The organism is Sphingobium scionense (genome assembly GCF_014197035.1).
In the GTDB taxonomy this organism is placed as follows: Bacteria; Pseudomonadota; Alphaproteobacteria; order Sphingomonadales; family Sphingomonadaceae; genus Sphingobium; species Sphingobium scionense.
This window is the reverse complement of the sequence record NZ_JACIEU010000009.1, coordinates 111,496-168,242: the sequence shown is the minus strand read 5'-3', so window position 1 is coordinate 168,242 and position 56,747 is coordinate 111,496. Positions and strand designations below refer to the sequence as shown.

Annotated in this window: 55 protein-coding genes (2 of these 55 only partly in view); 17 read left to right on the top strand and 38 right to left on the bottom strand. The window is 64.9% G+C overall.

Translation table 11 applies throughout. From position 1 onward, the window contains the following. The 7 genes from GGQ90_RS12570 to rpsB all read right to left on the bottom strand — a co-directional run. A protein-coding gene (locus tag GGQ90_RS12570) for a 1-deoxy-D-xylulose-5-phosphate reductoisomerase (RefSeq protein ID WP_188082437.1) crosses the window boundary here: on the bottom strand, positions 1-214 show its 5' portion. The gene continues 944 nt to the left of window position 1, outside the view; the window shows 214 of its 1,158 coding nt (coding positions 1-214); it begins with the start codon at positions 212-214; the stop codon falls past the left edge of the window. Beyond that, a complete protein-coding gene (locus tag GGQ90_RS12565; protein ID WP_188082436.1) occupies positions 214-990 on the bottom strand; it encodes a phosphatidate cytidylyltransferase in 777 nt (258 codons plus the stop codon). The genes GGQ90_RS12570 and GGQ90_RS12565 overlap by 1 nt, the downstream gene beginning before the upstream one ends. A gap of 5 nt (positions 991-995) precedes the next feature. After that, entirely contained in the window at positions 996-1,736 is a 741-nt protein-coding gene (locus tag GGQ90_RS12560) for an isoprenyl transferase (RefSeq protein ID WP_188082435.1), read from the bottom strand. Between the two features lie 43 nt (positions 1,737-1,779). Further along, on the bottom strand, positions 1,780-2,337 hold the full coding sequence (frr, locus tag GGQ90_RS12555) for a ribosome recycling factor (RefSeq protein WP_188082434.1): 558 nt from the start codon (positions 2,335-2,337) through the stop codon (positions 1,780-1,782). Between the two features lie 2 nt (positions 2,338-2,339). Next, positions 2,340-3,065, bottom strand: coding sequence for a UMP kinase (pyrH, locus tag GGQ90_RS12550; RefSeq protein WP_188082433.1), 726 nt, complete (start codon positions 3,063-3,065; stop codon positions 2,340-2,342). Positions 3,066-3,282: 217 nt separating this feature from the next. Beyond that, a complete protein-coding gene (gene tsf / locus GGQ90_RS12545) occupies positions 3,283-4,209 on the bottom strand; it encodes a translation elongation factor Ts (protein ID WP_188082432.1) in 927 nt (308 codons plus the stop codon). A gap of 112 nt (positions 4,210-4,321) precedes the next feature. Then, complete coding sequence (rpsB, locus tag GGQ90_RS12540) at positions 4,322-5,080, bottom strand: 30S ribosomal protein S2 (protein ID WP_188082431.1); 759 nt, start codon at positions 5,078-5,080, stop codon at positions 4,322-4,324. Between the two features lie 256 nt (positions 5,081-5,336). Between rpsB and GGQ90_RS12535 the strand changes: the two genes are divergently transcribed. After that, complete coding sequence (locus GGQ90_RS12535; protein WP_188082430.1) at positions 5,337-5,558, top strand: hypothetical protein; 222 nt, start codon at positions 5,337-5,339, stop codon at positions 5,556-5,558. A gap of 14 nt (positions 5,559-5,572) precedes the next feature. Here GGQ90_RS12535 and GGQ90_RS12530 read toward each other — a convergent pair whose 3' ends face one another. Both GGQ90_RS12530 and GGQ90_RS12525 read right to left on the bottom strand, forming a co-directional pair. Then, positions 5,573-6,286, bottom strand: coding sequence for a CDP-alcohol phosphatidyltransferase family protein (locus GGQ90_RS12530; protein WP_188082509.1), 714 nt, complete (start codon positions 6,284-6,286; stop codon positions 5,573-5,575). A 50-nt stretch (positions 6,287-6,336) separates the two neighbouring features. After that, a complete protein-coding gene (locus GGQ90_RS12525) occupies positions 6,337-7,071 on the bottom strand; it encodes a phosphatidylserine decarboxylase (RefSeq protein ID WP_188082429.1) in 735 nt (244 codons plus the stop codon). Positions 7,072-7,275: 204 nt separating this feature from the next. Between GGQ90_RS12525 and GGQ90_RS12520 the strand changes: the two genes are divergently transcribed. After that, a complete protein-coding gene (locus GGQ90_RS12520) occupies positions 7,276-8,496 on the top strand; it encodes an NADP-dependent isocitrate dehydrogenase (RefSeq protein WP_188082428.1) in 1,221 nt (406 codons plus the stop codon). Between the two features lie 119 nt (positions 8,497-8,615). Beyond that, complete coding sequence (locus GGQ90_RS12515) at positions 8,616-10,229, top strand: carbon-nitrogen hydrolase family protein (RefSeq protein WP_188082427.1); 1,614 nt, start codon at positions 8,616-8,618, stop codon at positions 10,227-10,229. A gap of 25 nt (positions 10,230-10,254) precedes the next feature. Here the strand turns inward: GGQ90_RS12515 and glmS are convergent, their stop codons facing one another. From glmS to glmU, 3 genes are all read right to left on the bottom strand, one after another. Continuing rightward, a complete protein-coding gene (gene glmS, locus GGQ90_RS12510; RefSeq protein WP_188082426.1) occupies positions 10,255-12,078 on the bottom strand; it encodes a glutamine--fructose-6-phosphate transaminase (isomerizing) in 1,824 nt (607 codons plus the stop codon). Positions 12,079-12,194: 116 nt separating this feature from the next. Continuing rightward, positions 12,195-13,058, bottom strand: coding sequence for a metallophosphoesterase (locus GGQ90_RS12505; RefSeq protein ID WP_188082425.1), 864 nt, complete (start codon positions 13,056-13,058; stop codon positions 12,195-12,197). Beyond that, on the bottom strand, positions 13,055-14,347 hold the full coding sequence (gene glmU / locus GGQ90_RS12500) for a bifunctional UDP-N-acetylglucosamine diphosphorylase/glucosamine-1-phosphate N-acetyltransferase GlmU (RefSeq protein WP_246428240.1): 1,293 nt from the start codon (positions 14,345-14,347) through the stop codon (positions 13,055-13,057). Before glmU ends, GGQ90_RS12505 begins: the two co-directional genes overlap by 4 nt. A 166-nt stretch (positions 14,348-14,513) precedes the next feature. Here glmU and GGQ90_RS12495 point away from each other — a divergent pair, with 166 nt between their 5' ends. The 3 genes from GGQ90_RS12495 to GGQ90_RS12485 all read left to right on the top strand — a co-directional run bounded on the left by GGQ90_RS12495 (position 14,514) and on the right by GGQ90_RS12485 (position 17,235). Then, entirely contained in the window at positions 14,514-15,182 is a 669-nt protein-coding gene (locus GGQ90_RS12495; protein WP_188082424.1) for an HAD family hydrolase, read from the top strand. Then, positions 15,179-15,940 carry an enoyl-CoA hydratase-related protein gene (locus GGQ90_RS12490; protein WP_188082423.1) on the top strand — a complete coding sequence of 254 codons (762 nt, stop codon included), beginning with the start codon at positions 15,179-15,181 and terminating at the stop codon, positions 15,938-15,940. Before GGQ90_RS12495 ends, GGQ90_RS12490 begins: the two co-directional genes overlap by 4 nt. Before the next feature lie 143 nt (positions 15,941-16,083). Continuing rightward, positions 16,084-17,235 carry a diguanylate cyclase domain-containing protein gene (locus GGQ90_RS12485; RefSeq protein WP_188082422.1) on the top strand — a complete coding sequence of 384 codons (1,152 nt, stop codon included), beginning with the start codon at positions 16,084-16,086 and terminating at the stop codon, positions 17,233-17,235. Here the strand turns inward: GGQ90_RS12485 and GGQ90_RS12480 are convergent. The 9 genes from GGQ90_RS12480 to GGQ90_RS12440 all read right to left on the bottom strand — a co-directional run bounded on the left by GGQ90_RS12480 (position 17,211) and on the right by GGQ90_RS12440 (position 27,855). Further along, positions 17,211-17,486 (bottom strand): hypothetical protein, encoded by a 276-nt coding sequence (locus tag GGQ90_RS12480; protein ID WP_188082421.1) that lies wholly within the window; start codon positions 17,484-17,486, stop codon positions 17,211-17,213. The two genes, GGQ90_RS12485 and GGQ90_RS12480, sit on opposite strands and share 25 nt — an antisense overlap. A 94-nt stretch (positions 17,487-17,580) precedes the next feature. After that, positions 17,581-18,981 carry a dihydrolipoyl dehydrogenase gene (gene lpdA, locus GGQ90_RS12475; protein WP_188082420.1) on the bottom strand — a complete coding sequence of 467 codons (1,401 nt, stop codon included), beginning with the start codon at positions 18,979-18,981 and terminating at the stop codon, positions 17,581-17,583. A gap of 107 nt (positions 18,982-19,088) precedes the next feature. Further along, positions 19,089-20,336 carry a 2-oxoglutarate dehydrogenase complex dihydrolipoyllysine-residue succinyltransferase gene (gene odhB / locus GGQ90_RS12470; protein ID WP_188082419.1) on the bottom strand — a complete coding sequence of 416 codons (1,248 nt, stop codon included), beginning with the start codon at positions 20,334-20,336 and terminating at the stop codon, positions 19,089-19,091. Between the two features lie 8 nt (positions 20,337-20,344). Further along, a complete protein-coding gene (locus GGQ90_RS12465; RefSeq protein WP_188082418.1) occupies positions 20,345-23,140 on the bottom strand; it encodes a 2-oxoglutarate dehydrogenase E1 component in 2,796 nt (931 codons plus the stop codon). 92 nt (positions 23,141-23,232) lie between these two features. Continuing rightward, complete coding sequence (sucD, locus tag GGQ90_RS12460) at positions 23,233-24,117, bottom strand: succinate--CoA ligase subunit alpha (RefSeq protein WP_188082417.1); 885 nt, start codon at positions 24,115-24,117, stop codon at positions 23,233-23,235. 99 nt (positions 24,118-24,216) lie between these two features. After that, positions 24,217-25,179, bottom strand: a complete 963-nt coding sequence (mdh, locus tag GGQ90_RS12455) for a malate dehydrogenase (protein ID WP_188082416.1) — start codon at positions 25,177-25,179, stop codon at positions 24,217-24,219. 315 nt (positions 25,180-25,494) lie between these two features. Continuing rightward, on the bottom strand, positions 25,495-26,607 hold the full coding sequence (zapE, locus tag GGQ90_RS12450; protein ID WP_188082415.1) for a cell division protein ZapE: 1,113 nt from the start codon (positions 26,605-26,607) through the stop codon (positions 25,495-25,497). Beyond that, positions 26,604-27,065 (bottom strand): PaaI family thioesterase, encoded by a 462-nt coding sequence (locus GGQ90_RS12445; protein WP_188082414.1) that lies wholly within the window; start codon positions 27,063-27,065, stop codon positions 26,604-26,606. The genes zapE and GGQ90_RS12445 overlap by 4 nt, the downstream gene beginning before the upstream one ends. A 1-nt stretch (position 27,066) precedes the next feature. After that, a complete protein-coding gene (locus GGQ90_RS12440) occupies positions 27,067-27,855 on the bottom strand; it encodes a succinate dehydrogenase iron-sulfur subunit (protein ID WP_188082413.1) in 789 nt (262 codons plus the stop codon). A gap of 276 nt (positions 27,856-28,131) precedes the next feature. On the opposite strand from GGQ90_RS12440, the gene GGQ90_RS12435 reads away from it, so the two are divergent. Genes GGQ90_RS12435 through GGQ90_RS12425 form a run of 3 tightly spaced genes read left to right on the top strand, consistent with a single transcriptional unit; the run spans position 28,132 to position 30,739 of the window. After that, the gene (locus GGQ90_RS12435; RefSeq protein ID WP_188082412.1) at positions 28,132-29,211 is read left to right on the top strand and encodes a glycosyl transferase; all 1,080 of its coding nucleotides are present in this window, start codon (positions 28,132-28,134) and stop codon (positions 29,209-29,211) included. Further along, on the top strand, positions 29,208-30,311 hold the full coding sequence (locus GGQ90_RS12430) for a CDP-alcohol phosphatidyltransferase family protein (RefSeq protein ID WP_188082411.1): 1,104 nt from the start codon (positions 29,208-29,210) through the stop codon (positions 30,309-30,311). Before GGQ90_RS12435 ends, GGQ90_RS12430 begins: the two co-directional genes overlap by 4 nt. Next, positions 30,308-30,739 carry an HIT family protein gene (locus GGQ90_RS12425; protein ID WP_188082410.1) on the top strand — a complete coding sequence of 144 codons (432 nt, stop codon included), beginning with the start codon at positions 30,308-30,310 and terminating at the stop codon, positions 30,737-30,739. Before GGQ90_RS12430 ends, GGQ90_RS12425 begins: the two co-directional genes overlap by 4 nt. 9 nt (positions 30,740-30,748) lie before the next feature. On the opposite strand, the gene GGQ90_RS12420 is transcribed toward GGQ90_RS12425, so the two are convergent. Continuing rightward, a complete protein-coding gene (locus GGQ90_RS12420) occupies positions 30,749-31,777 on the bottom strand; it encodes an outer membrane beta-barrel protein (RefSeq protein ID WP_246428230.1) in 1,029 nt (342 codons plus the stop codon). A 179-nt stretch (positions 31,778-31,956) separates the two neighbouring features. Between GGQ90_RS12420 and GGQ90_RS12415 the strand changes: the two genes are divergently transcribed. Further along, positions 31,957-33,162, top strand: a complete 1,206-nt coding sequence (locus GGQ90_RS12415; RefSeq protein ID WP_343053727.1) for a BamA/TamA family outer membrane protein — start codon at positions 31,957-31,959, stop codon at positions 33,160-33,162. A gap of 4 nt (positions 33,163-33,166) precedes the next feature. On the opposite strand, the gene GGQ90_RS12410 is transcribed toward GGQ90_RS12415, so the two are convergent. After that, positions 33,167-33,937 carry a phosphocholine cytidylyltransferase family protein gene (locus GGQ90_RS12410; protein ID WP_188082408.1) on the bottom strand — a complete coding sequence of 257 codons (771 nt, stop codon included), beginning with the start codon at positions 33,935-33,937 and terminating at the stop codon, positions 33,167-33,169. 126 nt (positions 33,938-34,063) lie between these two features. On the opposite strand from GGQ90_RS12410, the gene GGQ90_RS12405 reads away from it, so the two are divergent. After that, positions 34,064-35,410: an oligosaccharide flippase family protein gene (locus GGQ90_RS12405; protein ID WP_188082407.1), complete on the top strand. Its 1,347-nt coding sequence runs from the start codon at positions 34,064-34,066 to the stop codon at positions 35,408-35,410. 96 nt (positions 35,411-35,506) lie between these two features. Here GGQ90_RS12405 and GGQ90_RS12400 read toward each other — a convergent pair whose 3' ends face one another. From GGQ90_RS12400 to GGQ90_RS12390, 3 genes are all read right to left on the bottom strand, one after another. Next, on the bottom strand, positions 35,507-35,863 hold the full coding sequence (locus tag GGQ90_RS12400) for a hypothetical protein (RefSeq protein WP_188082406.1): 357 nt from the start codon (positions 35,861-35,863) through the stop codon (positions 35,507-35,509). 110 nt (positions 35,864-35,973) lie between these two features. Continuing rightward, on the bottom strand, positions 35,974-36,765 hold the full coding sequence (locus GGQ90_RS12395) for a nucleotidyltransferase family protein (RefSeq protein ID WP_188082405.1): 792 nt from the start codon (positions 36,763-36,765) through the stop codon (positions 35,974-35,976). A gap of 40 nt (positions 36,766-36,805) precedes the next feature. Then, a complete protein-coding gene (locus GGQ90_RS12390) occupies positions 36,806-38,335 on the bottom strand; it encodes a M23 family metallopeptidase (protein WP_465270289.1) in 1,530 nt (509 codons plus the stop codon). Positions 38,336-38,574: 239 nt separating this feature from the next. Here GGQ90_RS12390 and GGQ90_RS12385 point away from each other — a divergent pair, with 239 nt between their 5' ends. Beyond that, positions 38,575-41,493, top strand: coding sequence for a helicase-related protein (locus GGQ90_RS12385; RefSeq protein WP_188082403.1), 2,919 nt, complete (start codon positions 38,575-38,577; stop codon positions 41,491-41,493). A 19-nt stretch (positions 41,494-41,512) separates the two neighbouring features. Further along, the gene (locus tag GGQ90_RS12380; protein ID WP_188082506.1) at positions 41,513-41,821 is read left to right on the top strand and encodes an RNA-binding S4 domain-containing protein; all 309 of its coding nucleotides are present in this window, start codon (positions 41,513-41,515) and stop codon (positions 41,819-41,821) included. 6 nt (positions 41,822-41,827) lie between these two features. Here the strand turns inward: GGQ90_RS12380 and GGQ90_RS12375 are convergent, their stop codons facing one another. After that, positions 41,828-42,619 carry a MipA/OmpV family protein gene (locus GGQ90_RS12375; RefSeq protein WP_188082402.1) on the bottom strand — a complete coding sequence of 264 codons (792 nt, stop codon included), beginning with the start codon at positions 42,617-42,619 and terminating at the stop codon, positions 41,828-41,830. Positions 42,620-42,969: 350 nt separating this feature from the next. Between GGQ90_RS12375 and fdxA the strand changes: the two genes are divergently transcribed. From fdxA to GGQ90_RS12360, 3 genes are all read left to right on the top strand, one after another. Beyond that, on the top strand, positions 42,970-43,308 hold the full coding sequence (gene fdxA, locus GGQ90_RS12370; RefSeq protein ID WP_004211101.1) for a ferredoxin FdxA: 339 nt from the start codon (positions 42,970-42,972) through the stop codon (positions 43,306-43,308). A gap of 245 nt (positions 43,309-43,553) precedes the next feature. Further along, positions 43,554-44,081, top strand: coding sequence for a CarD family transcriptional regulator (locus GGQ90_RS12365; RefSeq protein ID WP_004211100.1), 528 nt, complete (start codon positions 43,554-43,556; stop codon positions 44,079-44,081). A 147-nt stretch (positions 44,082-44,228) separates the two neighbouring features. Then, complete coding sequence (locus tag GGQ90_RS12360; RefSeq protein ID WP_188082401.1) at positions 44,229-45,386, top strand: pyridoxal phosphate-dependent aminotransferase; 1,158 nt, start codon at positions 44,229-44,231, stop codon at positions 45,384-45,386. Between the two features lie 39 nt (positions 45,387-45,425). Here GGQ90_RS12360 and GGQ90_RS12355 read toward each other — a convergent pair whose 3' ends face one another. The 11 genes from GGQ90_RS12355 to GGQ90_RS12305 form a co-directional block, all read right to left on the bottom strand. Then, positions 45,426-45,668, bottom strand: a complete 243-nt coding sequence (locus tag GGQ90_RS12355; RefSeq protein WP_188082400.1) for a hypothetical protein — start codon at positions 45,666-45,668, stop codon at positions 45,426-45,428. Between the two features lie 66 nt (positions 45,669-45,734). Further along, a complete protein-coding gene (locus GGQ90_RS12350) occupies positions 45,735-46,406 on the bottom strand; it encodes a hypothetical protein (protein ID WP_188082399.1) in 672 nt (223 codons plus the stop codon). A gap of 57 nt (positions 46,407-46,463) precedes the next feature. Beyond that, positions 46,464-46,967 (bottom strand): asparaginase domain-containing protein, encoded by a 504-nt coding sequence (locus GGQ90_RS12345; protein WP_188082398.1) that lies wholly within the window; start codon positions 46,965-46,967, stop codon positions 46,464-46,466. A gap of 63 nt (positions 46,968-47,030) precedes the next feature. Continuing rightward, positions 47,031-47,861 carry a pyrroline-5-carboxylate reductase family protein gene (locus GGQ90_RS12340; protein WP_188082397.1) on the bottom strand — a complete coding sequence of 277 codons (831 nt, stop codon included), beginning with the start codon at positions 47,859-47,861 and terminating at the stop codon, positions 47,031-47,033. 23 nt (positions 47,862-47,884) lie between these two features. Continuing rightward, positions 47,885-48,391: a type III secretion system chaperone family protein gene (locus GGQ90_RS12335; protein WP_004211091.1), complete on the bottom strand. Its 507-nt coding sequence runs from the start codon at positions 48,389-48,391 to the stop codon at positions 47,885-47,887. A 42-nt stretch (positions 48,392-48,433) separates the two neighbouring features. After that, positions 48,434-48,745 (bottom strand): accessory factor UbiK family protein, encoded by a 312-nt coding sequence (locus GGQ90_RS12330; protein WP_188082396.1) that lies wholly within the window; start codon positions 48,743-48,745, stop codon positions 48,434-48,436. A gap of 40 nt (positions 48,746-48,785) precedes the next feature. After that, positions 48,786-49,334, bottom strand: a complete 549-nt coding sequence (locus tag GGQ90_RS12325) for a TspO/MBR family protein (protein ID WP_188082395.1) — start codon at positions 49,332-49,334, stop codon at positions 48,786-48,788. A gap of 18 nt (positions 49,335-49,352) precedes the next feature. Next, a complete protein-coding gene (locus tag GGQ90_RS12320; RefSeq protein WP_188082394.1) occupies positions 49,353-52,457 on the bottom strand; it encodes an efflux RND transporter permease subunit in 3,105 nt (1,034 codons plus the stop codon). Positions 52,458-52,461: 4 nt separating this feature from the next. Beyond that, positions 52,462-53,526, bottom strand: a complete 1,065-nt coding sequence (locus GGQ90_RS12315) for an efflux RND transporter periplasmic adaptor subunit (RefSeq protein WP_188082393.1) — start codon at positions 53,524-53,526, stop codon at positions 52,462-52,464. A gap of 88 nt (positions 53,527-53,614) precedes the next feature. Further along, positions 53,615-54,352, bottom strand: a complete 738-nt coding sequence (locus tag GGQ90_RS12310; protein ID WP_188082392.1) for a TlyA family RNA methyltransferase — start codon at positions 54,350-54,352, stop codon at positions 53,615-53,617. Beyond that, positions 54,352-56,394 carry a protein-disulfide reductase DsbD family protein gene (locus GGQ90_RS12305; protein WP_188082391.1) on the bottom strand — a complete coding sequence of 681 codons (2,043 nt, stop codon included), beginning with the start codon at positions 56,392-56,394 and terminating at the stop codon, positions 54,352-54,354. Before GGQ90_RS12305 ends, GGQ90_RS12310 begins: the two co-directional genes overlap by 1 nt. Positions 56,395-56,470: 76 nt before the next feature. On the opposite strand from GGQ90_RS12305, the gene GGQ90_RS12300 reads away from it, so the two are divergent. After that, on the top strand, positions 56,471-56,747 hold the beginning of the coding sequence (locus GGQ90_RS12300; protein ID WP_188082390.1) for an alkaline phosphatase family protein. 1,403 nt of this gene lie beyond the right edge of the window; only the first 277 of its 1,680 coding nucleotides appear in the window; the start codon lies at positions 56,471-56,473; its stop codon lies off the right edge, out of view.

Here is a 56,747-nt window from a genome sequence, read left to right as displayed (position 1 = left end):
ATCCGGCGAGCGCGTCCTTGAGCGCGCCATATTGGGCTTCGTCCGCGACCACCGCGACCTTCGCACCGACCGCGCGCGCGGCGGTGGCCAAGCCCGCGACATCGCGATTGGCGGTCAGGGCAACGACGTCATAGGCATCGGGTTCGCGCTGAATGAGGTCCAGCGTGGACATGCCGACCGATCCGGTGGCGCCGAAGATGGAGATACGGCGCATCAAGCGCCCGCCAGGACCAGATAGAGCAAAGCCGCCAGCGGCGCCGTCGTAACGACGCCGTCCAGGCGGTCCATCACCCCGCCATGTCCGGGCAACAGATTGCTGCTGTCCTTGACGCCGGCCCGGCGCTTCATCGCGCTTTCGAGCAGATCGCCAAGCTGCGCCGCCACCGCGAGCAGGCCGCTGGCCGCCGCCAGCTGGATCGGCAGGTCAGCGAAACGATAGAGAAGGAAGCCGGTGAGCAGGGCCGCCAGCACGCCGCCGCCCAGCCCCGACCAGGTCTTGGACGGGCTGACCCGCGGCGCAAGCTTAGGCCCGCCGATCGAGCGGCCGGCAAAATAGGCGCCGATATCGGTCGCCCAGACCAGACCGAGCGCCCAGAAGGCGAGCAGCAGGCCATGGCTGTCGGGCGCCTGCCCGCGCAGGAACAGCAGCGCCATCACCGGCAGGCAGATATAGAGAATGCCGAGCGCGAGCTTGATGGCGCGGCTGGTGATCAGCACGAAGAAGAAGGAGGCCATCATCAGGCCGAAGCCGAGCCAGGACACGCCCGCCGCTACCGGACAGAGGATCGCCAGCGGCACCGAAACGGCATACATCGCCACCTTGCGCTGATCGGCCGAGGCGCCGGTCAGCATGCCCCATTCGCCCATCATCAGCACGCCGGCGATCGACAGCAGCATCCAGAAGACGAAGCCGCCAAAGACCAGCGCCCCCACGGCCATGGCGATCAGGCCAAGGCCGACGATCGTGCGGATCCGCAATTCACTCGACATGATACTCACAGTCCGCCGAAACGGCGGTCCCTCATCCGGAAGGCGTCGAGCGCCTGCGCCAATGCCCGGCCGTCGAAATCGGGCCAGAGCATATCGGTAAAATAGAGTTCGGCATAAGCCGCCTGCCACAGCATGAAATTGCTGAGGCGCTGCTCGCCCGAGGTACGGATCAGCAGGTCGAGCGGCGGCAGGTCGGCGGTGTAGAGTTCGGCGTCGATCGCCGCGATACCGATATTCTCGGCCGACAATTCGCCCCTGGCCACCCGCTCGGCCAGACGCTGCGCCGCGCGCACCATCTCGTCCTGCGCGCCATAGTTGAGCGCGATCGCGATCACCGGGCCAGTGTTGGCGGCGGTGCGCGCCATCGCGCTTTCGATCAGGTCGACTAGGCCAGGCTCGAGCGCCTTGTAGTTGCCGATCACCCGCAGCCGCACGCCATTGGCATGAAACTCGTCGATATCCGACTGGATGAAATGGCGCAGCAGCCCCATCAGGTCCGACACCTCTGTCGCCGGACGCTTCCAGTTCTCCGAAGAGAAGGCGTAGAGCGTCAGGCATTCGAGGCCCATGTCCTGCGCTGCGCGGGCGACGCGGCGCACCGCTTCCACCCCGGCGCGATGGCCGGCAATGCGCGGCAACAGCCGCTTCTTCGCCCAACGGCCATTGCCGTCCATGATGATGGCGACGTGACGCGCGCCATGGGCAGGCGCGGCGCTGCTAAGATCGGGCTTGGCTTGTGTGGCCATCAGATAGGAATGCGTGCTTTGGCCGCGAAAGGAAAGCCCCGGCTTACTGGCCGAGGATTTCCTTTTCCTTGGCCGAAGCCGCCGCATCGATATCCGCGATCGTGCTGTCGGTCAGCTTCTGGACTTCGGTTTCCAGGCGCTTGCGCTCGTCCTCGCTGATTTCGCCCTTCTTTTCGTCAGTTTTCAGGCTGTCCATGCCGTCGCGACGAACGTTGCGGACGGCAACGCGTGCGCCTTCGGCATATTTGCTGGCAAGCTTGGCCAGTTCCTTGCGGCGTTCCTCGGTCAGGTCCGGGATCGGCAGGCGCAGCGTCTGGCCGTCGACGATCGGGTTGAGGCCCAGCCCCGCCGAACGGATCGCCTTGTCGCAGGGACCGACATTGGTCTTGTCCCACACCTGGACCGACAGCATGCGCGGCTCGGGCGCCGACACGGTGGCGACCTGGTTCAGCGGCATGTTGGCGCCGTAGACGGTGACCATGACGGGATCGAGCAGCTGCACATTGGCACGACCGGTGCGCAGGCCGGTGAGATCGCCCTTCAGCGCTTCGATCGCGCCGGCCATGCGGCGTTCGAGGTCGGATTTGTTATACTGGGCCATTATTAGCGCTCCTGATTTTGCACGATCGTCGCGGTGCCTTCACCCGCCAGCACCTTGGCCAGGTTGGCTTCTTCGCGGATGTTGAAGACGACGATGGGAATATGATTTTCACGGCACAGCGCGATCGCGCTGGCATCCATGACCTTGAGATTGTCCGTCAGAACCTGGTCGAAACTGATCGATTCATAGCGGACCGCGTCCGGCACCTGCTTGGGATCGGCATTGTAGATGCCGTCGACACTGGTCCCCTTGAACAGCGCGTCGCAGTTCATTTCGGCTGCACGCAGGGCGGCCGTGGTGTCCGTGGTAAAGAAGGGATTGCCGGTGCCAGCCGCGAAGATGACGATCCGGCCCTTCTCCATGTGGCGCACGGCCTTGCGGCGGATATAGGGCTCACACACCGACGCCATCGGGATCGCCGACTGGACGCGGGTGTCGCAGCCGATCTTCTCCAGCGCATTCTGCACCGCCAGCGCGTTCATCACGGTCGCGAGCATGCCCATATAGTCGGCGCTGGTGCGGTCGAAGCCCTTGGCCGCGCCGGCAAGGCCGCGGAAGATATTGCCGCCACCAACGACCACGCACAGTTCGAAGCCGGCCTCCTTGGCCGCAGCGATCTCGCCGGCGACGCGATCGACGGTCTCGGGATCGATGCCGAACTGGCCGGACCCCATCAGCACCTCGCCCGACAATTTCAGCAGGATGCGTTTGAAGGCTGGCCGGGTCATGTGGGGCAAGAATCCTTGATCGTTGGCAGGGGAAGCGGCCGGGACATTAGAGGCGGTAAAGCGCGATGCCAAGGGGCGTTTGTCGTGCGCCCCAGCCTCTTCATGGGGAAAGCGACATCGATGGCGCCCAACCCCGGCAACCGAACACACCATGCGTTCACAGAAAAAGGGCGCCCCGCAGGACGCCCCTTCCCTGTGCTTGTCACTTGATCCGCGATCAGACGCCAGCGGCAGCAGCCACTTCGGCAGCGAAGTCGCTGACTTCCTTCTCGATGCCTTCGCCCAGCTGGAAGCGGACATAGTTCTTGAGGGTGATCGACTTGCCGGCATCCTTGGCCGCCTTGGCGACGACGTCGGCGATCGGGGTCTTGTTGTCCATCACGAACAGCTGCGAGAGCAGGGCCTGCTCCTTGGCGAACTTGGCGACCGCGCCGTCGACCATCTTGGCGACGATTTCGGCGGGCTTGCCCGATTCGGCAGCCTTTTCAGCGGCGATCGCGCGCTCGCGCTCCAGCAGGGCGGGATCGATGTCGGCGGCCGACAGGGCCAGCGGGAAGGCAGCGGCGATGTGCATGGCCAGCTGCTTGCCCAGCGGCTCCAGAACGTCGGCAGGCGCATCGCCTTCGAGCGCGACGAGCACGCCGATCTTGCCGAGGCCCGGGGCCGCAGCGTTGTGGACGTAGGGCACGACAACGCCTTCGGTCACTTCGACATGGGCGACGCGACGCAGATTTTGGTTCTCGCCGATGGTTGCGATGTTGGCGACCAGCTTTTCAGCGATGGTGCCGCCGGCGGGGTGCGCCTGGGCCGACAGGGCTTCAGCGTCAGCAGCGCCCGATTCCAGCGCAACGGTCGACACGGTGCGAACGAAGTCCTGGAACTGGTCGTTCTTGGCAACGAAGTCGGTTTCGCTGTTCACTTCGACGGCAACGCCCTTGGTGCCGGCGACGGCAACGCCGACCAGGCCTTCAGCGGCGGTGCGGCTCGACTTCTTCTGGGCAGCAGCCAGACCCTTGGCGCGCAGCCAGTCGGTTGCCGCTTCGATGTCGCCATTGGCTTCGGTGAGGGCCTTCTTGCAGTCCATCATGCCCGCGCCCGAACGGTCGCGCAGTTCCTTGACGGCAGCAGCGGTAATCTCGGCCATGTTAAGGCTCCTAAATTCAAAGGGGTTAAATAAGCAGGTCTTAGATAAGCACTAGGGCGCGTTCCTTCTGGAGCGCGCCCTAGCCTGTCAACTTTGCAGTCGTGCGACGCGCTTAGGCTTCGGCGACGACTTCTTCAGCCAGCGGCTCGTCCAGAGCGCCCAGGTCGATGCCCGAAGCCTGCTGCGCACCACGGTTGCCCTTGGTGGCGGCGGCGGCGACAGCGTCGCAGTAGAGGCGGATGGCGCGGCTTGCGTCATCGTTCGCCGGAACCGGGAAGGCGATGCCATCGGGCGAGACGTTCGAGTCGAGGATGGCGACAACCGGGATACCCAGGGTGTTGGCTTCCTTGATCGCCAGCTCTTCCTTGTTGGCGTCGATCACGAACATGACATCGGGGATGCCGTTCATGTCGCGGATGCCGCCCAGCGACAGTTCCAGCTTCTCGCGCTCGCGGGTCATCTGGAGGACTTCCTTCTTGGTGAAGCCGTGGGTGTCGCCCGACAGCTTTTCCTCAAGGGTCTTCAGGCGCTTGATCGAGCCCGAGATGGTCTTCCAGTTGGTGAGCATGCCGCCCAGCCAGCGGTGGTTGACGAAGTGCTGGCCCGACTTGCGGGCGGCTTCGGCGATCGGATCCTGGGCCTGGCGCTTGGTGCCGACGAACAGCACCTTGCCGCCGCCGGCGACGGTGGCCGACACGAAGTCGAGGGCGCGCGCGAAGAGCGGCACGGTCTGCGACAGGTCAAGGATGTGGATGCCGTTGCGGTCGCCGAAGATGTACGGCTTCATCCGCGGGTTCCAGCGGTGGGTCTGGTGGCCGAAGTGGGCGCCAGCCTCGATCAATTGCTGCATGGTGACGACGGGAGTCGCCATAATATTTCTCCTTCCGGTTGCTACCTCTGGGAATCAGGAACCTTGGAAGACCTTAAAGGCCCGTCCGGCACCGGATATGTCGATTCCCATGTGGAATGGGCGCGCCTTTAACGCCCAAAACCCCGTTGCGCAAGGGGTTGACTCGTTCTCGATATGAGAACATAAAGTGAACAAATGGAACAAACAGACTAAACGCCCGTTTGCACCGACATAGTGAGCCTAAGTGTGCAAATGGCAAGATAGAAAGTCAGCGGCCATGTTCACCATTGTTGCAGCGACCATTTTCTCCGCCGCCTTCCTGCTGGCGGTCGGCACCATCGCCTGGATGTTTGCGCTCTATCATCAGAAGATGGCGGCAGCCCTGTTGTTCGAACCGATCCCCCAGGAGCCGCCCGTCTACCACATCCGAATCCAGCGGAACCGTGTCCGCCAGCCCGCACCCGCCGCCGTCCTGTCCGGCAGCGCCCTCGCTGCCTGAACAGGGCGCCGGACTCAGACGGCAGGCTGCTTGCGCACCTTGGCGTAGGACAGAATGCCGAACGGGATCAGCAACACATAGACGGCGCAGATCAGCAGCAGCGTCAACCAGGGCTGGGTTGCCAGCGCCGCCGCCAGCAGGCCGACGAGCGCGATCAGTTCCAGCCGGATGCGCTTGCGCAGGCGCAGCGCCGACCAGCTATAGGTGGCGATGTTGGAGATCATCAGGAAGGCGATAAAGGCCGTCCAGGGCGCGACCACATACCAGGCGCGGAAAATCTCTTCGCCGGTTACCAGCCACAGATAGAGCGGCACGAAGGTGAGGCCAGCGCCGGCCGGGGCCGGCACGCCGGTCAGGAAGCCGGCCGATTTGTGCGGCTGCTCCTCGACATCGATATTGGCATTGAAGCGCGCGAGGCGCAGTGCGCAGGACAGCGCATGGGCCAACGCGAAGATCCAGCCGAATTTCGGCATGGCGTGCAGCGACCAGAGATAGAGGATCAGCGCAGGCGCGACACCAAAGGCGATCGAATCGGACAGCGAATCCAGCTCGGCCCCAAAGCGGCTCTCGCCGCGCAGCAGCCGGGCGATCCGGCCATCGAGTCCATCGAGCACGCCGGCGAACAGGATGGACAATACCGCCCGCTCCCAATCGCCCGAAATGCCGTAGCGCACGCCGGTGAGACCAAAGCAGAGCGCCATCGCCGTCACCGCGTTGGGCGCCAGCATGCGCAGCGTGATGCCGCGCCGCAGCCCGCGCGGAACGGCGCGACGCTGCCTCACTGCTGGATACCCGCGATCACGCGGCGGTCGCCGATCTGACCCAGGATCGTCTCACCCGCGACGGTGCGCTGGCCCAGGATCACGCGCGGCGCGACGCCGGCGGGCAGATAGACGTCGACGCGGCTGCCGAAGCGAATGAGGCCGATGCGCTGGCCGGCGGCGACCATGTCACCCGGCTTCACGAAAGGCACGATGCGGCGCGCGACCAGGCCCGCAATCTGGGTGAAGCCGACGCGCAGGCCGTCATGACGCTCGACCAGGATATGCTGGCGCTCATTATCCTCGCTCGCCTTGTCGAGATCGGCATTGAGGAACTTGCCCGAAATATAGGTGACGGCCTTCACCGTCCCGCCGATCGGGGTGCGGTTGATATGGACGTCGAACACGCTCATGAAGATCGACACGCGGATCAGCGGCTGGTCGCCCAGGCCATCCGGCCCCGCCATCTCGCGCGGCGGGGGTACGCGCTGGATCAAGGTCACCAGGCCATCCGCCGGGGCGATGATCGCGCCTTCATCCTGCGGCACGGCGCGGATCGGATCGCGGAAGAAGGCCAGCACCCAGATGGTGACCATCAGCATCAACCAGCCGATGATTTCCCAACCCATCACAAAGAACAGGCCGGTGATCGCCGCCGCGATCGCGCCGAACTTCACCCCTTCGGGATGGACCGAGGGGAAGCGCCATTTGACATTGCCGCCGGCGGCAATCGTGATCTCGTCATTTTCCATGGGCACCGTCTTTAGGGGGAGACATTGATCCTGACAACGACGATCCCGGCCCTTGGCTCCCTGCATGAACGCGCGCCGCACAACAGTCTTGCGCATGCATCGCATGATCGGCCGGAAAACCGGCGGTCGAAGGTTGAACATTGGCGCCGCTTTGCCTAGGGCGTCCCCATAATTCCACCCAAGAGAAGAAGGCGAATAGGCGCTATGGCGAAGATCAAGGTGAAAAACCCCGTCGTGGAAATCGACGGCGACGAAATGACCCGCATCATCTGGGAATGGATCCGCGAGCGTCTGATCAAGCCCTATCTCGACATCGACCTGAAATATTATGACCTTTCGGTCGAGAAGCGCGACGAGACCAGCGACCAGATCACCGTCGATGCGGCCAACGCGATCAAGGAATATGGCGTTGGCGTGAAGTGCGCGACCATCACCCCGGACGAAGCGCGCGTCGAGGAATTCAACCTCAAGTCGATGTGGCGCTCGCCCAACGGCACGATCCGCAACATCCTGGGCGGCGTCGTGTTCCGCGAGCCGATCGTCATCAAGAATGTGCCCCGCCTGGTTCCGGGCTGGACCGACCCGATCGTCATCGGCCGCCATGCGTTCGGCGACCAGTATAAGGCGACCGACTTCGTCGTCCCCAGCGCCGGCAAGCTGCGCATGATCTGGGACGGCGAAAATGGCGAGAAGATCGAGAAGGAAGTGTTCGACTTCCCGTCGTCCGGCGTTGCCATGGGCATGTACAATCTGGACGATTCGATCCGCGACTTCGCCCGCGCCAGCATGAACTATGCGCTCGATCGCGGATGGCCGCTGTACCTCTCGACCAAGAACACCATCCTCAAGGCCTATGACGGCCGCTTCAAGGATCTGTTCCAGGAAGTGTTCGACGCCGAATTCGCCGAGGCGTTCAAGGCCAAGGGCATCATCTACGAACACCGCCTGATCGACGACATGGTCGCGTCGGCGCTGAAGTGGAGCGGCAAGTTCGTCTGGGCGTGCAAGAATTATGACGGCGACGTCCAGTCCGACACGGTGGCCCAGGGCTTCGGCTCGCTCGGCCTGATGACCTCGGTGCTGCTGTCGCCCGACGGCAAGACCGTGGAAGCCGAAGCCGCGCACGGCACCGTGACCCGCCACTATCGCCAGCACCAGCAGGGCAAGGCGACCTCGACCAACCCGATCGCGTCGATCTTCGCCTGGACCCAGGGTCTGGCCTTCCGCGGCAAGTTCGACGGCACCCCCGAGGTCACCAAGTTCGCCGAGACGCTGGAGCAGGTCTGCATCAAGACCGTCGAGAGCGGCGCGATGACCAAGGATCTGGCGCTGCTGATCGGCCCGGATCAGGCATGGATGACCACGGAGCAGTTCTTCGAGGCGATCCGCGTCAATCTGGAAGCCGAAATGGCGAACTGGGGCTGATAAAGGCTTTCTGCCGGAACTGATCGCTTCCTGAAGCTTTCAATACGGAAACGGAACGAGGCGGCGCCGCATCCCGGCGCCGCCTTTTCCTTTTCGGATTGATGCGACGGGAGCAGAGAATGACGACGACGGCCAAGAAACGCCTGGAAGTCCGGGCGGCGGTGCCGGCCGATGTGCGCGGCATCCAGCGGCTGATCGCCCGGGCCTATCCCGGCATGCCCAATTATTCGCTGGCCACCATCCGCGGCCAGATCAACAATTTCCCCAATGGCTGCTTTGTCGCCCTCTATGACAGCAAGGTCGTGGGCTATTGCGCCACGATGCGCGTCAGCAAGACGATGGCCTTTTCCCACCATGACTGGGAAGAGATCACCGCCAACGGTTTCGGCACCCGCCACAGCGCGGCGGGCGAATGGCTATATGGCTATGAAATGGCGGTCGATCCCAAGCTGCGCGGCCTGCGCATCGGCCAGCGCCTCTATGACGAGCGCAAGGAACTGGCCGAGGAACTGGACCTGCACGGCATCGTCATTGCCGGCCGCATGCCCGGCTATGCCCGCGCCAAGCGCCGCACCGGCAGCCCGGCCGACTATCTGGAAAAGGTGGTCAGCGGCAAGATGCGCGACCAGGTCATCAGCTTCCAGTTGAAGAACCAGTTCGAGCCGCTGGGCGTGCTCGAAAACTACCTGCCCGAAGACAAGCAGTCCGACGGACATGCCGCCCATCTGGTCTGGCGCAACCCCTATGTCGACCCGGACGAAGCGCCGGAAATGCGGGTGCCGCGCGGCGTGGAGAGCGTCCGCCTCGCCACCTGCCAGCTCCAGGCGCGCGCGGTGAAGGATTTCGACGAGTTCATCCGCAACATCGAATATTTCGTCGATGTGGCCGCCGATTACCGGTCGGACTTCATCGTCTTCCCCGAATTGTTCACCCTGCCCCTGCTGTCCTTCGAGACCAAGAAGCTGAACCCGATCGAGGCGATCGACAAGCTGACCGGCTATACCCCGCGCCTGACCAAGGAACTGACGCGGATGGCGCTGGAATATAATATCAACATCATCGGCGGATCGCACCCGACCCGCGCCGATGATGGCGACATCCAGAATATCGCCTATGTCGCGCTGCGCGACGGATCGGTCCACACCCAGGAAAAGATCCACCCGACCCCCAACGAGGCCTTCTGGTGGAACATCAAGGGTGGCGACGCGCTCGACGTGATCCAGACCGACTGCGGGCCGATCGGCGTGCTGATCTGTTATGACAGCGAATTTCCCGAACTGGCCCGGCGCCTGGTCGACCAGGGCGCGCGCATCATCTTCGTTCCCTTCTGCACCGACTCGCGCCTAGGATATATGCGCGTGCGCTATTGCGCACAGGCCCGCGCGATCGAGAATCAATGCTATGTCGTGATGTCGGGCAATGTCGGCAACCTGCCGAACGTCGACAATATGGACATTCAATATGCCCAGAGCGCGATCCTGACGCCGTGCGACCTGCCCTTTGCCCGTGACGGCATCGCGGCCGAGGCGAGCGAGAATGTCGAGACGCTGACCATGGCGGACGTGAATCTGGCCGATCTCAGCTGGGCGCGCGCCGAAGGCACGGTCCGCAACCTGCGCGACCGCCGCTTCGACCTTTATCATATCGATTGGGACAGCAATCCCGACCATGCTCATGCGCCGAGCGGCGGGCCGGTGCCGGCCGGTGGCCATAATTCGCCGGGTGGCGGCTGATTAAGGGGGGAGCTAGTCCCCCCGCTCACTCCACCGTGACGCTTTTTGCCAGATTGCGCGGCTGATCCACATCCGTGCCCTTGAGCACGGCGACATGATAGGCGAGCAGTTGCACCGGCACGGCATAGACCATCGGCGCGATCAGAGGATGGACCTTGGGCATGGTGATGGTGGCCAGACACCCCTCGCCCGCCGCCTGCACCCCGTCATAGTCGGAAATCAGCACCACCTTGCCGCCCCGCGCCTGCACTTCCTGCATGTTGCTGACGGTCTTTTCAAACAAGGGGCCGGACGGCGCGATGCAGATCACCGGCACCAGTTCGTCGATCAGCGCGATCGGACCATGCTTCATCTCGCCGGCCGCATAGCCTTCGGCATGGATATAGCTGATTTCCTTGAGCTTGAGCGCCCCTTCCAGCGCCAGCGGATAATCGGTGCCGCGGCCGAGATAGAGGACGTCGCGGGCCGGGACGATATGGTGGGCCATCGCCTCGATCGCCTCGTCATAGGCGAGCGCGCCGTTGATCGCGGCGGGTGCTTCGGCCAGGTGCCGGACGATTTCCTTTTCCTCCGCAGGGGTCAGCCGCCCCTTCGCCCGCGCCAGATTGGCGGCGAAGGCGGCCAGCACGGCGAGCTGGCAGGTGAAGGCCTTGGTCGAGGCGACGCCGATTTCCGGCCCGGCATGGGTCGGCAGCAGCAGGTCGGCCTCGCGCGCCATCGAACTGGTCGGCACATTGACGACGACGGCGATCTTCTGCCCTTGCGCGCGGGCATAGCGCAGCGCGGCGAGCGTGTCGGCGGTTTCGCCCGACTGGCTGATGAAGAGGGCGAGGCCCCCCTCCTCCATCACCGGTTCGCGATAGCGGAACTCGGAGGCGAAATCCAAATCGACCGGAACGCGGGCGAATTGTTCGAACCAGTAGCGCGCGACCATGCCGGCATAGAAGCTGGTGCCGCAGGCGACGATGGTGACGCGGCGGATGGTCGACAGGTCGAAATCGGGGATCGGCAGCGACACGCGATCGTCCATCCGCTGCAGATAGGCCTTGAGCGTCTGGGCCACGACGACCGGCTGCTCATAAATTTCCTTCTGCATGAAGTGGCGATGATTGCCCTTGTCGATCATCGCCCCGGACACGCCGGAAATGGTGACGGGGCGTTCGACCGGGTTGTTGTCCTTGTCGAAAATTTCGGCGCCGTCCTTGGTGATGACGACCCAGTCGCCCTCATCCAGATAGGCGATGCGCTGGGTCAATGGGGCGAGCGCCAGCGCATCGGACCCCAGATAGGTCTCACCATCGCCATAGCCCACGACCAGCGGCGAGCCGAGGCGCGCGCCGATCAGCATGTCGGGATGGCTCTTGAACAGGATGGCGAGTGCGAAGGCGCCGTGCAGGCGCGGCAGTATCCGGGCCACGGCATCCTTCGGCGCCACGCCCTGCTCCACCAGTTCGCTCACCAGATGGGCGACCACTTCGGTATCGGTCTGGCTGTCGAAGGTGCGACCCCGCCCGATCAGTTCATCGCGCAGCGGCTTGAAATTCTCGATGATGCCATTGTGGACCAGCGCCACTTCGCCGGTCGCGTGCGGGTGCGCGTTGCTGGTGGTCGGTGCGCCATGGGTGGCCCAGCGGGTGTGGGCGATGCCCGTGGTGCCGGCCAGCGGCGAGGCAGCCAATTCCTTGACCAGATTGTTGAGCTTGCCCTCGGCCCGGCGGCGATTGATCCGGCCGTCATGCACGGTGGCGACGCCGGCACTGTCATAGCCGCGATATTCCAGCCGCTTGAGGCCGTCGACCAGTCGTTCCGCGACCTGGTCGTTACCGATAATTCCGATGATACCGCACATGGTGGAAAGCCCCGCCGAACCAGATTAGTCAGATATCGTCCATATAGGACAGCTTTGTCGCCATGCCATTAATGCCGGTCAGGCGACAGCGCCATGGCTGAGGCATGAAAAGAATGTCATCGGGGCCGGATGGTGATCAGCCAGATGTCGGGCGACGCCAGCATGCGGAAGGGCAGGCCGCTGGTGCCGACGCCCCCGGACACGATCATCGCCTTCTGCCCATCCTGATAGCGGCCACACGCATAGCGGGTGCCATAACGGGAGGGGACATAGACGATGCCGGCAAAGGGCAGTGCCACCTGCCCGCAATGGGTATGGCCGACCAAGGTCAGCGATGGCGCATCGGGCAACAGCGGAAAGACATCGGGTCCGTGCGACAGGATCACCGGCGCGCCACCGATGTCCTGCATCGCTTTCAACGTATCGGGTATGTCGGGCTTGCGGGTATAGATATCCTTGAGGCCGCCGATCGCCAGCGGCCCGCGCCGCACCGCGCCATCCTGCACCAGGGTGATGCCCAGATCGGCAAAGGCGCGCTGCCAGTCGTCGGCGCTGAGCGCCACCCGGTTCTTCCTGCTGCGGCTGTCATGATTGCCCAGCACCGCGACCACGCCCATCGGCGCGCGCAACCCGGCAAAGGGCGCGATCGCGTGGCGCGCATCATAGGTCGCGCCCCATTTATTGTCGCCGATATAGTCGCCGCCCAGCAGGATGAGGTCGGGGTTGAGGCCGTTGATCTGGGCCACGATCCGCGCCATTCGCGCCGGGCTGTTGTCCGGCCCGGACAGATGGGTGTCCGTCAGCAGCGCAACCCGGATCGGCTGCTGCGACACGCCCGCCGGGAAAGGCAGCACGACATCGGCGCATCGCACAACCGGCATGGCGCGGGCATTCATCAGAAGCCAGAGCGGCCCTGCCACCGCGATCAGCAGCAGGAGCAGCAGGGCGGACAGAAAAGGCCGGCGTCGGATGAAATTCAAGCCTTCGCCTTCCGTTCACGCATGCGGGTGCGGAAGGCCGCCGCCCAACCCGGCTTGCTTTCCTGTTGCGGGCGGACGAGGCACAGCGCGTCGGCCGGGACCGGCTTGGTCACGACGCTGCCCGCCGCGACGATCGCGCCGTCGCCGATCGTCACGGGGGCGACCAGCGCGCTGTTGGAGCCGATGAAGGCGCCCGCGCCGATCTGCGTCTTATACTTGAAGAAGCCGTCATAATTGCAGGTGATGGTGCCTGCGCCGATATTGGCCGCCGCGCCGACGCTGGCGTCGCCGATATAGGAGAGGTGATTGACCTTCGCCCCTTCGTCGAGGCGCGCCTTCTTGATCTCGACGAAATTGCCGATCTTCGCCCTGGGGCCGATGTCGGCGCCCGGACGCAGCCGGGCATAGGGGCCGATGTCGGCGCCGCTGGCCACCGTCGCCCCCTCCAGATGGGAGAAGGCGTGGATGACGACATTGTCGGCGATGGTGACACCCGGACCGAAGACGACATTGGGTTCGACCGTCACGTCGCGGCCCAGCACCGTATCGTGCGCGAAGAAGACGGTCTGCGGCGCGACCAGGGTCACGCCCTCGCGCATTGCTTCGGCGCGGCGGCGGTCCTGCCACACGGCTTCGACGCCGGCCAGTTCGGCGCGGCTGTTCACGCCGGCCACTTCCCACGCCTCCGTCTCGATCACCGCGCTGTTCGCGCCGGGCAGCATGATGATGTCGGGCAGATAATATTCGCCGGCCGCATTGTTGTTGCCGATCTGGTCGAGCAGCACGAACAGGTCGCTCGCCCGCACCGCCATCAGGCCGCTGTTGCACAGGGTGACGGCGCGCTCGGCCTCGCCCGCATCCTTAAACTCGACCATCTTCTCGATGATGCCCTGGCCATCGGCGATGATCCGGCCATAGGCGGCGGCATCATCAGGGCGGAAGCCCAGCACCACCGCGCGCGGCTCGTCGCCCCGGCTCAGTCGATCGAGCATCGCCTTCATGGTAGCGCCGCTGACCAATGGCACGTCGCCATAGAGGATCAGCACATCGCCGGCGAACCCCGCCAGCGCATCATGCGCCTGCGCGACGGCATGACCGGTGCCAAGCTGCTGTTCCTGCACGGCGATCGCGACGCCGCTGCCCTCGACCGCCTTTTCCACCTGTTCGCGGCCCGCGCCGACCACAACCACCTGCCGCTCGGGCAGCAGGTCCGCGACGCTGGCAAGCAGGTGCAGCAGCATCGGCCGCCCCGCAATCGGGTGCAGCACCTTGTGCGTGCCGGACTTCATCCGGGTGCCCTGCCCGGCGGCAAGGATGACGACTGCCAGGGGCCGGGCATTGGAGCTGGGTGCGGTCACGGCAAGCGCGTCCTTTTCGTTCAAGTGGTCTGGAATATCACGGCTCTCTGCCATGTTTGCCTTGCCATTGCCACCGCCGACGCGGCATGGCGATGCCATGGCACGCTTATCCTTCGACATTGTCGGCTTCGACCTCGACGGCACCCTGCTCGACACCAGCGGCGATCTGGCCGCGGCGGTCAATTATGCGATCGGCACGATCGGCCGCCCGCCCTTCCCGGTCGATTCCATCCGGCCTTTCGTGGGCAAGGGCGCCAAGGTGATGCTGCAGCGCGCGCTCGAGGCGTCGGGCGGCTATGACGAGGCCATCCTCGACCAGACGCTGCCGATCCTGCTTGATTATTATCAGCAGAATCTGGCGCTCCACTCCCTGCCCTATCCCGGCATGATGGCGATGCTGGATGCGCTGGCGGAGCGTGGCGTGAAGCTCGCCATCTGCACCAACAAGGCGGAACGCTTCACGATTCCCCTGCTGCACCAACTGGGCCTGTTCGACCGTTTCGCCTCGGTCGTGGCCGGTGACACGGTCGGCATCGCCAAGCCCGATCCGGCGCCGATCCATGCGATGATCGAGCGGGCGGGCGGCGGCCGCACCATCTTCCTGGGCGACACGATCAACGACATTGCCGGCGCCCGCAATGCCGGCATTCCCAGCATCGCCGTCAGCTTCGGCTTCCTCGACGGCCCGGTCGACAATCTGGAGGCCGACGCGGTGATCCACCATTTCGACGAGTTGGTGCCGATGCTGGAAGCCTGGCCGGCATGACCTTGCGCTTGGAGCGGGACGGCGCGGTCGCCCGGCTGCTGATCGACCGGGCCGATCGCCGCAACGCCATGACCCAGGCGATGTGGGAAGCGCTGCCGCATCTGGTCGCCGATGCCATGGCCGATGCGGACATCCGCGTGCTGATCCTCGCTTCGGCGACGCCCGGCCTGTTCTGCGCGGGTGCCGACATCAACGAATTTGCCGCCTGTTCGGGCGATGCCGACTGGCGCGCCGCCAACCAGGCCGCGATCCGCTCCACCCAATATGCGCTGGCCCATGCCGAAAAGCCGGTGATCGCGGCAATCGATGGCGATTGCGTCGGCGGCGGATGCGGGCTGGCGATCGCCTGCGACCTGCGCATCGCCGCCCCCGCCGCGCGGCTGGGGATCACGCCGGCGAAGCTTGGCATCGTCTATTCGCTGTTCGACACCCGCCTGCTGGTCGATCTGGTCGGGCCGGCACGGGCCAAGCGCATCCTGTTCACCGGCACGCTGCACGATGCCGAGGCGGCCCTTGCCATCGGCCTGGTCGACGAGATCGCCGCCGATCCGCTGGCCGCCGCCGAAGCGCTGGCCCGCGAGATTGCCGCCAATGCCCAGCATAGCGTGCGCGCGTCCAAGGCGATGGTCCGCCGCATCCTCGACGGACAGGCGGATGACGACATGGTGACGCTGGAGATGTTCCGCGATGCCTTCACCTACCCTGACTTTGCCGAAGGCGTCGCGGCATTCCGCGAGAAGCGCAAGCCGCGCTTCTGATCCAGGTTAGGCACTTTCCCCGCTCGGCCCGTCGCAACCGTTACGCTCTCTTAACCATCGACATTTACCGGAAAATGCAGGATGGCGCTCCTGCATGACGTGACGTCATGCCGTCATGCTGCACAAAGGATCGGTCGCGCTGCGTGGGTGAAAATTTCGCCTTCTTCCTGCCCATCATGATGGCCAGCTTCGGCGTCGCCTTCCTCATCGTCTGGGGATGGGGCGCGCGGGAAGCGGGCTGGTGGAGCGGCGCCTTCTTCAGCGTTGCCACAGGCTTTGCCGTGCCGGTTGCCTTCGACTTCCTGCCGACTGACCTGTGGGGCATCGTCGCCGACACCGCCTTTGCCACCGGCTTCCTGCTGTTCAGCCAGGCGCTGCTGACGCGCTGGCGCCCCAACTGGGTGCTGGGGCTGCGCATCGCCATCTGGGCCATCTCGATCCTGATCTGCAGCGTCGCCCTGATGCATGACATCGTCCCGCTGGAACTGGTGTCGTCCGATTTCGGCTGCTTCCTGCTGATTTCCGTTCCACTGATCGCAGGCCGTGGCCAACTCCGCGGCTGGCCCGATCGCGCCCTCTATGCCGCCGTCACCCTGGTGGCGCTCGACAATCTGCTGCGCGGCAGCAGCGTGTCCTTCACCCTGCCCGGCGGCGTAGCGTTCCGCGACAGCCAATATGCCTTTCTGATGCAGGCGCTGGCCTGCATGTTCGGGTTGTTCCTAGCGCTCGCCGCGCTGGCGGCGGCGATGCAGGACGTGCTCACCCGCTATCGCCACGATGCCCATGTCGATCCGCTGTCGGGCCTGCTCAACCGGCGCGGGTTCGAGGACGCGGTAGCGCGCCTCGACGCCAGCGGCAGCCTGATCGCCTGCGACATCGATCATTTCAAGCGGGTCAACGACGCCCATGGCCATGGGCTGGGCGACCGGGTGATCGTCGCGCTGGCCGATACGCTGCGGGCGCTGGCCCCCGCCGAGGCCGTCATTGCCCGCTTCGGCGGCGAGGAGTTCATCCTCTTCCTGCCCGGTGCCGATCCCGCCATGGCGACCGGCATTGCCGACGCGATCCGGCTGCGTTTCGCCGAACAGGCGGCAAGCCGGCTTGGCCTGCCCGGCCCGCTCACCGCCAGCTTCGGCCTCACCAGCCTGCACCGCGCCGACAGGTCGATCCATGACGCCATCGCACGGGCCGACAGCGCGCTCTATGAGGCGAAGGACAAGGGCCGCAACCGCGTCGCCATTCGGCCCGCGCTGGCGCCGGCTGGCGATGCTCAGTCGAGCCGCGCCATCGCCTGAAGAAAGGCATTGCGCGCCGCCTGCTTTTTCAGCCGTCGGCGTCGCAGCAGGATGGCGACCGCGCCGAAGGGCAGGCACACTGCCAGCCCCAAGGCCGTCTGCGGCAATATCTGCAGCGTCATTTCGGGATGGCGGACGATCGCGATGATGTCGGCCAGCGCGGTCAGCACCGAAAAGATGATCCATAGCGCGAAGAACAGCCGTTCCGGGTTGGTCGAGGGCACCGACTGGCTGGAGGGGAATTGGTTCATCGCCGCGAGATAACGGAACGCACGATTATCCCCAAAAGAAAAAGGCCCCCGCTTGGCGGAGGCCCCTTCCCTTAAACAGCGATAGCGCGGTCGATCACATGTGGATCGGCTTGCCCCGCACGGCCATGGCCGCTTCCTTGATCGCTTCGCTATGCGTCGGATGCGCATGGCAGGTGTAAGCGATGTCTTCGCTCGACGCGCCGAATTCCATCGCCTGCGCCGCCTGAGCGATCATCGTGCCGGCGACGGTGGCGATGATCCACACGCCCAGCACCTTGTCGGTTTCGGCGTCGGCGATGATCTTCACGAAGCCGTCAGGCTCGTGATTGGTCTTGGCGCGGCTGTTGGCCAGCATCGGGAACTTGCCGACCTTGATCGCGCCCTTTTCCTTGGCGGCTTCCTCGGTCAGGCCCACGCCCGCGATCTCCGGCTTGGTGTAGACCACGCTCGGGATCACGTCATGGTTCACGATGCCGGTCAGGCCCGCGATATTCTCGGCGACGGCAATGCCTTCGTCCTCGGCCTTGTGCGCCAGCATCGGGCCGGGGATGACGTCGCCGATCGCCCAGACGCCCGGAACCTTGGTGCCGAACTCATGATCGGTCTCGATCTGGCCGCGCGCGTTCAGCTCCAGGCCGATCTTGTCGAGGCCCAGGCCCTCGGTGTTGGGACGACGGCCGATCGACACGAGGACGACATCCGCCTCGATCTTCTCGGCTTCTCCACCAGCGGCAGGTTCGACGGTCAGGGTCACGCCCTTCTTGCCGACTTCGGCGCCGGTCACCTTGGTGCCGAGCTTATATTCGAAGCCCTGCTTCTTGAAGATCTTGTTGGCTTCCTTGCGGACTTCGCCATCCATGCCGGGCAGGATCTGGTCGAGATATTCGACCACGGTGACCTTCGCGCCCAGGCGCTTCCAGACCGAACCCAGTTCCAGACCGATCACGCCGCCACCGACGACGACCAGGTGACCCGGAACCTTGTCCAGTTCCAGCGCGCCGGTCGAATCGACGATCTTGCCGCCTGCATTGTCCACGGCCACGCCGGGCAGCGGGGCGACCGAAGAGCCGGTGGCGATGACGATGTTCTTCGCCGTCACCTTCTCGCCATTCACTTCGACGGTATTGGCGCCGGTGAAGCTGGCCAGGCCCTTGAGCCAGGTCACCTTGTTCTTCTTGAACAGGAATTCGACGCCGCCGGTCAGGCCCTTGACGGCATCGACGCGCTGGCCCTGCAGCGTGGGCAGGTCCAGGCTCATCTTGTCGATCTTGACGCCCAGCTTGGCGAGCGCGCCATTGGCGGCCTCGTCATAGAGTTCCGAAGCGTGCAGCAGCGCCTTCGAGGGAATGCAGCCGACATTGAGGCAGGTGCCGCCCAGCGTCTCGCGGCTTTCGGCGCAGGCGGTCTTCAGGCCCAGCTGAGCCGCGCGGATCGCGGCGACATAGCCGCCCGGGCCAGCACCGATAACCAGGACGTCATAATCGAAATCGGACATGGGGTTTTCCCTTCTCCAGTCATGCCAGCCAAACTGGCATCCCTCCGCCCGAAATCAAGGGCAAGAGGCGCCCCGGCCGAAGCCGGGGCAATATTGAACGGTGAGTATTACAGGTCGATCAGCAGACGGGTCGGATCCTCGATCGCGTTCTTGACCGCGACAAGGAAGGTCACCGCTTCACGACCGTCGATCAGACGATGGTCGTAGCTGAGCGCCAGATACATCATCGGGCGGATCACGATCTGGCCGTTACGGACGACCGGGCGGTCCTCGATGCGGTGCAGGCCCAGAACCGCCGACTGGGGCGGGTTGATGATCGGGCTGGACAGCAGCGAGCCGAACACGCCGCCGTTGGAGATGGTGAAGGTGCCGCCCTTCATATCTTCCATCGTCAGCTTGCCCTCCTTGGCCTTCTTGCCGAAGCCGCCGATGGTCTTTTCGATGGCAGCGACGCTCAGGCTTTCCGCGTTGCGGATGACCGGAACGACCAGGCCGGTCGGGGCCGAAACGGCGACCGAGATGTCGGCGAAGTCGTTATAGACGATCTCGTCGCCTTCGATCTGCGCATTGACGCCCGGAATGTCCTTCAGCGCCATGCAGACGGCCTTGGTGAAGAAGCCCATGAAGCCCAGACGGACGCCATGCTTCTTCTCGAACAGATCCTTGTACTTGGCGCGCGCCTCGATGACGTTGGTCATGTCGACGTCATTGTACGTGGTCAGCAGGGCCGCGTTGTTCTGCGCTTCCTTCAGGCGCTTGGCGACCGTCTGACGCAGACGGGTCATCTTGACGCGTTCCTGCTTGCGGCTGGGGCCAGCGGCCGGAGCGTCGGCGGCAGGCGCCGAAGCCGGGGTCGCGGCCGCCGCCTTGGCGGTGCCGGCGGCGACAGCGGCCGTGACGTCGTCCTTGGTCAGGCGACCGTCCTTGCCGGTGCCCTTGATCTTGCTCGGGTCAAGACCATGCTCCAGCACCAGGCGCCGAACCGCCGGCGACAGGGTCAGGTTGCCACCATCGTCCTCGTCCGATGCGGCCGGGGCCGAAGCGGCCGGGGCCGGCGCAGCGGCTTCCGCCTTGGCAGCGGGGGCAGCGGCAGCAGCCGGGGCAGCAGCAGCGGCACCACCTTCGTTCACATAAGCCAGCAGCGCGCCGACCTCGACCGTGTCGCCTTCCTTGGCGACGAGGTCGCCCATGACACCGGCGACCGGCGAGGGCACGTCGACCGCGACCTTGTCGGTTTCCAGGCTGACGATGGGCTCGTCGGCCTTGACCGCTTCACCCGGCTTCTTGAGCCACTGACCGACGGTTGCTTCGGTAACGGATTCGCCCAGCGTGGGGACTTTGACTTCGGTTGCCATGTGCTTTCTCAGCCTTTCTTCTGGCGACGGATTTCTTCACGAACGCTGTGACCCAGCGCATCGGCGACGAGGGCGCCCTGTTCGGACACATGGCGCGAGGCCAGGCCCGTGGCAGGCGATGCCGATGCCTTGCGGCCGGCATAGCGGGCGCGCTTGGGCGCCTTGCCGGCCTTGGCCAGCGCTTCCTCGATATAGGGCTCAACGAAGGACCAGGCGCCGTTGTTGCGCGGTTCTTCCTGACACCAGACGACCTCGTCCAGATTGGTCATGCGCTCGATGCGCGTGGCCAGGGCGTCGGTCGCGAACGGATAAATCTGTTCGATACGGACGATCTGGGTGTTGGCGTCGCCGGCGGCGTCGCGGGCGTCCATCAGGTCGTAGAAGACCTTGCCCGAGCAGAGCACCAGGCGCTTGGTGTCCTTGTCGGCCGACCCGTTGGGGTCCGACAGGATGCGCTTGAAGTGCGTTTCGCCCAGGAAGTCCTCGGCCTTGCTGACGGCCCCCTTGTGACGCAGCAGCGACTTGGGCGCCATGATGATGAGCGGCTTGCGGAAAGGCCGCAGCATCTGGCGACGCAGCGCGTGGAAGTAGTTGGCCGGGGTCGTGATGTTCGCGACCTGGATATTGCCTTCGGCGCACAGCTGCAGATAGCGTTCCAGACGCGCCGAGCTATGCTCGGGGCCTTGGCCTTCATAGCCGTGCGGCAACAGGCAGACGAGGCCGTTGGACCGCAGCCACTTGGTTTCCGACGAAGCGATATACTGGTCGAAGATGATCTGCGCACCGTTGGCGAAATCGCCGAACTGCGCTTCCCAGATCACCAGGCTCTTCGGGTCCGCCAGGGCGAAACCATATTCGAAGCCCAGCACGCCATATTCGGACAAAGGCGAGTCCAGCACCTCGAAACGGCCGTGCGGCACGGTCGCAAGCGGGATATACTTCGCTTCGGTGTCCTGGTCGGTCCAGACCGCGTGACGCTGGCTGAAAGTGCCGCGCCCCGAGTCCTGACCCGACAGGCGAACGCCGTAGCCTTCCGACAGGAGCGAGCCAAAGGCCAGCGCCTCACCAGTCGCCCAGTCGAAATTGGCGCCCGACTTGAACATCTCGGCCTTGGCGTCCAGCACGCGCTTCAGCGTCTTGTGGACGTTATGACCTTCGGGAACCGTGGTCAGCGTGCGGCCCAGGCCGTCGAACAGCTTCTGGTTGATCGCCGACTCCACGCTCTGGCGCGCGGTTTCGGCATCGGCCGGCTTGTGCAGGCCCGACCAGCGCCCGGCAAACCAGTCGGCCTTGTTGGCCTTGTAGCTCTTGGCCGCTTCGAACTCGTCTTCCAGATGGGCAACGAACTCGTCGGTCGAACCGGTGACGAACGCATCGTCCACCACGCCTTCCGCCTTCAGGCGCGCGGCATAAATGTCGCTGACCGGCGGATGCTGGCGGATTTCCTTGTACATCAGCGGCTGGGTGAAGCCCGGCTCGTCGCCTTCGTTATGGCCGAAGCGGCGATAGCACCACATGTCGACCACGACATCGCGGTGGAAGGTCTGGCGATATTCCATCGCCAGCTTGGTCGCGAAGGTCACCGCTTCGGGATCGTCACCGTTGACGTGCAGGATCGGCGCCTGAACACCCTTCGCCACGTCCGACGGATAGGGCGAGCCGCGCGAGAATTGCGGGCTGGTGGTGAAGCCGATCTGGTTGTTGATGATGAAGTGGACGCAGCCGCCGGTGTTGTAGCCGCTGACGCCCGAGAAGCCCAGGCATTCCCATACGATGCCCTGGCCAGCAAAGGCCGCGTCGCCGTGGATCAGCACCGGCAGAACCTGCTCATGCTTGGTGAGGTCATCGCGGAAGGTCTGCTGCGCGCGAACCTTGCCCAGCACAACCGGATCGACGGTTTCCAGGTGCGACGGGTTGGGAACCAGCGACATGTGGACCTTGACGCCGTCGAACTCGCGGTCGGTCGAGGTGCCGAGGTGATATTTCACGTCGCCCGAGCCACCCACGTCTTCGGGGTTGGCGGTGCCGCCCGAGAATTCATGGAAGATGACGCGGAAGCCCTTGGCCATGACATTGGCGAGGACGTTCAGGCGGCCGCGGTGGGCCATGCCGAACACGATCTCGCGCACGCCCGAGGCGCCACCATATTTGATGACCGCTTCGAGCGCGGGGATCATGGACTCGCCACCGTCGAGGCCGAAGCGCTTGGTGCCGACATATTTGCGGCCCAGGAACTTCTCATACTGCTCGCCCTGAATGACCTTGGCCAGGATCGCCTTCTTGCCCTCGGGCGTGAAGTGGATTTCCTTGTCCTTGCCTTCCAGGCGCTCCTGCAGGAAGCGGCGCTCTTCGACGTCGGCGATGTGCATGTACTCAAGGCCGACATTGCCGCAATAATTGCGGCGCAGGATCGCGACGATCTCCGCGACGGTCGCATATTGCAGGCCCAGCGTACCGCCCAGGAAGACCTTCTTCGACGCATCGGTCAGGCCATGATATTCCGGGGTAAGGTCCGCCGGCAGGTCACGCTTGGCCAGGCCCAGCGGATCGAGGTTGGCGGCCAGATGACCGCGCACGCGATATGTGCGGATCAGCATCTGCGCGCGGATTGCATCCTCGGCGGCCGATGCGATATCGGCCTCGGAAACAGCGGCACCCTGCGCCTTGGCAGCGGCCTTCACGGCCACCTGCATCTGCGTCGGGTCCATCGCCCCGGTCAGGTCGTCGGTGTCCGCCAACGGCCAGTTGGGGCGCGCCCAGCTCGGCCCCTGTTCGATCTCGAAATCCTGGTTCTCGTAACCCATCGTCTTCCGTCCCATCACAGCCGCGTGCAGTCGCGGAGCGGGAAAGTGCGGCCGGGGTGCAGCCCGGCCGCGTTTCCTATTTATAGTGGCTTTTAGCCCTTGAGCACTTCCAGCAGGGTCTCGCCCAGCAGGCTCGGGCTGGCAGCGACCTTGATGCCGGCTGCTTCCATTGCCGCGATCTTGCTTTCCGCGTCGCCCTTGCCGCCCGACACGATCGCGCCGGCATGGCCCATGCGGCGGCCCGGAGGCGCCGTGCGACCAGCGATGAAGCCGGCCATCGGCTTCTTGCGGCCACGCTTGGCCTCGTCGATCAGGAACTGGGCAGCCTGCTCTTCCGCGTCGCCGCCGATTTCACCGATCATGATGATCGACTCGGTCGCGTCGTCGGCCAGGAACAGTTCCAGCACGTCGATGAAGTTGGTGCCGTTGACCGGGTCACCGCCGATGCCGACAGCCGTGGTCTGGCCCAGGCCCGCATTGGTGGTCTGGAACACGGCTTCATAGGTAAGGGTGCCCGAACGCGACACGACGCCGACCGAACCCTTCGAGAAGATGTTGCCAGGCATGATGCCGATCTTGCATTCGCCGGGGGTCAGCAGGCCGGGGCAGTTCGGGCCGATCAGGCGCGACTTCGAACCCGACAGGGCGCGCTTCACCTTGACCATGTCCAGAACCGGAATGCCTTCGGTGATCGCGACGATCAGCGGGATTTCGGCATCGATCGCTTCCAGGATCGAGTCGGCCGCGAACGGCGGCGGAACATAGATGACCGAAGCGTCGGCGCCGGTCTTCGACTTGGCTTCGGCAACGGTGTCGAACATCGGCAGACCGATGTGGGTCGTGCCGCCCTTGCCGGGGGTCACGCCGCCAACCATCTGCGTGCCATAGGCAAGAGCGGTTTCGGTGTGGAAGGTGCCGGTGGCACCGGTCATACCCTGGGTGATGACCTTGGTGTTCTTGTTCACCAGAATGGACATATGTGTCCCTTTATCCTCTGTGGACGTGGCACTTGGGTCTAAAGCGACCCGTCCCAGGCTGCGCACTTACCTGGAACGGGACGGTGCAAGCTGGCAGGCTCAGGCGAGCGAGGGATCGATACCCTTGCAGGCTTCCAGCAGTTCCTTGACGGCATCGACCGACACCTGGAGATTGGCCTTGGCTTCGTCATCCAGCGCGATCTCGATGATCTGCTCGACGCCATCCTTGCCGATGATGACCGGCACGCCGACATAGAGATTGTCGACGCCATACTGGCCGGTCAGGTTCGCGGCGCAGGGCAGCAGGCGCTTCTTGTCACCCAGATAGGCTTCAGCCATGGCGATCGCGCTGGTGGCGGGCGCATAGAAGGCCGAGCCGGTCTTGAGCAGCGCGACGATCTCGCCGCCGCCCGAACGGGTGCGCTTGACGATGGCGTCGATGCGCTCCTGGGTCGAACGGCCCTGCTTGATGAGGTCGGGGACCGGGATGCCGGCGACGGTCGAATATTCGATCACCGGAACCATCGTGTCGCCATGGCCGCCGAGCACGAAGCTGGTGACGTCCTTGGCCGAGACGTTGAATTCTTCGGCGAGGAAATGGTTGAAGCGCGACGAGTCGAGCACGCCGGCCATGCCGACGACCTTGTTCGCGGGCAGGCCCGAAAATTCGCGCAGCGCCCAGACCATCGCGTCGAGCGGGTTGGTGATGCAGATGACGAAGGCGTCGGGGGCGTTGGCAGCGATGCCCTCGCCCACGGCCTTCATGACCTTGAGGTTGATGCCCAGCAGATCGTCGCGGCTCATGCCCGGCTTGCGGGCGACGCCGGCGGTGACGATGATGACGTCTGCGCCCGCGATGTCGGCATAGTCGTTGGAACCGGTGATCTTCGCGTCAAAGCCCTCGACCGAAGCGCACTGCGACAGGTCGAGCGCCTTGCCCTGGGGCACGCCTTCGACGACGTCGAACAATACAATGTCACCAAGACCCTTCAGGGCCGCGAGATGCGCGAGCGTGCCGCCGATATTGCCAGCGCCGATGAGCGCGATCTTCTTACGGGCCATATGCAATCATCCTCCAAGATGTGAACTCTGGAATTGCCAGTGCGCCTACGCCCATATTGTGGGGGTTTCAACCAAACAAAGCCCCATGCGGCAAATTATCTTTGCAATTCATTCGCAGTTGCATTAGAGGCTTTTTCACACCCTGTCGCTCTGGTCTCCTACCCTGGACCTAGAGCCTTCCCTGCAGCGGTATCCTGCCGGATGCTTCCCATGTGGAAGCATCCGGCCTGTTTTTCCGAAAGAAAGTTGCGCCCTGATGAACGCCGACGCAAGCGGCGATGGGCCGAAAGGCGCGCGCGACGGGCTGCGCCGCGCTTATTTGGGGCCGTGGCCCAGCGCCAGATAATCGTCGGACTGCATTTCCATCAGCCGCGACACGGTCCGCTCGAATTCGAACGCGCCATCCCCTTCGGGATAGAGCCGCATCGGCTCGGCGTCGGCCGAAGCGAGCAATTTGACCTTATATTCGTAGAGCGAGTCGATCAGCGTGACGAAACGCGCCGCCTCGTTGCGCTTCTCCGGCCCCAGCACCGGAATGCCGACGATGATGACCGTATGATATTTGCGCGCGATCGCCAGATAGTCCGGGGCGCCCCGCGCCTCGGCGCAAAGCCGCTTGAAGGAGAAGACGGCGACACCCTTCAGGCTCTTGGGCACATGCATGGTGCGCCCGCCCTGAACGACGATCTCCTCCGAGGGCACCTTGGCCCGATCCTCGACCGAAAAGTCGGTCAGGCGGAAAAAGGCCTCCGACAGCGCCCTGGTTGCCTCCGGCCCATTGGGCACATGCCACAGCTTCGAGTCGCCCAGACGGTCGCGGCGATAATCGACCGGACCATTCAGCGTCATCACGTCCAGCTTCACCTTGATAAGGTCGATGAAGGGCAGGAAGAGCTGACGATTGAGGCCATTCTTGTAGAGTTCGTCCGGCGCGCGGTTGGAGGTGGTGACGATCGTCACCCGCTTTTCCAGCAGGCCGGTGAACAGCCGCGACATGATCGCCGCGTCGGCCATATTGTTGACGACCATCTCGTCGAAGCAGAGCAACCGCGCCTCTTCCGCCAGCGACTCGACCACGGGCGGGATCGGATCACCGGTTTCCGACTTGCGCGCCTCGGCCAGACGCGCATGCACGTCGAGCATGAATTCATGGAAATGGGCGCGCTTCTTGCGCTGGACTTGAACCGTGTCGAAGAACAGGTCCATCAGCATCGACTTGCCGCGCCCGACCCCGCCCCACATGTAGAGGCCCCGCGGCGGCTCGGGCTGCTTGCGCAGCAGCTTCCATAGCGTCGATCCGCGCGCCGGCGTCGCTTCCAGATCATGCTGAAGCTGATCGAGTCGCAAAGCGGCGGCGCGCTGGTCCGGGTCGGGCCGCAATTCACCAGCCGCGACCAGCGCGTCGTAACGGGCGATGACACTGGTCACGGGAGCTTGGGCGCCTTGCGCAGCGTGGCGGTGGACGCCGCGACCGGCTCACCCTCCTGGGTGATCAGCATGCGCAGGAACATCAGCCGTCCGGTTTCGCGCAGCAATTCCACCTCGGCCAGCAGGTCGGGACCGACCTTGCCCGCGCCCAGATATTGCATCGACAGGTCGATGGTCACGCCATTGACCTGCCCCTGATGACCCATTGCCCAGAGCGCGCCGAAATAGGCATGGTCGGCAAAGGCGGCGAGAAAACCGCCATGCAGCGTATCGAGCCGGTTACGGTGGCTGGTACGGGTTTCCAGCGCGACATGCGCCTTCTTCTCGCCCAGCCCGCGCATGTAACCGCGACCGATCGCCTGCAGGAAGGTGTCGGGATGCGGATCGTGCCAGGCGGTCCAGCCCGACCACTTCCCTTCGTCCAGCGGTCGCCCGCCTGCAACGCCGTCGCTCGTCAACTTACAGCTGCCGTTCGACCATCATCTTCTTGGTCTCGGCGATCGCCTTGGCCGGGCTCAGGCCCTTGGGGCAGACATTCGCGCAGTTCATGATGGTGTGGCAGCGATAGAGACGGAAGGGATCTTCCAGCTCGTCGAGGCGATCACCGGTGAACTCGTCGCGGCTGTCGGCCAGCCAGCGATAGGCCTGCAGCAGGATCGCCGGGCCAAGGAACTTGTCGCTGTTCCACCAATAGCTGGGGCAGCTGGTCGAGCAGCAGGCGCACAGGATACACTCATAGAGGCCGTCCAGCTTCTCGCGATCGGCGGGTGACTGCAGACGCTCCTTGCCCGACGGCGGCGGCGACACGGTCTTCAGCCAGGGCTGAATCGAATTATACTGCGCGTAGAAATGGGTGAAGTCCGGCACCAGATCCTTGATGACGTCCATGTGCGGCAGCGGCGTGATCTGGACATTCTTGCCGGCACACTCGTCGATCGCGGTGGTGCAGGCCAGGCCGTTCTTGCCATTCATGTTCATCGAACAGGAACCGCAAATGCCTTCGCGGCACGAACGGCGGAAGGTCAGGGTCGAGTCATACTCGTTCTTGATCTTCAGCAGCGCGTCGAGAACCATCGGGCCGCAATTGTCGAGATCGATCTCGAACGTGTCGTAGCGCGGATTCTCGCCGGAGTCGGGATCGTAGCGATAGACCTTGAAGCTGCGGACATTGGTCGCGCCTTCGGGCGCCTTGTGGGTCACGCCCTTGCCGCTGATCTTGCTGTTCTTGGGCAAAGCAAATTCGGCCATCGCTCGTCGCGCCTCTTCGTCGATGTCTATCAATGGGGGTCCGCATAGCGAAAAATCTGCAAAGGTCCAGCACTGAGACCATGTTTCTGCCCCGGCGTGCCCTTGTTGCAAATCGCTTGCAAATAGAAGCTCTTCCAGCGGGCTTGCGCTTGCTTCCTCCGCCACGCGCGCTAGAGCGGAGCGACTTGGCCTGATCGTCGCAACGATCGCGGCCAGACAGACACTGAACTTAGGTCATGCCCCTGCGGCGGCGATTATCTGTGGGGACCGCCTTCATTGCCGATCGACATCGCCTTTCTTGCCATCGCCGAAGCGCAGCAGGTCTTCCACTGGCTGCCGGCCGCGCTTGAGCTGGGAAAGCGGGCGGATGTGCGCGTCCATGTGCTTTCGCCCTCGCGCCTGATTCTCGATCTGGTTGCCAGCTATGATCCCGAGGGACGGCTCGACCTCATCAAGCTGCGCCGGCCCTCGACCAAGCCCGATTCCCTCTTCCGCCTGCCCTCGCGGCTGGCCACGCTGCTGCTCAACTATCGCGCCATCGCCCGCTTCCCGACACTGGTGACGACGGAGATCACCAGCGCCTGGCTGAAACGGATACCCGGCTTCGTCACCCGCCTGATCCTGATCAAGCATGGCGCAGGCGACCGGGCCGGCGGCTACAAACAGCGCCACGCCGATTTCGACCTGACACTCGTCGCGGGCGAGAAGGATCGCCGCCGCCTGATCGCCTATGGCTTGTGCAGCGAAGCGAACTGCCTGGTCGGCGGCTATGCCAAGTTCGAATTACGCGCCCCGCGCCGACAGCTGTTCGACGACGACAAGCCTGTGCTGCTCTACAATCCTCATTTCGACCCCGCACTTTCCTCCTGGGTCAATCATGGGCCAAAGATCATGGCCGCACTCGAAGCGCTACGGGGCTGGAACGTCATCATCGCGCCGCATGTGAAGCTCGCCCGCCGCATCCCGCCGATCCATAGCGCCAATCCGCATATCCGCATCGACATGGGCAGCCGCCACTCGATCGACATGAGCTACACGACCAGCGCCGACGCCTATCTGGGCGACGTGTCGAGTCAGGTTTACGAGTTTCTGCTCACTGCCCGCCCCTGCATCTTCCTGAACCTCGACCATCATGACTGGCGCGAGGATCAGGCCTTCGCCCATTGGCGGCTGGGCCAGGTGATCGACGGCGCCGACGCACTTCAGGGCGCGCTCGATCGGGCAGCAGACTTGCAACCGGGCTTCGTTGCTGCTCAGGAAGCGGCAATGCAGGATAGTATCGATCTTTCCCCGGTCCCCGCTTCGCAGCGGCAGGCCGCCCTCATCCTCGATTTTGCGCAGAAGGCACAGGCATGATGCAGACGATCAGCACCACCCTCGGCCCGGTTCGCCTGCTCGGCGAGAATGCGACCCCGATCTGGGGCATGTCCAATGCCGAACGCAATCGCCGCATGGCGCAAAGCGCAGCCAAAAATGGCAGCACACTGGCGCCGGGCCATGAACTGGTCTTCAACCTCGCCTATGCCTTCGATCCGCTGCTGCTGCGGCTGGTGCTGGAAACACCCGGCACGATGTTCGCCTGGGCCGGCCAGCCGATCGTCGGCCAGGTGCCGGCGGGCAGCGATCCGATGCAGGCCACCAACGTCGTCTATCTGTCGGATGGGCGCAAGCTCTACAATCGCCAGTTGCGCAAGCTGGAGCAGCCGATGGTGCGCGAACTGGTGCCCCAGACCCGCAAGGCGATCGAGCGGCAGAGCTATTTCGGTGCCTATAAGGGCGTCACCGACCTGTTGACCAAATATCTCTGGCCCGAACTGGCGCTGATCCTGACGCGCATCGCCGCGCAGTTGAAAATGACGCCGAACATGGTGTCGGTGATCGGCGTGACGCTGTGCCTCGTCGCCACCTTCCTGTTCGCCAAGGGGCTGTTCTGGACCGGCTTCCTGTGCGGTTTCATCTTCATGGTGCTCGACACGGTGGACGGCAAGCTGGCCCGCTGCACCATCACCTCGTCCAAATGGGGCAATGTGATCGACCATGGCGTCGACCTGGTCCACCCGCCCTTCTGGTGGTATTTCTGGGGCGTGGGCCTCACCTATTGGGGGCTTGGCCTGTCGGCCGGGACCTTCACCTTCATCATGACCGCCGTGATCGCGGGCTATATACTCCAACGCCTGATCGAAGGGATGTTCCTCAAGGACTTCAAGATGGACATCCATGTGTGGCGTCCGTTCGACAGCCAGTTCCGCCTGATCACCGCGCGCCGCAACCCGAACATGGTGATCCTGTTCGTGGCACTGCTGTCCGGTCGGCCCGACATCGGCCTGATCGCGCTCGCCTGGTGGACCATCATCTCGCTGGTCGTCCATGCCGTGCGCCTGGCCCAGGCCTATATCGTCCACCGCTCCGGCCAGCCGATCGTCAGCTGGATGGACGAGGCCGAGGCAGCGGCATGAATGCCACGATCGAGAAATTCGGCTGGCCCGCGACGCTGGTTGCCGAATTCGACCATTGGGTTGTGCTGCTGCGCCCGGCCCAGCCGACGCTGGGATCGCTGGTGCTGGCGGCAAAGAGCGAGGCGACCGCGTTCGGCGACCTGCCACGCGAGGCGCATGCCGAACTCAAGACCGTCACCGCCGCGATCGAGGCGGCGCTGACCCGCGCGGTCGGCTATGCGAAGATCAACTATCTGATGCTGATGATGGTCGACCCCCATGTCCATTTCCACGTCATTCCCCGTTATGAAGGGGAACGCAGCGCGGCGGGCCTGACCATCGTCGATGCCGGCTGGCCGGGCCAGCCCGACCTTGGCAGCGCGGTCAAGATTGACAGCGAAGCTGACACGGCGCTGCGGGATTGGCTGAAAGGCCATTTCGTGGCCTGATCGATCGAGTCAGGGCCGGAAGGTCAGGCTCAGCACGAAGCGGTTGGATTCCTGGCCGAGATTATATTCGGCCTGCATCGCCCAATGACTGGACAGTTCCAGATTGGCGCCCGCGATCCCGGCCCAGGGATGCCGGCTCGAAAGATCGACCTTGTAGCGCAAGCCGACACTATCGCCGTCCTCGAACAGCGCACCGCTGCGCACCAGTCCCGATACAGTGACATCCATGTCGAAATAATTGGCACCCACATAGGGTGTCAGGATCGTGTCGCCGCCCAGCGAGAAGCGCGGGCCTGCCCGTGCTGCGATGTTGGTCATCTGCATGTCGGACCGATCTTTCTTCGCCACGCTGATCGTCTTGGCCAATGACAGGGCTGCAAACCAGCTGTCGCTGCCATAACCCAATATACTGCCGAAGGTGAAAGAGCTGTTGTCGATATCCGCCTTGAAGGGCAGCTGGGTATGGCCGCAAGGCTTGGCCGGACGACAGAAGGGAAAAGGCACGAAGGCATCCAGGTCGATGTCGACGCCGACATTGACATGCCCCTTCACCTTGCCGATCCCGGCGAACAGGTTGAGGAAGGGGAACAGCCAGACATCCGCCTTGAACTCGCTGTTGCTGCTATGGCTTTCCATTTGGGTCGTGGTGACGAACGGCACCTCCAGCAGCGGCCCGCCTTCGGGCGGATCCTCGCCCTTGGCGATGGCGATGGCAAGATTCCGGCTGCTCATGTTCTGAACGTTGTGGATCAGCATGCCGCTGGCGCCCAGCGCCCGCTGGATATGATAGCCGCGCTCGATCGCCGCGCGGCCGCCGATCGGCAGCAGCGGATATTTCTCGCGCTTGGGCCGCACTTCGGAGGCCGGTTCCGCAACCGTCACGGGAACGGCCGGATCAGCGACGCCATCGACAGCGCGATCATCGGTTGCGACCTGCGTAATGATCGGAACGGGCGGTAATTCCTCGGCCTGCGCACGACCGACCGCGCCAAGCAGTGGTGCCAGCATCGTGACGGACAGCAGCGTCAGTCTTCGCATCGCCATCATCCCCTGTCCCCCCGGCCACAACGCCCCATTCTTCCAGGCCAAGCAGACTATATGCGGGAAAGCCCGTCTCCTGGCTTCTGGGTAATTTCCCCGCTGCGCCTGCCCATTTCCCCCGATGGTAAGGCCCCCGCCTTCCTCTAGGCTGGTCCGATATGACAGGGAGACATGGCGTGCGACACGCGCTGGCCGGGCCAAGCCTGATGATGTGCCTGGGCATGGCCCTCCCCGCCGTTGCGCAGAACACCCCTTCGCGCGAGATCATGGATCAGGCCCAAAGCGTGCAGGCCAGCGAAACGCAGAGCGATGGCGGCGCTGAAACACCCAGCCAGGATGCGGCCCTCCCCGCTGTGCCGCCAAGCACCAAGCCGGACCTGGTGATCGCCCCCATCCCGCTGTCCAATCCGGCAATGGGCACCGGCCTCGCCGGCGCAGCGATACTCTATTACAATCCCAACGGTTCTTCGCGTCCATGGGTCAGCGGCTTTGGCGGCGGCTATACCAGCACCGACAGCTGGGGTGTGGGCGTGTCACATAATATGACGCTGGCGGACGATCGGCTGCGCTTTCAGGGCTGGGCCGGCTATGGCGTCGCCAATCTGCGCTTCTACGGCATCGGCGCCCATGCCGGCACGTCCAACCTGTCGATCAAGCTGCGCGACAAGGCCTTTGCCGCGATGGCCGACACCCAATATCAGATTTTTCACAGGGGCTTTCTGCGCCACCTCTTCTTCGGTGCGCGCCTTTTCTACATGAACATGGACGCGCGCGCCTCGCTGCCGCTACCCAATCATCCCAACCTGACGCCGCCCGCGATCGAGCGCCACAGCCAGATTTCGATGATCGGCCCGTCCTTCACCTTCGACAGCCGCGACAATCCGGTCGATCCGCGCAAGGGCGTCTACACCACCGGCGCGCTCGGCTATGGCGCCGACTGGCTGGGCAGCGACTTCACCCATCACAAGCTGCAAATTGCTGGCAACGGCTATTTCCCGCTGGCGCGCGAGACCGTGCTGGTGGTGCGCAAGACGCTGTGCGAAGCGTCGGACGGCGCGCCCTATTACGACCTGTGCCTCTATGGCCAGAATGGCGACCTGCGCGGTTATGAAACCGGCCGCTATCGCGACCGCGCCAGTTGGGCGCTGCAGGGCGAGGTGCGCCAGCATCTGTTCGGCAAGATCGGCATGGTCGCCTTCGGCGGCGTCGGCGGCATCGCGCGCAGCGGCAAGGACATCTGGAAACATACCAAGCTTCTGCCGGCCGGCGGCTTTGGCCTGCGCTATCTCGCCTCGAAGGACGCCAATGTGAATCTACGGGCCGACATTGCCTGGGGCAAGGACGGCGCCGCCTTCTATTTCGGGATCGGCGAGGCTTTTTAGGCCGTCACGCCCCGTAGCGTCCCTGCGCCACCCATTTTACGGTCAGGGCGTTCGCGGCCTCGACATCCTGCGGGAAGTCGACTTCCTGCCATTCCAACCCTTCGATCGACACCGTGCCGACACGGTTGCCCTTGGCGATGATGTCGATCGCACGCAGATACCAGCGGGCGACGCCTTCGGGCGTGCGCATCATCTGGTCGACCTGGTTGCGGAAGATCGCCGGCCCTTCGCCGACAAACGCCAGCATGCCGATCGATTCGGCATTGGTGTCGGGCGGCAGCAGCCGCTTGCCGATATGGTGCAGGCGGCCGCTCTCGTCCCGGTTCACCTTCATGTCGTCATCGTCATAGTCGCCGTCGGGCTTCACATCGACGGTGACGGTGATCGCGTCCTTCGCGCCCGCGACCAGCTTCGCGACGATCTCGTCCGACACGATGGTGTCGCCGTTGAGGATGATGAAGTCCTGATCCATCTCCTCACGCGCGATCCAGCAACTGCCAAGGTTGTCGGCAACCTGGAAGAAGGGATTGAAGAGGGTGCGGATGCGCGCGCCGGTCTCGCGATAAAGTTGCAGCGCATGATCCTCGACCCGTTCGGTGCGGAAGCCGGTGACGACGACGATGTCGGTCACGCCATTGGCGACCAGCGCGGCGATCTGCCAACTGATGAGGGTACGGCCATTGAAGTCGATCATGCACTTGGGCACGTCGCGGGTCAGTGGCAGCAGGCGCGAACCCTGGCCGGCGGAGAGGATGATGGCTTTCTTGATCGTCATCCCCGCGCTTTAGAGCGATTTTACGTCGCAGGGAAGAGAAGGACGCATTTGCGCTAAGCGCCGCACCACCCTAGATAGACGCCCGCCAGCAACAAACGGCGTGTCACGCGAAAGGCTCCTGTTCCGGTGAAGTTGAAGCGCGCAAAGGGTAGCAGCGCACAGGACGGCTTTGCCCGGATCCTGGCCAATACCGGCTGGCTTCTGGGCGGCAAGGGCGTGGGTGCGGTGCTGAGCCTGGCCTATCTTGCCATCGTCACCCGCACGCTGGGCGTCGCCGATTTCGGCCGCTTCGCGCTGGTGCTGAGCGCCGCCAACGTCATCAAGGCACTGGTCTCCTTCGACAGCTGGCAGATTGTCGTGCGCTATGGCCAGCCGCACGTGGCAGAGGGCAAGAGCGACGCGCTCAACCGCGTGCTGCGTTTCTGCATCCTGATCGACCTTGCCTCCGCCCTGGTGGGCGGGCTTATTGCCGCCGCCATCATCCTGCTGTTCGGCAACGCGCTGGACCTGGGACCAGGCACGGGTCTTCAGACATGGCTCTTCTGCATGGTGATGCTCATCACCATCCGATCCTCCCCCACCGGCATATTGCGCCTGTTCGACCGGTTCGATTCGGCAGCCTTCGCCGAAACCATGATCCCGGTGGGGCGCATGATCGGTGCCGCAGTTGCGCTGGCCACGACCCCCAGCATCAGCGGCTTCCTGGCTGCCTGGGCCTTTGCCGAACTGGTCTGTGCCATCAGCTATTGGTGGCTGGCATTGCGCGTCGGCGGCGACCGGATCGGTAGCTGGCGTGCCGGCCGCACCCTCGACGCGCGCCGGGAAAATCCCGGCATCGTCGGCTTCCTGACCGCGACCAACTTGCAGACCAGCCTGTCCGCCATCGGCCAGCAGGTCGCGGTATTGATCGTCGGCGCCTTTGTCGGTCCGACCGGCGCGGGTCTCTATCGCCTCGCCAACCAGCTTGCCAATTCGCTGACCAAGATTTCCAGCCTGCTCTCGCGCAGCATCTTCGTCGAACTGTCGCGCACCCAGTCCAGCCATGGCGTCCATGCCTTGCGCGCGCTGTTCCGCCGCACCAACCGGCTGGCGCTGATCGCCGGCGCCATCATCATCGCGCTGATCCTGACCATCGGTCATCCGCTGCTGGGCCTGATCGCCGGCAAGGAATTCCTGCCCGCCTATCCGCTGCTGCTGCTGCTGGGCGTGTCGGCCTGCATCGACCTTGTCGGGGTCAGCTATCGCCCATTGCTGATGGCGACGGACCGCACCACCCAATCCTTGCGGATCACCTTCATCTCGACCCTGATGCTGTTGGGCACGCAGGCGCTGCTATTGCCGCTGCATGGTACGATCGGGGCCGCCATCGCCAATATCATCGCGTCCATCACCGGTTTCACGATGATGGGCTTGGCCACGCGCCATGCCCTGCGCCAGCGCGACCCGGTTATGACGGACATGCAGAACGAATGAGACGGCACCAGCCCGTCGTTCCTGGATCGAGGGGGGAGAGGAACGACGCGCTGGTGCCGCGCCCGGTTCAGCCTGATGAGACCGGGCTAGGGAAATTCAATAATATTTGAAAGCAGTGACGACGCCATTCTGGGTGCTGCACTTGAAGGTCTTCTTGACCGTCTTCTGCTTGCCGTCCTTTTCGATCACGACATTGACCAGTGCGCGCACGGCACCGCGACTATCGCTTTTCTTGTCGGTATCCTCCACCTCGCGCAGGGTGACGTCGATCACGCCCTTCTTCGCGCCCTGGGCCTTGGCCTCGTTCAGGCAGGCGGCAACCGAGACGTCGCGGGAATCGCCGCTGACCGGGGTGACCGGAGTCGGCGCCGGCGGCGCCGCTTCCGGGGTGGCCTGTGCCATCAGGACGAGGGTGGCGGGCAACAATGCCACCAGGGGCAGAATCTTGCGCATTGGGGTGCTCCCTTCATCAGGCCCATCTGCCGGGTCCGATTGTTTCTAGCACGGGGCCACAACGCGCGGCATCGGGAATAACCCGATAGGGAAACGCCCTGCCCTATCCTTTAGCGCGCAAGGATGGATTCAATCAGGACGATGTCGTCGGGCTTGTCGGCATCGATGCAGGCTTCCGCCTGGTCCATCGCCACCAATCGCGCCGTCAGGCCGAACCGCCGCCCCACCCGCGCGATCCCCCCCCGCAGAGTCAGGATACGCAGCAGCGCGCCGACCAGCGCCAGCGGGCCGAAGGCGGACAGGATCTTCCACCCCTTCTTGCGATCCTGCTCGACATCCTGCCACAGTGCGATCACCGGCCGCGCCCTTGTGCTGCCGAACCAGAAGATGTTCGCGCCGGACCACCAGCCATCGCGGAACTTGAGCCAGGTGCGGCGCGACTGCGGATAACGCGCCAGCAGCGTCGTCCGCTCGACCATGGCGACAGCAATGTCGGCCCCGGTCGCCTGCGCCACGAACTGATCCAGCATCCCCGCGTCGAGCAGCACATGATCCGCCGTCGTCATCAACAGGGGGAAAGGCAGATCTGCCTTCTCCATCACCCCCAGCAGCGAGGAAGCGATGCCCTTGCCACCGCGCTCGAACCGCACGCGCGGATCGCTTGCCAGCCAGGCGGTGGCCGGATCATCGGCGAAATATTCGGGATTCTGCGTCAGGATGACAACCTGCGCGATCGCCGGATGGGCCAGCAACGCCCGCGCCGGGCGGTTGATCATCGGCTCCCCTGCGACCGGCACCAACGGTTTGACCGGCACCCCTGCGGCGGTGGCGAGCGGATCGGCGATCGGCCGCGCTCCTCCCAGCAGGATGGCGGTGACGGTGGCGGAAGATGGGGATGTCATGCCCGCTCGTTAGCCGAGCGCAGCATCGGCGCAAAGCGGCTTATTTCCCTGCGGCGACCGGGGCGGTTGCGGTCGGCGTGGCCGCCGCCACCTCATGCGTGCCGACCTTCAGCCCCTTGAGCTGGGCCAGTCGCGCCCGGAAGGCGGCCAGATCGCCGCCGGTCAGCTGCGCCGTGGTGGTGAACTTCACCGACAATGGATTGACCACCTGGCCATTACGATACAGCTCATAATGGAGGTGCGGGCCGGTCGACAGGCCGCTGGAGCCGACATAGCCGATCACCTGGCCGCGCCGTACCCGCTGGCCCGGCACCGCCGCGATCCGGCTCATATGGGCATAGCCGGTGGCCAGGCCCCCGCCATGGGAAACGCGGACATAATTGCCATGGCCGCCATGGCGGCCGGCAAAGGCGACCACGCCGTCGGTCACGGCATAGATGGGCGACCCATAGCGCGCGCCGAAATCGATGCCGGCATGCATGCGGGTATAGCCCAGGATCGGATGGCGGCGCATGCCGAAGCCCGATGTCATGCGGGCGCCGTCGACCGGCGCGCCCAGTACGCCGCGCTTTTCGCCCACGCCCGATGCCTCGAACCATTCGGTGCGGCCGTCGCTGGTCCATTTCAGCATGTCGACCGCCTTGCCGCTGGCCCGGCGGAAACCGGCATAGAGCAGCTCGCCCACCTCGACATCGCCGGTTTCAGCCCGATGATATTCGGTGATGATGTCATAGCGGTCGCCCGCACCGATGGATCCCAGATCGACCTGCTTGGTGATCACCCGCAGGAAGGCCTGTACCGCCTTGGGCGGTGCGCCGGCGGCACGGGCCGAGCGATAGATGCTGTCGCCGACCACGCCCTGGATGCGCAGCGGCGTATTGTCGACGCGAATGGGCACGCGCGTCACCTGCAGCACGCCGCCGACCCGGTTGAGTTCGACCGCCAGGTCGAGGCGCGCGCGGAAATTGAGCTTGTCCAGCGGCCGGGGCGAGGTGCGGCTGGCGCGCCGGCCCAGGATGATGTCGAGCCGGGTGCCCGACTTTACCCCCGCGCCGATATCGCCGCCGACCATGCTGGTCACGGTCGCGACATCGCCGCTGCTGACCCCGGCACGCGACAGGGCACGGGCCAGCGTGTCGCTGCTGCCGATCTGGGCGTTGAGTTCGATCTGCGGGCGCTCGGGCGTTTCCTTGAGCGGCTGCACCGCATCGGTCGGCCCCATCCGCCGGCCGCTGTCCGCGCCCAGCGCCAGCGGCGTGATCATCTGGCTGCGCACCTCGTCATATTGGGCGGGCGCCAGCAGGGGTTCGGGCGCGCCGGGCACCGGCTGGAAACCGGGCGAGAGATAAAGGGCGGTGGCGCACAGGCCAAAACAGGTGGCAAGGCCACGGAACCAGGTAAGGCTGCCGACATTCTGCCCCAGGTCGGGGACCAGATTGACGTCCTCCGCCCAGTCCCGCAGGCGGGTGCGCCAGTCGCGCGTCGGCGCCGGTCGCTGCAGGCTGTCCGCCAGCCATAGCGACATGGACGCGCCACCCTGCTGAAAACCCGACTGATTATCCTGGAACAAAAGTCGCAACCCCCGGGGTGCTTTTATCGCATCGCCAACGCCATGGTCCCCGCGCCATGCGTCGGACCGCACCCTTGTGAACGCGCAGGGTTAAAGTCAATTTAAGACGCCGGCGTGACGCACGCCGCTGCGACGAAACGTGCCCATCGCCGGGCAGAGGCCCGTTACCCGACGGAACATTCGATCGGTGATGCAAAGTCCTTGCCCTGCCCATCATCCTGCACGACATAGGCCCCATCATGGCCCAGTTCGCCCGTTCGCCCATCACCGCCGTGCTTGGCCCCACCAATACCGGCAAGACCCATCTCGCCGTCGAGCGCATGTGCGGCCATTCGAGCGGCATGATGGGCTTTCCGCTGCGCCTGCTGGCGCGCGAAGTCTATGACCGCGTCGTCGCGATCAAGGGCGCGCAGCAGGTCGCGCTCATCACCGGCGAGGAAAAGATCGTGCCGCCGGGCGCGCGCTATTTCCTCTGCACGGCCGAATCCATGCCGATCAGCGGCGGCAAGGAAGCCGCCGCGATGACCGGCGGTCTCAGCGATTTCGCCTTCGTCGCGCTGGACGAGGCGCAACTGGGCGCCGATCCCGAGCGTGGCCATATCTTCACCGACCGCATCCTGCGCGCCCGCGGCCGGGAAGAAACGATGATCCTGGGTTCCGCCAGCATCGCCCGCACGGTCAAGAGCCTGGTCCCCGATATCGAGATCATCGGCCGCCCCCGCTTTTCCACCCTGTCCTATGCCGGCGCCAAGAAGCTTTCGCGCCTGCCCCGCCGCTCGGCGATCGTCGCCTTCTCGGCCGAAGAAGTCTATGCCGTGGCGGAGATGCTGCGCCGTTTCCGTGGTGGCGCAGCGGTCGTCATGGGCGCCCTGTCGCCCCGCACCCGCAACGCCCAGGTGCAGATGTTCCTGAACGGCGAGGTCGACTATCTGGTCGCCACCGATGCGATCGGCATGGGCCTGAACCTCGACGTCGCCCATGTCGCCTTCGCATCGCTGCGCAAGTTCGATGGCCGCCGCTCGCGCCGGCTGACGGTCGCCGAAATGGCCCAGATCGCCGGCCGCGCCGGGCGCCATCACAAGGATGGCACCTTCGGCAGCCTGGGGTCGGAAGACGGCGACGCCGCCTTCACGCCGGAAGAGATCGAGGCGATCGAGGCGCATCGTTTTCCGTCCGTCGACCAGCTTTTCTGGCGCGACGGCGCGCCGCGCACCGACAGCATCGATCATCTCATCATCGATCTGGAGGCGCGGCCCGATCGCCCGGAACTGCGCGCCGCGCCGCAGGCGGTCGACCTGGCCGTGCTGCGCCGCATGGCCGAAGACCCCGAGGTCCAGGCTCGTGTCCGCACCAAGCGCGATGTCGAACGGCTCTGGGCCGCCTGTGGCCTGCCCGATTTCCAGAAGCTGGGCGCGGAGCATCATGCCCGCACCGTGGCGCGAATCTGGCGCTTCATCGCCGGCAATGGATCGGGCTTTGGCGGCCATATTTCGCGGGACTGGTTTGCCCAGCAGATCGCCCGCCTCGATTCGGTCCAGGGCGATATCGATACGCTGTCGGGCCGGATCGCTGCCGCCCGCACCTGGTCCTATATCGCCCATCGCCCCGACTGGCTTGCCAATCCGGTGGAGATGGCGGAGCGCACGCGCGCCCTTGAAGAAAAACTGTCCGATGCCCTTCATGCGGCCCTGACGCAGCGTTTCGTGGACCGACGCACATCAGTTCTGCTAAGGGACATCGGACAGAATGCGAGCAATCTGCCGGTCACGGTCGACCCGGATGGGACGGTCTGCGTCGATGGCGAGACGATCGGGCGACTTGACGGATTTCGTTTCTCAGTCGATCCCGCTACGCGACTCCAGGACAGAAAGCTGTTGCTGGCGGCGGCGGAAAGGCGCCTTGGAAAGGTATTACGAGTGAAGGCTGACGAATTGATGAGCGCTGCGGATACGGATTTCGCGCTCATGGACGATGCGGGACAGACGCCGGGCATCGCCTGGCAGAGCACCCCTGTCGCCACCCTGCTGGCCGGGCCGAGCTTGCTCGCGCCTGAAATCCGGCTCGACCGCGCACTCGCTGCGCTGGGCCAGGATGTGCAGAAGCAGGTCTCCACCCGCCTCACGGCCTGGGTCGAGGCGCAGAAGCAGAAGCATCTGCTGCCGCTGGTCAAGATGGGGGAAAGCGCCGCCGACCCGGCCGTGCCCGCCGTCGTGCGCGCGGTCTTTGCCCAGCTGGCCGATGCCGGCGGCGTTGCCGCGCGACTCGACCTCGATTCGGCGCTCGGCCATCTCGACAAGGATCAGCGCCATTTGCTGCGGCGTGCCGGCATCGATATCGGTGTGCTCGATCTCTATCATCCCGGTCTGCTGAAGCCGGGCGCGGCGCGCTGGCGCGCGGCGCTACAGGCCGCCCGCATCGGCAAGCCCTGCCTGCCGCTGCCCCAGCCGGGCCTGACCCTGATCCCGACCGGCGACAAGCCGCAGGAAATGGGTGCCCGCATCGCCGGCTTCCGCAGCTTCGGCCCGCAGATGCTGCGCATCGACATGGCCGAGCGCATGGCCCGCACCGCGCATGAGACGATCGCCAAGAATGAGCCGTTCAGCGCGCTCAGCCCCCCGATCGTGTCGCTCGGCCTCAGCGAGGAGGCGTTCCTGCAACTGATGCGCGCCGCCGGCTTCCGCCCGATCGATCCGGTGCCGACCCCGGCCCCCGTCGCCGAGGCACCGGCCGAGGCCACACCCATCGTGGAAGCGACCGACGCCCCGACCGAAGCAACGGCGGAAGTCGTTGCCGAAGCCCCCGTCGACGCGGACGCAGAGGCTCCTGCCGAAATCCCGGCGGAAGTCCCGGTCGTCGCCACCGGCGCCAACTGGGTGTTCAAGGGCCGACAGAAGGCGCGGCCCCAGAGTGATCGTGGCCCGCGCGGCCCCCGTCGCGACCAGCAGCAGCGCCCCGAAGGCAAGTTTGCCGGCAAGAGCGACAATCGCGGCGAAGGTCGTGGCGACAACCGTGGCGGCAAGGGCGGCGATCGCGGCCCGCGCAAGGGTGGCGACCGCGACGACAATCGCGCGCCGCGCACTGCCCCCGCCAGTCACAAGGCCGCGACCAGCAACCATGCCTTTGCCGGTCTGGCCGACCTGCTGGGACGCAATGGCTGACCCCAGGGGGGCCGTGACAATGCCGGGGAAGGGGCCGGGGAAGGGGCCGGGGACAGGCCTCGGCCCGTCCCTGCGCATCGACAAATATCTGTGGTTCGCGCGCCTGTCGAAAAGCCGATCGACCGCGCAGAAGCTGGCCGAGGACGGTCATATCCGGCTCAATGGCCGGCGCATCGACCGGTCCCATGCGCCGGTTCGCATTGGCGACCTGATCACCTTCCCCCATGGCGCGGGTGTCCGCGTGGTCCGCGTGGTCCAGTTGCCCACCCGGCGCGGGCCTGCGCCCGAAGCGCAGGCCTGCTTTGAAGAACTGACGGTCGGCAGCTGAGCCGAATCAGAACCGGTAGGCGAGCGCCACAAATCCGGTCGGCCGCGTCGCATGCTCGACCAGCGGGCTGTCCTTGACCCGGCCGAGCAGGCTGGTCGCCCCGACCGATCCGGTCACGCTCCACCGGCTGTCGAGCCGATAGACGATGTTGAGCAGTGCCGACACATCCTTGAACCCCGCCTTGCCGCGATATGTATCCAGCCCGGACGCCGCCGCTTCGCGTGCATTCACCCCGAAATAACCGTCCATATGCTTGCCGTCGGCAAAACTTGTGGCGATCGAGGGGGTGATGATGACCTTGGGATTGAGGATGATCGGATAGGACAGGCTGGCGTCAGCCACGAAGCCGCCGGTGCTGCCGGTGATTGTCTGGGTCGCGCCCAACGTCGCCACCACGCCGCCGCCGGTCAGATTAGCGAAGATGCGCCCGCCCACGCCCCAGGACAGCCGATCGACGCCCGTCGGCACGTCGCGCCGCCGATAGCCCGGCAGCGGGGTAACGCCCGCCCCGATGGTCAGCGCCCGGTCGTCGACCAGGTTGAGACCGACGCCATTGCGAAAATTCGCGAAGATGCGCCCCTGGACGATATCGATCGCCGGCAACGGCAGCACGCGATAATCGTCGGCGCCCTGATAGACCGGCGTCACCGCCGCGCCCAGGCCGACGACGATCCGGTCCTTGCTCGGCTGCCCCACCGACTGGCGCGAACTGCTGAGATCCTGCGCCTCGGCCGCTATCTGCGCGCTCACACCCATGGCGAGAAGCGCGACGCTCCATCTGGCTATCGTCCAAATCATTGTCTGTTTTCCTGTCAATGCTGAATGCCCAAAGAACAGGCATAAGGGCGCCGCTCATGGGACATACGCCATCTCCGCTTGGAGGATAGGTGGGACAAAACCTACTGTAAAGACGTGATAATATTTCCAATCCGTGACAAATTCGAGCAACACGCCATCTTCCAGCCGATGCGCGCAGATCCGGTAGCGTGCCTCGCCCGCACGGAGCGATCAACAGCGAGAGATGGGTCAGGCACGGTGCATCAGCTGGAAACGGCCCCTAAAGCCCGGCCAACATTATCCTCATTGACCTTCGGCCCACCTGAGCATAGCAGGGCCGCCGCTGTCGCAACCCAAAGAGTGCCCTGACAATGACCTATGTCGTGACCGACAACTGCATCCGCTGCAAATATATGGATTGCGTCGAGGTCTGCCCCGTGGACTGTTTCTACGAGGGCGAGAACATGCTGGTCATCAATCCCAATGAGTGCATCGACTGCGGCGTGTGCGAACCGGAATGCCCGGCCGAGGCGATCCTGCCCGACACCGAGAACGGCCTTGAAAAGTGGCTGGAACTCAACACCAAATATTCGGCCGAATGGCCCAACATCACCGTCAAGGGCGAGGCCCCGGCCGACGCCGACGCGATGAGCGGCGTAGAGAACAAGCTGGAGCAGTTCTTCTCGCCCGAACCCGGCGAGGGCAGCTGATCCTTCCGGTCGACCCGGACAAGCTACAGCGGCTCATTTTTCGCCACACCCCCAGACTTTGTGTCCGGGGGTGGCAATTTTGTTACGAATCTGCTAAATAGCGCCCAGCGGACGAACATGGTCGCGTTCGTCCTGGAGTATTCGCATCATGTCTTGACGGTGACGCCGCGGACTTTCCCCGACTCGTGCCCCTGCTGCACCTGCCCCGCGACGGCCCGTTCCCCGGTTGAATAGAAAGGTTTCAAATGGCTGCCAAGGCGCTGTCCTTTGACGTTGGTGATTATGTCGTTTACCCCAAGCACGGCGTGGGCCGTGTGATCGAACTCCAAAAGGAGCAGATCGCGGGCATGGAACTGGAGCTGTATGTGCTCCGTTTCGAGAAGGAGCGCATGACGCTGCGCGTTCCCACCAACAAGGCCGAAGGCGTCGGCATGCGCAAGCTGTCCTCCAACAAGACGCTGGAGGAGTCGATGGAAACCCTGAAGGGCAAGCCCAAGGTCAAGCGCACCATGTGGTCGCGCCGTGCCCAGGAATATGAAGCGAAGATCAATTCGGGCGACCTGGTGTCGATCGCCGAAGTGACCCGCGACCTGTTCCGCGCCGACGACCAGCCCGAACAGAGCTATTCCGAGCGCCAGATCTTCGAAGCGGCATCCAGCCGCCTCGCCCGCGAACTCGCCGCGATGGAAGAGACGGACGAGCCCACCGCGCTGCAGAAGATCCTGCGCATCCTCAATGAGGCCGCGCCGAAATATGCCAAGGTCGAAGGCTGATCCCTTCGCCTGCACAGGCTGAACAATGACGAAGGGCGCCCTGCCAAGGGGCGCCCTTCTTCGTTACGGCATAGGGCATTGCGGGAATCCCGCCCTCGTCCGTTGACTCCCCCGAACCGTTCTTCAGGACGCACAGGGGAATTTGCCATGATGGACCAGAGCGACGCCCAGCTGGATCTGATTCAGCGCGGCTATTCACGCCGCGATGCCGCCCGTATCCTCGGCGTATTGGGCGCGGGCGTGGCGGTCGCCACCGCCGGCACCCCGGTCTGGGCGCAGCGCAATGACGGCCCGGACGAAGGCAATTTCCCCAAGGTGCGGATCGGCTCCAACGAATGCTGGACCGGCCCCTTTCCCGTCGCGCAAGCCGCCGCAGCCAAGATCGTCTCCCAGTCCAATTTCTACCATCCCGGCACCGAAGTCACCGACTTCAAGAAGACGCTTGCGACGATCGAGGGCGTACCGGTCGATTATGTGTTGCCCTGGCCCGGCTCCAGCGATCCGCTCTCGCGCATCGTCGTCGCCTTCTGCTCGCCGCAAAAGGGGCTGGTGACCGCCGATGTCAGCTATGAACAGCCCTGGGGCACGGCCGAATGGGCCGGTGCCAAGGTGACGAAGGTGCCGCTGACGCCCGATTATCGCCATGACGTGAAGGCGATGCTGGCCGCCAATCCCGATGCCGGCCTCTATTATATCTGCTCGCCCAACAATCCCACCGGCACGCTGACGCCGATCGCCGACATCGAATGGCTGGTCGCCAACAAGCCGGCCGGTTCGATCGTTCTGGTGGACGAGGCCTATCTCCATTTCTCGCACGGCCAGTCGGCCGCGCCGCTGGTCGCGCAAGGCAAGGACGTGATCGTGCTGCGCACCTTCTCCAAGCTGTTCGGCATGGCCGGCATGCGGCTGGGCGCCACCATCGCGCGGCCGGACCTGCATGCCAGGATGATGCGCTATGACGGCAAGCGCATGTCTACCAACCTGCCCCTGCCCTCGGTCGTGTGCGGCACCGTGGCGCTGACGCAGAAGGGGCTGATCGAGCAGCGCCGGGCCGAGATGATCGCCGCGCGCGACTTCACCTTCGCCCACCTCACCAAGCGCGGGGTCAAGTTCATCCCGTCGGATGCCAACATGTTCATGGTCGACTGGGGCAAGCCGGCGGTTGGGGTCCAGGCCCAGTTTCTGGCGGCGGGGGTCGGCATCGGCCGCAACTGGGCGCCCTGGCCCACCATGTCGCGCGTCACCGTCGGCTCGATGGCCGACATGCAGGCCTTCTGCGCCGCGCTCGACAAGATCATGGTCTGAGAAAAGGGCCAGCTCCGCTGTGGAAGCCGGCCCTTTGGATCAATTGCCCTTCACCGTATCGGCGGCATCCTTGGCGGCGTCGCCGACATCGCTCGCGGCCTGACCGACCTGACTCGCCGCGCTCGACACGGCATCATCCTTGCGGGTCTGGCTGCTGATCAGGAAGAAGGCGGCGACCGCCACCACCACGACCAGCAACAGGATCGCGATGGTCGTGCCGCCGCCGCTGCGCTTTTCAATGATGGTCGTCGTCGGCGTCGGGCGCTCCTGATAATCTGCCATATAGTCTCTCCTCTTTGTCACCCCGTTGGGGACAACAATGCCGAAGAGCGGGCAAAAGTTTCCGGTTCAGACCAAGGCGATTACCAGGATGATAGCTCCCAGTGCCTCAATCATCGCCAGAGAAGCCTGCAGGAAGGCCGCCCCCCGCCCGATGCCCAGTTGCTTGCCAAACCAGATCATCTGCATGCCGCCATACCAGACCATGGTCGCCGATATTAAAAGCACGCCGCCAACCCCCATCAACAACGGCTTGTGCGGCGCCAGCAGCATGGTTCCGCCCAGCCCCAGGAACAGCGCCAGCGGCGCCGCCAGATAGCATTGGCCATAGAAGGGGCCACGCAACGTATCGCGGTCGATGCGCTGCTTCTTGCGCCGCAGCAGCCGGACCGACATCAAAAGCGGGAACAGGCTGTAGACGATCAGACGAAAGAGGATGAGATTGCTATCGCTGCTGATCAGCGCATCCAGCCCCACGCGGCTCTTTATCAGCGCGTTCTGACCGATCACGCCCAGTTCGAGGCCATGGCACAGCAGCAGCGATATCAGTAAAAACAGCGGCGGGCTCAACGTGTCGGTATATTGCTCCTCCGGCGCATCCCCCAATTCCCGGTCAGCATAGCACATCAGTTGCAACGGATGCCGCAGCGCGCGCCACAGGGTGATGGGATAGAAGACCAGCCAGGACATCAGCTCATAGAGCAGCTTGTCCAGCGACTTCAGAAAGTCGAACAGGAACATGGCCGGAAGATGCCCGCATCCCCGGCCATGTCAATCAGCGTCAAATCAGGGCGCGGCTTACTCGCCGGTCGGGACGAAGGCGCCCTTGGCGCGGTCCTTGACCACCTTGTCGGCGCGGAACACCGATCCGCTCATGGTGATATAGACGCCCGGCTCGGCAACCTGCGCGGTGGCGAACGCCATGCCGAGGTTGAAGCTCGCATCGCTTTCGCCAAAGCGGGCCGGCGCCAGCGCACCGACCAGTACGATCGTCTTGCCGGGCACGTCCTTCAGCAGCTTGGCCGTCTCGGTCATGGTGTCGGTGCCATGGGTGATGACGATATGCTTTTCGCGCGCAGCAACGACGCGGGCGGCGATCAGCGCGCGATCCGTGTCGTCCAGTTCCAGACTGTCCTTGCGCGTGATTTCCTCGATGCGGAAGGGCCGCTTGACCCGCGCCACCTGCAACAGCTTGGCCATCACCGTCTCGCCGACCTGATAGTCGGACAGGGCGTCGAAATAAACCTTGTCGATCGTGCCACCGGTGGTGAGCAGCAGGATGGGGGTTTCGGGGGACAGCATGAACGGACTCCGTATATCGATCGCGCCCCCCTTAACGGATAATGGCGCGAACCGGAACCGTCCCTATTCGCCCCGCGCCATCGCCGCACCCCGGTCGCGGGCGGCGACCAGCGTGTCGGTCAGAAGGTCGAGCAGGCGATTGTCGGCGTCCAACACATTGAGGCCCTGGCGCGTCATGCCGCCGGGGCTGGCGACCTGATCCGCAAGGGTCGCCGGACTGACGCTGGCGCGCGCCGCCATGTTCGCCGATCCCTGCACCGTCGCCAGCGCCATGCGCGCGGCCTGATCGGCGGGAATGCCCAGCGCCTCGCCGGCGCGGGACAGCGCATCGATGAAGCGGAACAGGAAGGCCGGGCCACAGCCCGACAGGGCCGTCACCTGATTGAACAGGGCTTCGTCACCCATCCATTCCGCCAGACCCAGCGGCGCGATCAGCGCGGCAATGTCGGCCTTGGCGGCCGCGTCGGTGGTCGCATCGGTATAGAGCGCGACCACGCCCTCGCCCAGCCCGACCGGCAGGTTGGGCATGGCGCAGACGACATCGCGCGGCGCCGGAAAATGCCGGCGCAGGTCGGCGATCGGCGTGCCGGCCAGGATCGACACCAGCCGCGTCTCCGCCGTCAGCAGCGGCGCGAGTCCCGCCGCGACATCGGCAATCTGATAGGGCTTCATGCCTAGCAGCACGGTGGTGCCGGCCGGCAGCGCGTCGGGATAGGCGGTGACAACCGTCACACCCTCGGCCACCGGCTTGCCACTGGGCCGCAGCACGGTGACGCGGGCGGGATCGAGGCCGCAGGCCAGCCAGCGGGTCAGCATCTGCCCGGCCATGTTGCCGCAGCCGACAAGGAAGAGGTGATCGGGGAAGATAAAGTCGGCCTGGGGGGCAATGGTCATGATCAGGCTTTCAGGCAGATATGTCAGGCTTCGCCGCGGGTTTCGATCAGGCTCGCGCTGATCGCCTCGCTCGGGCTCTTGCCGCCCCACAGGACGAACTGGAACACCGGATAGAAGCGCTCGCATTCGTCGATCGCGGTCTCGATCAGCACCTGCGCCTGATCCAGCGTCAAGGTGCCGCCCTGCCCCAGCAAGGCGCCATGGCGGAACAGGATGATGCCGCTCGACGACCATAGCTCGAAATGGCCGAGCCAGAGCTGCTCGTTGATCAGGCCCAGCGTCTCGTAGATAACGGCGCGCTTGTCGTCATTGACGCGGATGTCGGGCAGCGCCAGCAGTTGCAGCACCTGATCCTCGTCGCGCCAGATGCCGCGCAGCTCATATTGCGCCCACGACCCCTGGGTGCTCGCGACGATCTCGTCCTCGCCGACCTGCTCATAGCTCCAGCCATGGGCCTCGTAAAAGGCTGCCAGCATATCGATCGGCGCGGCCTCATGGCCGCCATTCTCAAATTCGTCGCTATCCATCATCGGCGCGCCTTTATCACCGCAAGCGGCGAAAGGACAGGGCGCTTACTCGGCGCCCGCATCCTTATCCACAGCTTTCGTCTTGGCGGCGCGCACGGCCTTGGTGACCGGCTCGGGCGCCTTGCCTTCCAGCGCGTCTAGGCGGGCCTTGAGCAGCTCGACTTCCTCGCGCGCGGCGGCCGCCATCGCCTTCACCGCATCAAACTCCTCGCGGCTGACGAAGTCGACGCCGCCGATCCATTCCTTGGCGCGTTCGCGCGCGTTGGATTCGAACTCGCGGGTCATGCCCGCGACCGTGCCGGCAGCGCCGTTCACCAGCTTGGCCAGGTCGTCGAAAAAGCGGTTCTCGCTCTGCATGATCGTCTATCCTCGTATCAGGCGCGTGGATGCGCCGAAATCATATCTGGGTCTGGAGCGCCGGCGCGACAAGCCTGTGCGCATCCGGATTCAGGCGGCCGACCTCATAGTTGAGGTAGGAGGCAAAGACCAGCCAGACCAGATAGGGCAACATCAACGCACCGGCAAAGGGACGGATCCGCCAGAACAAGGCGGTGGTGAGCGCCACCAGCATCGCGAGCACCAGGATCAGGCCCAGCGCCGCCCCGACCTGATGCGCGCGAAAGAAGAGCGGCGACCAGAGGAGGTTGAGCGCCAGTTGTACCAGGAACAGCGCGATCGCCGCTGCTCGCCCTTTCGCGCTGCGGGCATGCAACACGATCGCGAAGGCCAGTGCCATCAATATGTAGAGGATGGTCCAGGCGACGCCGAAAGCCCAGCCCGGCGGCATCAGCGCAGGCAGGTTGAGCGAGGCGAACCAGCGATTGCCAAAACCGCTATTGGCGAACTTGCCCGACAGGAAGCCGAGGAAGACGATCGCGGGCACCGTCACCAGTGCCCAGCGCAGATAGGCAAGACGCAACTGACCCTGGGACGCGATCTCGTTCATCGGCAACGCAGCTCCAAGCTATTCGGCGGCTTCGGGCGAATCCTTGAGCGCCGAATCCAGTTTGCGACCAACGGTTTGCGGAGAAACCGTGCGCTTGGCAACGCGCGAATAGAAAATGGGAATGAGGAACAGGGTGATGAGCGTCGCCAGGCTGACGCCGAACACGATCACCACGCCGATCGAATGGCGCGCCGCCGCGCCGGCCCCGCCACGCAGGACCAGCGGCACCGCGCCGATGACGGTCGCAATCGACGTCATCAGGATCGGACGCAGACGCCGCTTGGCCGCCTCGCGGATCGCCTCGGCAACCTCCATCCCTTCATCGCGCAACTGGTTGGCGAACTCGACGATCAAAATGCCGTTCTTGGCCGCCAGGCCGACCAGCATGACGATGCCGATCTGGCTGTAGAGGTTGATCGATCCGCCGGTGATGGCAAGCCCCAGCGCGCCGCCCGCAACGGCCAGCGGCACCGTCGCGATGATGATGCCGGGATGAATGAAGCTTTCGAACTGCGCGGCGAGCAATAGGAAGACGATCAGGATGGTCAGCCCGAAGACGACCCAGATCGACCCGCCCGTCTCGCGCAGCGACTGGCTCTCGCCACGATAGCCGATCGCCAGCACCTCGGGCGACTCGCGCGCCTGATCCTCCAGGAAGGCAAGCCCCTGCCCCAGCGACGTACCCGGCGCCAGCGCGGCGGTCAGGGTGATGGCGCGCAGCTTGTTATAGCGGTTGAGCTGACGCGGCCCAGCCACTTCACGCACGGTCACGACCGCCGACAGCGGCACCAGCACGCCGCTGCGGCTGCGCACCTGGATACGTTCCAGATCGGCCAGCGTCTGGCGCCCGTCCCGCTCCGCCTGCACCAGCACGCGATATTCCTCGCCCCGGTCGACATAGGTGGTGACACGGCGCGAACCGAGCAGGCTCTGCAGCGCCTGGCTGACATCGTTCACCGACACGCCCAGGTCGCCGGCACGCTGCAGATCGGTCTCGATCCGCATCTGCGGCTTGGTTTCCTTGTAATCGCTGTCGAGGTTGATGAGGCCCGGATAGCTCGCCGCCGCCAGCATGATGCGGTCGCGCGCCGCCACCAGGCCCTCATAGGTGGAGCCGGCCAGCACGATATTGACCGGCAGGCCCCGACCACGGCCAAGGCCCGATCTCGGCGCGGCATTGCCGCGCACGCCGGGCTGGTCGGCGATCACCTTGTTGATGATGGTCGCGACTTCCGCCGTGGTGATGGTGCGGTCTTCCCACGGCCGCAGGAAGGCGATGACATTGCCGTTGTTATAATCATCGGTGGTGCCGAAGCCGCCAGGGGTGCGGATCACCAGATTCTGCAGCGTGCCATCCTTGCGCAGGAAGGCGAGATCATTCTCGATCTTCTGCATATAGGCCATCATCCGGTCGAATCCGGTGCCTTCGGGCGCGTTGATATTGGCTTCCACTACGCCGGTATCCTCGGCCGGGGCCAGTTCGGCCGGCAGGCGGGTGAAGAGGAAGAAGGCAACGCCCAGAAAGATCGCAACGCCCAGCAGCGGCATCAGCGGCTTCTTCAGCGTCCAGTCGAGCCAACGGCCGTAGCCATGCTCGATCCGCTGGAAGCGATCGTCGATCCAGCGCGCCAGCCGGCCGCGTTCGGCATTCTTGAGCAGCTTGGAGCAGAGCATCGGCGCAAGGCTGAGCGATATGAAGCCCGAGAAGCCGATCGCCGCGATCATCGCGATGGCAAGTTCGCGGAACAGCAGGCCGGTCTGGCCGGCGAGGAACATCACGGGCACGAACACGGCGCAGACGACCAGGGTGGTCGAGATGATGGCAAAGCCGACCTGCCGCGTGCCGAGATAGGCGGCGACCAGCGGATCTTCGCCCTGTTCGACGCGGTGATAGACATTTTCCAGCACCACAATCGCATCGTCGACCACCAGGCCGATCGCCAGCACGAAGGCGAGCAGCGTCAGCAGGTTGATCGACAGGCCCAGCAGCCACATCACCGCGCAGGTGGCAAGCAGGCAGATCGGCACCGTAACGGCCGGCACGATCGTCGCGCGCACCGATCCCAGGAACAGGAAGATGACGAGGATGACGAGCAGAGCCGCCTCGACCAGCGTGTCATAGACATTGTCGATCGCACGTTCGATGAACAGGGATTCATCGGTGCCGATCGCCACCTTCATGCCCTTGGGCAGGGTCGGCTCCAACTCCTTGATCAGCGCCTTGGCCTTCTGCGCCACTTCCAGCGTATTGGCGCCCGACTGGCGAATGATGCCGATGCCGATCGCCGTGCCCTGGTTGGAACGGAAGCTGCTATAGGGGTTTTCCGCCCCTTCCTCGATCCGGGCGACATCGCCCAGCTTGACCTGATAGCCATCCTCGCCCCGGCCCACGACCAGTTGCGCGAACTGGTCCGGCGTGGCGAAGGGCCGCTCGACGCGCAGCGTCTGGTTCTGATCCTTCGATTCAAAGCGGCCGGCAGGCAGCTCGACATTCTGGGTGCGCAGCGCCGCCTCGACATCGGCCGGGGTCAGGCCGAAGGCGGCCAGCTTTTCCGCATTGAACCAGATCCGGGTCGACGGGCGCGCCTCGCCGCCAATGGTAACGCGGGCGACGCCGTCGATCGCGGCAAAGCGGTCGGCAATGTTGCGGTCGAGATAGTCGCTGATCTGGATCGGCGACCAGCCGGGGCGCGAGAAGGCGAGGAACAGGATCGACCGTGCGTCGGAATCGACCTTGCGGATCTCGGGCGCCAGCGCATCCTCGGGCAGATCCTGCGTCACCGACCCGACACGGTCGCGCACGTCATTGGCGGCGCTGTCGATGTCGCGCGAGGGATCGAACTCGATATTGATGTTGGACGTGCCGTCCTGCGAGGTCGAGGTGATCGTCTGGATGCCCTGCACGCCCGCGACCGCATCCTCGATCTGCTGGGTGATGCGGGTTTCCACCACCGACGCGGCGGCGCCGGTATAGGTGGTCTCGACCGACACGATCGGCGGATCGGTATCGGGATATTCACGCACCGACAGGCTGAAATAGCCGACCAGGCCGACGATGCACATCAGCACCGCGACCACCGCCGCGAAGACCGGCCGGCGGACCGAGAGATCGGAGAGTTGCATCGGCTTAGCCGGCGGCCTTGGCGGGTTTGCCGCCCTTGTCGTCTTCACCCTTCTTGTCGCCGGCCAGGCGCACCGGCGCGCCGTCGGTCAGCTTCACCACGCCTTCGGTCACGATCTGCTGCCCGGCCTTCACGCCGCCCAGTATCTCGACCAGGCCGTTTTGGCGGATGCCGGTTTCGACCTTGGTCCGCTTGGCGGTGCGACCGTCCAGCACGAAGACGAAGCGTTCGTCGCCATCGCCGATCACGGCCAATTCGGGCACGCCGAGCGACTGGCGCTCACGCGAGAAGACGCTGACGGTCAGCAACATGCCAGGCTTCAGCGCCTTGTCGGGATTGGGCATGATCGCGCGGACCCGCACGGCGCGAGTGGCAGGATCGATCACCGGGTCGATCGTCGCGATCGTGCCGTTGAACGGCCGGTCGGGCCAGGCGGCGGACAGGGCACGGATCGGCATGCCCTCGCGCAGCATCGACAGGCGCGTCTCGGGCACGGTGAAGTCCAGCTTGATCCGCGAAATGTCGCTGACCGTGGCGATCGGCGTGCCGGCGGTGATGACCGCCCCGGGCGATACCGTCCGCAGGGACACCCAGCCGCCGAAGGGCGCGCGGATGGTGCGGTCGCCGATGCCGGCCCGGGCCAAATCAGCATTGGCGCGCGCGCTGCTGGCCAGCGCGATCTGCTGCTCGACCGTGGCGCCGGTAGCAAAGCCGCGCGACTTGAGTTCCTGGATGCGCTTCAACTGCTGGTCGGCCTGCAGCGCGGTCGCTTCCGCCGCCGCCAGCTCGGCCCTTTCCTGGCCCACGGCCATGCGGGCGATCACCTGCCCCTTGGACACGAAGCCGCCATCGGTGAAGTTGAGCATGTCGATGCGCTCGGTCACCGGTGCGGACAATATCACCTGTTCATTGGCGAGCGCAGTGCCGACCGCCTCGACATTGTCCGTAAAGCGCGTGGGCGCGATCGCCACCGCCTCCACCAGGGCTGGCGGGCGAGCTTTCTTTTCCTTCTCTCCACCGCAGCCGGCAAGACACAGGGCAATCAGGATGACAGGTAGAGTTGAGCGCATGGCGAGGGGCTAACGGGCCTTTGTGACGGACACAACCGCATGGAATGTGTCAAAATGTATCGCAGGGCGGGTAACGAAGCTGGCGCGATTATCCGCCAAGCCGCGCATATATCAGAAATTCGACATTGCCCTGTGGCCCGGTGATCGGGCTGGTCGTGATTCCAAGCACTTCCCAGCCCTTCTCACGGACCCAGGCGGCCACTTCGTCGCAGACGCGCTGGTGGATGGCAGGATCGCGCACCACACCGCCCTTGCCCACTTCCTCGCGCCCCGCCTCGAACTGCGGCTTGATGAGGGCGACCAATTGCGCGCCGGACCGGGCGAAGGTGATCGGCTTTTCCAGCACCTTGGCCAAGCTGATGAAGCTGGCGTCGCACACGATGATGTCGACCGGCTCGGGGATATGGGCGTCGGTCAGGATGCGGGCGCTGGTCTGTTCATGGACGATGACGCGATCGTCGGAGCGCAGCTTCCAGGCGAGCTGGTTGGTGCCGCTGTCAACGGCATAGACCTTTGCCGCGCCTTTGCTTAGCAGCACGTCGGTAAAACCGCCGGTCGAACTGCCGACGTCGATCGCGACGAAACCGGTGACGTCGATGCCATATTCGTCGATCGCATGGGCGAGCTTGATGCCGCCGCGCGACACCCAGGGATGGTCGCGCCCGCGCACGTCCAGTTCGGCATCAGCCGCCACCTGCTGCCCCGCCTTCTCCACCTTCTTGTCGCCCAGATAGACCAGGCCCGCCAGGATCAGCGCCTGTGCCCGCGCCCGGCTTTCGGCGAGGCCATTGTCGACGAGCAACTGGTCGGCACGGATCTTGGCCATCAGCGCACCAGTCCGGTAAGGGTCGACGGGGTCAATAGCTGCGGCAATGTCTGGGCCTCCTTGCCCGGTGCGTACCAGAGGTAGAGCGGCACGCCCGAACGGCCCTGCGCTTCGAGGAAGCGGGTAATCGCCGGATCGGCATTGGTCCAGTCGCCCGCCATAACGGTGACGCCCGCCTTCTCGAACGCCATCCGCACCTCCGCCCGCTTGATCGCGGCGGCCTCATTGGCCTTGCAGGTCAGGCACCAGTCGGCGGTGAAATAGAGGAAGACCGGCTTGTTCGCCGCGCGCAGCGCGTCGAGCTTTTCCGCGTCGAAGGCGACGACAGCCCCCTCGTTCGCCGCCGCAACCGCCGGCGCGCGGGCAGGCAATGCCATCGCCGCACCAACCAGCAGGATCGCCGCGCCGACACCGACCTGCAACCAGCCGCCACGCCCGGCCCGCTGGCGCATGCCCAGCCACCAGAGCAGCAGCACCAACGCCAGCGCCGCGCCAAGGCCGATGGTCATGCCACCGACCCCGCGCTGCTGACCCAGCAGCCAGGCAAGGCCCAGCGCGGTGAGGAACATCGGGATCGACAGGATGCGCTGCAGTCGGCCCATCCATGCACCGGGACGCGGCAGGCGATTGCGCAGCGCAGGCAGATAGGCGAGCAGCAGGAAGGGCAGCGCCAGGCCAAGCCCAAGCCCGGCAAAAATCGCCAGCGCCGCGCCCAAGGGCAGCACCAGCGCCGTGCCCATCGCCGCGCCCATGAACGGCCCGGTGCAGGGCGTCGCGACGAAGGCCACCAGCGCCCCGGTCCAGAAGGCGCCGATCATGCCGCCCTTGCCCACCAATCGGCCACCCCCGCCAAAGGCCGGCAGGTCGAACAGGCCGGCAAGGTTGAAGGCGATCGCGCTGACCAGCAGCAGCAGCGTCAGGATGATGCGCGGATCCTGCAACTGGAACGCCCAGCCGACCGCGCTGCCCGCCGCACGCAGCCCCAGCAACAATCCGCCCAGCGCCAGACAGGCCAGGATCACGCCCGCGCCATAGGCCAGCGCCTCACGCCGCGCCGCCCGCTCGTCGCCGCCCGCCTTGGCCAGGCTCAGTGCCTTCAATCCCAGGATCGGGAAGACGCAGGGCATGACATTGAGCAGCAGCCCGCCCAATATCGCCCCGCCCAGCGCCAGCAGGATCGTGCCCGCCAGTCCCTTGGGCGCGATCGCCGCGACCTCGCCGGGCTTGGCGCTCAACAGGAAACCGACATGGTCGCCGGTGCGCAGCACCGCCTGTGCAGCACCGCCCTTGAAGCCCTCGCCCGCCTGCGTCTCGACCAGCAGCCGGTCGCCTTCGCGGCTGATCTTCTGCGCGGCGGCGAAGCGCGCCAGCCCGTCGCTCAACGGGAAGAGATGGACGTCGCGCGCCTGCGCATCGGCCGGGAACGGCACCGACAGGCGCAGCTTGCCGTCGACGATCTGATAGGTCGCTTGCGCACCCAGCGGCCGGGGCAGATGGCCGCGCCAGCCATCGAAGCGCGCCTGCATCGCCGGCACGACCCTGCCGTCGCCCGCGACCAGTTCCAGCGCCAGCTCGCCGCTTTCGGGCACGCAGATCTTGTCGGTGCAGGCCAGCCATTCGGCCTTCACCCGGATCGGCAGACGCGTGCCGGCCGCCACGTCCGGCGCCACGCTCAGATTGGCGAGCACCGCATAGGGGCCTTCATAGACATGGTTCATCAGGCCCGAAATCAGCAGCGTCTCGGGCACTGGATAGCGCAGCGCGCCGATCGTCACGCCCTTGGGCAGCGTCCAGGTCACGGTCATGCCCAGGCCCGCGTCGCCCGGATTTTCCCAATAGCCGTGCCAGCCCTTTTCCGGCTTCATGGCAAAGGCGATGGTCGTGCCCTTGCCCGGTGCGGGTGCTGTGCTTTCGGCCATCAACTGCGCGGCGATATGCGCCGGGCCGCCGCCAAAGGCTGCCTGGGCCTGCACCGCAGGCGATGCGATCGACAGCCCTGCCAGCATGGCAAGCGTCATGAATATGACTTGAAAAATCCGCATCGGGCCTCTGGTCGGGTGGATGCAAGGGGGCTAGGTCGCTCCCTATCCGCCGTCAAGGCATGAGAAGGTCTAGCATATGTTCAAAAGAGTCGCCGCCGCCCTGTTGCTTGCCACCGCCATGCCCGTCGTAGCGCAGAGCCCCGCGCCTGCCGTTGCTCCTGCACCGGCCGCCAGCAGCATGACCGCGACTCCGCCCAAGCTGATCGTCGCCATCTCGGTCGACCAGTTTTCGGCCGATCTGTTCAGCGAATATCGCCAATATTACACCGGCGGCCTCAAGCGGCTGACGAGCGAAGGCGCGGTCTTCCCGCGCGGCTATCAGAGCCATGCCGCGACGGAGACCTGCCCCGGCC

Coding starts and splice junctions, on each gene's coding strand:
- odhB (WP_188082419.1), bottom strand. CDS start 20,336: ATGGCAACCGAAGTCAAAGTCCCCACGCTGGGCGAATCCGTTACCGAA.
- GGQ90_RS12560 (WP_188082435.1), bottom strand. CDS start 1,736: ATGGCCACACAAGCCAAGCCCGATCTTAGCAGCGCCGCGCCTGCCCAT.
- GGQ90_RS12430 (WP_188082411.1), top strand. CDS start 29,208: ATGATGCAGACGATCAGCACCACCCTCGGCCCGGTTCGCCTGCTCGGC.
- GGQ90_RS12400 (WP_188082406.1), bottom strand. CDS start 35,863: ATGCGCAAGATTCTGCCCCTGGTGGCATTGTTGCCCGCCACCCTCGTC.
- GGQ90_RS12380 (WP_188082506.1), top strand. CDS start 41,513: ATGCCGGGGAAGGGGCCGGGGAAGGGGCCGGGGACAGGCCTCGGCCCG.
- GGQ90_RS12310 (WP_188082392.1), bottom strand. CDS start 54,352: ATGGCCAAGATCCGTGCCGACCAGTTGCTCGTCGACAATGGCCTCGCC.
- GGQ90_RS12515 (WP_188082427.1), top strand. CDS start 8,616: ATGACGACGACGGCCAAGAAACGCCTGGAAGTCCGGGCGGCGGTGCCG.
- GGQ90_RS12345 (WP_188082398.1), bottom strand. CDS start 46,967: ATGCTGTCCCCCGAAACCCCCATCCTGCTGCTCACCACCGGTGGCACG.
- fdxA (WP_004211101.1), top strand. CDS start 42,970: ATGACCTATGTCGTGACCGACAACTGCATCCGCTGCAAATATATGGAT.
- GGQ90_RS12335 (WP_004211091.1), bottom strand. CDS start 48,391: ATGATGGATAGCGACGAATTTGAGAATGGCGGCCATGAGGCCGCGCCG.
- rpsB (WP_188082431.1), bottom strand. CDS start 5,080: ATGGCGACTCCCGTCGTCACCATGCAGCAATTGATCGAGGCTGGCGCC.
- GGQ90_RS12315 (WP_188082393.1), bottom strand. CDS start 53,526: ATGCGCTCAACTCTACCTGTCATCCTGATTGCCCTGTGTCTTGCCGGC.
- pyrH (WP_188082433.1), bottom strand. CDS start 3,065: ATGACCCGGCCAGCCTTCAAACGCATCCTGCTGAAATTGTCGGGCGAG.
- GGQ90_RS12535 (WP_188082430.1), top strand. CDS start 5,337: ATGTTCACCATTGTTGCAGCGACCATTTTCTCCGCCGCCTTCCTGCTG.
- GGQ90_RS12350 (WP_188082399.1), bottom strand. CDS start 46,406: ATGTTCCTGTTCGACTTTCTGAAGTCGCTGGACAAGCTGCTCTATGAG.
- GGQ90_RS12375 (WP_188082402.1), bottom strand. CDS start 42,619: ATGATTTGGACGATAGCCAGATGGAGCGTCGCGCTTCTCGCCATGGGT.
- GGQ90_RS12355 (WP_188082400.1), bottom strand. CDS start 45,668: ATGGCAGATTATCAGGAGCGCCCGACGCCGACGACGACCATCATTGAA.
- GGQ90_RS12480 (WP_188082421.1), bottom strand. CDS start 17,486: ATGAACCAATTCCCCTCCAGCCAGTCGGTGCCCTCGACCAACCCGGAA.
- GGQ90_RS12565 (WP_188082436.1), bottom strand. CDS start 990: ATGTCGAGTGAATTGCGGATCCGCACGATCGTCGGCCTTGGCCTGATC.
- GGQ90_RS12365 (WP_004211100.1), top strand. CDS start 43,554: ATGGCTGCCAAGGCGCTGTCCTTTGACGTTGGTGATTATGTCGTTTAC.
- GGQ90_RS12410 (WP_188082408.1), bottom strand. CDS start 33,937: ATGACGATCAAGAAAGCCATCATCCTCTCCGCCGGCCAGGGTTCGCGC.
- sucD (WP_188082417.1), bottom strand. CDS start 24,117: ATGTCCATTCTGGTGAACAAGAACACCAAGGTCATCACCCAGGGTATG.
- GGQ90_RS12520 (WP_188082428.1), top strand. CDS start 7,276: ATGGCGAAGATCAAGGTGAAAAACCCCGTCGTGGAAATCGACGGCGAC.
- tsf (WP_188082432.1), bottom strand. CDS start 4,209: ATGGCCGAGATTACCGCTGCTGCCGTCAAGGAACTGCGCGACCGTTCG.
- GGQ90_RS12490 (WP_188082423.1), top strand. CDS start 15,179: ATGACCTTGCGCTTGGAGCGGGACGGCGCGGTCGCCCGGCTGCTGATC.
- GGQ90_RS12385 (WP_188082403.1), top strand. CDS start 38,575: ATGGCCCAGTTCGCCCGTTCGCCCATCACCGCCGTGCTTGGCCCCACC.
- glmS (WP_188082426.1), bottom strand. CDS start 12,078: ATGTGCGGTATCATCGGAATTATCGGTAACGACCAGGTCGCGGAACGA.
- GGQ90_RS12325 (WP_188082395.1), bottom strand. CDS start 49,334: ATGAACGAGATCGCGTCCCAGGGTCAGTTGCGTCTTGCCTATCTGCGC.
- GGQ90_RS12465 (WP_188082418.1), bottom strand. CDS start 23,140: ATGGGTTACGAGAACCAGGATTTCGAGATCGAACAGGGGCCGAGCTGG.
- GGQ90_RS12360 (WP_188082401.1), top strand. CDS start 44,229: ATGATGGACCAGAGCGACGCCCAGCTGGATCTGATTCAGCGCGGCTAT.
- GGQ90_RS12530 (WP_188082509.1), bottom strand. CDS start 6,286: ATGCTGGCGCCCAACGCGGTGACGGCGATGGCGCTCTGCTTTGGTCTC.
- GGQ90_RS12425 (WP_188082410.1), top strand. CDS start 30,308: ATGAATGCCACGATCGAGAAATTCGGCTGGCCCGCGACGCTGGTTGCC.
- glmU (WP_246428240.1), bottom strand. CDS start 14,347: ATGAAGTCCGGCACGCACAAGGTGCTGCACCCGATTGCGGGGCGGCCG.
- GGQ90_RS12340 (WP_188082397.1), bottom strand. CDS start 47,861: ATGACCATTGCCCCCCAGGCCGACTTTATCTTCCCCGATCACCTCTTC.
- lpdA (WP_188082420.1), bottom strand. CDS start 18,981: ATGTCCGATTTCGATTATGACGTCCTGGTTATCGGTGCTGGCCCGGGC.
- frr (WP_188082434.1), bottom strand. CDS start 2,337: ATGGCCCAGTATAACAAATCCGACCTCGAACGCCGCATGGCCGGCGCG.
- mdh (WP_188082416.1), bottom strand. CDS start 25,179: ATGGCCCGTAAGAAGATCGCGCTCATCGGCGCTGGCAATATCGGCGGC.
- GGQ90_RS12395 (WP_188082405.1), bottom strand. CDS start 36,765: ATGACATCCCCATCTTCCGCCACCGTCACCGCCATCCTGCTGGGAGGA.
- GGQ90_RS12525 (WP_188082429.1), bottom strand. CDS start 7,071: ATGGAAAATGACGAGATCACGATTGCCGCCGGCGGCAATGTCAAATGG.
- GGQ90_RS12420 (WP_246428230.1), bottom strand. CDS start 31,777: ATGCGAAGACTGACGCTGCTGTCCGTCACGATGCTGGCACCACTGCTT.
- GGQ90_RS12305 (WP_188082391.1), bottom strand. CDS start 56,394: ATGCGGATTTTTCAAGTCATATTCATGACGCTTGCCATGCTGGCAGGG.
- GGQ90_RS12440 (WP_188082413.1), bottom strand. CDS start 27,855: ATGGCCGAATTTGCTTTGCCCAAGAACAGCAAGATCAGCGGCAAGGGC.
- GGQ90_RS12320 (WP_188082394.1), bottom strand. CDS start 52,457: ATGCAACTCTCCGATCTCTCGGTCCGCCGGCCGGTCTTCGCGGCGGTG.
- GGQ90_RS12330 (WP_188082396.1), bottom strand. CDS start 48,745: ATGCAGAGCGAGAACCGCTTTTTCGACGACCTGGCCAAGCTGGTGAAC.
- GGQ90_RS12495 (WP_188082424.1), top strand. CDS start 14,514: ATGGCACGCTTATCCTTCGACATTGTCGGCTTCGACCTCGACGGCACC.